Source organism: Pseudomonas sp. NPDC087614 (assembly GCF_044743485.1).
Classification (GTDB): Bacteria; Pseudomonadota; Gammaproteobacteria; order Pseudomonadales; family Pseudomonadaceae; genus Aquipseudomonas; species Aquipseudomonas baetica_A.
Genome location: NZ_JBIUWN010000053.1, coordinates 1 through 41,781, shown reverse-complemented (window position 1 = coordinate 41,781; position 41,781 = coordinate 1). Strand labels below are relative to the sequence as shown.

Below are 41,781 nucleotides of genomic sequence, written 5' to 3'. Positions count from 1 at the left end.
CGCGCCGGGAAACCTCGGCCATCGACAGGTTCAGCGGGGGAAGCAGCATCTTAAGTAATGCGGCTCTGCGTTCAGGTGAATAGTACGGCACGACCAGTCTCTTTCCGCCCCCGATATGCTTTTTTTGGAAAAACCGGAGAGGCGACAACTATCCTGACACCGGGGGATTCCCACCGCCAAAACAGAGAATGACGTTCGTCACTGTTACGGTAAAGCTTTTGGATTGCTGGGCAGTGTCTCTGGCCGTGATAGTCGCTGTGCCTCTCCCCCTGGCGGTGACAAAACCTCTGGAATCAACTGCTGCCACCGCTGAGTTGCTGGTGCTGTAAGTGATGGTTCCTGTTCCCCCGGTGGCTGATCGCAATATCGAGTTACCTGAATTCGGAGTGGGGAACAGGTTAGGGTAGCCCGCACAAATATAGGTCTTGCCACCCAATGTGACCGGATTTTCGTTGAAGCTCATTGGATGGATTCTGCGAAATGTTCGCGTTGTGGAGATCTGCTCGGTACTCAATGCTTTGGCGTACACCGAATGTTCACCAAGGGCGATTGCAAAGGGGGTCGTCCAGATTCCTTTGGCATCGGCGGACACGATGATATGTGTGGCTGCACCCAAATCATAAATCTGCACTTGATACAAAGGCGTGACCCCGCCCGTCAAAACAACCGACGTATCGACAGTAGGTCCCCCATTACTCAACTCGCCTCCCGAGTGCCTTACCGATGTCAGCGTCACGGCCTTGTGGGGGGTGACCGTAAAGTTGTGGGCGGGGGATTCCAGTTGTTCACCATAAAGGGCTCGTACCTTGATGGCGTAGGATTTCAGGGCCAGCGTCGATAGTTTTGTCGAGCCGTTGCCCTCACCATCCAGAGTGACAGGGTCGCCGATGGGAGCGTTTTTGTCATAAAGCTGCACACGCTGGTCGGGATCTGCCATTACGGCAACGGTGATTTCTCTGTCGTAAGTTATGCCGTTGTGCGTGACCGATCCTTTGGAGTCATTGACTGCCGTGATACTGGGTTTGGTGGCAATGCCGATGGTAAATGTGCGTGGATTGCCGTCCGGTACATCGGCGTCGTACAAGGCTTTCACGGTAATGGTTTGCAGGCCTTCGACGAGGCCGTCTGCAGGAGATTCCCACTCCCACAGATCCGTGGCTTGCGGTGTGCCTTTGGGAACACCATTGACCCTGATCTCGACCTTTTCACCGCGCGTCGCCGTGCCATGGATCGTCACGCGCTTGTCGTAGGTCAATCCGGCTTCGGGAATTTCCTGGCCTTGCGGATTGAGGATTCTGGTGATGGCCGGGGTCACGTAGTCGTAACGTGTGCGGATAGTCAGCGGCAGGGCAGGGAACTCGATTGCAGCGGTCTCTTCCGTGCTGTTGTCGAAAATCACTTTGCATTTCACCACGGCGGGAGAACTGTGCCGCAATTTCAGGATTTCACTTCTGAGCAAGGGTTCGTCGAGGCCTCCAGCCACTTGCTGGTCACTGATTTGATGATCTCTCAGTACATCGATCCGGTAGCTGCCGGTGCTGGTTTCGCCCTCGACATAGAGCCACGTGCGCTGGCCCTTGGCAATAAATGGCCATACGTTCACCAGCACCCTCGCATCGCCGACAAACTCCATCAAGTCCAGAACCGCCTTGTCTGCCTGAGGTACATGCGGAGTGGGCAGATCGTTTTCCGGATCCTGGAAGTCGAGGATGTCCAGCGGCAGCGCTTCGGAGGGCGTCCACAAGCCATAGCGCTGTACGTCATAGTTGACGTCAACCGAGCGCCGAATGTTGGCACCCACAAACGAGGAGGGCAGGTGAAAGGTGACGATGCCGGAAGGTTCAGCGGGTTGTTCCAGGTCCTCCGAAGTGCCGGCCCCGGGCGTCCCCCGCCATTTCAGAGCGAGGGTGTCGAGTGCTTCGTCCATGCTGAGATAACTGCACTCGATATCGACACCGTTGAGCGCATCCATCGGGTTCAGCGAACCGTTGGGTGCTTGTAAAACGGTAGGCGCAGGCAAAAGCCCCACGGGGATGCCAACCATCACCTCGAAGGGCGCCGAATAGCTGTACTTTCCCGTCGCGGCATGCAGCAGGGTGTAACGGACAGTGACCGTATAGCCGATATTGGCCGAGACGTATTTGACATCCACCCGAAAGCGCGCGGTCTTGTCGATCGACAACTCAGTGATGGGTCTGCTGCCTTTGGTTGAGCTGAAGGCGGAGAGTCCGATCCAGTGATACGTCAGCGTGTCGCCCTTCATCCAATTGACCGGTTTGACCAGCACATGAGCCTGGGTATAAACCAGCGTCGGGTCGATCACGCCATCTTTTGCTTCTTCTACATCGGGGGCCGGCAGAGTGGCGGGAACTGCGCGCACCTCGACCCGCAGAAAGTCAGACTCACTGAGTCCATAGTCGGCAGGATCATCGTTGTACACCCGGTAATAGAGTTTGAGGCTGCCGTTGTTCAACGGGAGAATGTGCTCGTTCATCACATAGATGTACGTAAAGCCTGCCTGCTCATCATTATTGCTGACGTCATACGCTTCCTCATACTCATAGGCGCTGCCATCTGGTTTCTTGCCTTCCCAGATCACGTTGATCGAGTCGCCGACTTTAAGGCTCGGATAAGCAAGTCTGACGGTCGCTGTTTTGCTGTCGGCGGGCAAAATGGCACCGATAACCTCTTCAATGATCGGCGCCGGCAACAGCGCCGGGTTGCCGATCACTTTGACGAAGGTGCGTTTGGAGTAGAGCTTCGAGCCATCGCTTTTTTTGTGCAGTACATAGGAGCCATCAAGCGTCCCGGTGGCGAAGAGACTGACAAATGCGAAAGGGATCGGGAACTCGAGAATGTAGGGCAGCTTGCCGACGGTGACTTCTTCGGTCAGCGTGCGAGGCGCTGTTCCGGTGCCCCCGACACCGGCGACATTGATTATTATCGTGTCGCCCGTGGTGAATTCTTTATTGATTTCGAGGCGGATCAGCAGATTGGTCGCCTGATGGTCCAGTTGGTCGAGATGGAGCTCGCGATCATCGGCATCTTCGAAAATGGCCGGATCCAGGCGAGCGGCACCGGCATCCACCTGAACCGTAGTCTCCTTCGACCATTTCTCGCACCAGTTCCAGACCTCATCATGGATTTCGTACCTGATCGGCAACGAATTGCCATCGCCGGCGGTCAGGATGTCACCGGGCGACGCGGTGATGACAATTTCTTGCGTGCCGTCGGCCTCGGCTTCTGTTACTACGTGCGGGGTCAGAAGAACACTGCCCCAGCGCACCCAGATGACATCGCGCACCGTCATCTCTCGATAGCGCTTGATGGTCATGGGCACGCCCTTGCTCGACCATTCTTTGCTGACACCATTGTCGATGACATCCTGCGGCAACCCGACAATGTCGAGGTGTGAGTGCCAGGGAAGATGCTGCTCCTCATCCTTGCCGGCGGGCAAATTCAATTTGACCAACAGCGTCAATACGGGGGAGGGATTATCCGGCAGCGGTTCGCCTGAACGGGTCACCTGGCAATAACACTCGGAGTAACCGGGGGCGATTTCAGTGGTCGGGAGAAAGAAGAACAATCTTTTACCGACATCTTCGGGCTTTATTTTCAGTTCGAAGATGATGTTGTCGTTCCAGAAAACCTCGATTTCATCGCCAGCCCCCATCCCGGGGTAAGGGTCGATAATACTGAATATGCCGGCCTCGGAATTTTCGAACGTTGCCAGGTTGATACCGCCGTCGCCATTCGCAACCGGCTGAGTCATGTCAGCGATGTACACCGGATAGATTTGCAACGGTGTGACGGATAAATCTCTTCGCGGGGGAAGCCGAAATAATCTGAAAGAAGTCATGAGCAACGCCGCCTGAAAGGGAAAAACGGGTGATTCCCTTTTAGTCCCATTGATTGTTCATTGACTACTGTCAGATCTGACAGGGGTAAGCGGCTTTCAGACGGACGGTCTGGTGCGGGATGAGTCTGTTTATTGGGCGCCCGTCTGAGTACTGTTCGCATCTGAGCGCAATCTGGCAGGGTCAGAAGGCGTACGGAATACTCACCTTCGCCCACAACATTTCCCCCTCCGGCCGGTTCTCCACGTCAAATTCCTTGGCCCAGCGAATCTCCGCACTGGCGTACTTGAGAAAGGTGAAGTGCAGTGCCGGGCCGATTGCGAACACCTTGCCGCGCACGCCGTCATCCACATCCTGCCCGGCGAACTGCACGGTGCGGCCGAACTGTTTGTCGTCTGTGGTCTGCTTGAGGTAGTAGCCGTTGATGCCGAGCATCATGTCGTCGGTAATCTTGTAGCTGGCCGAATAATCGAAGTGAAAGATCTGCCCGGATTTGTAGTCGGTGTCCTTGTTCTTCTCGTTGAAACTGTAGCTGGTCTTCATCGAGACTTCGGTGTTGTCGGTCGGCAGCCAGGTGAAGGAGAACATGGGTTTGTAGGTGTAGAAATTGTTGCTGGTGTTGGCCAGCCGGTCGACGCTGTATTCACCGGTGGGCACAGTGATTTCCAGGGCGGCGCCGAGGGTCAGATGCTTGCCCATGTCCCACAGAATGATCGGTGCGATGGTGGTATCGCCCATGCCTTCACGGGTGTCGCTCAAGCCGAACACCGAGACTTCCTGCTTCAACCACGGCTGGGCGATGTAACCGGCCAGGCGCCCGCCGAACACCCGTACCGGGCTTAAATAATCGAGACGCGGAATCACCGCGGTGGATTCGATTTCGACATTCTGCACTTTGCCGCCCAGTGAACTGATGTTGAGTCGGGTCGACTTGTAATGGTTGTAGTAGAGGTTGAACGCGACCATGTTCTGCGCAAGGCTGTCGACCTCCAGCGGCAGCATGAAGAAGCCATCGGTGCCCGGGCCGATGTTGTCGACGCCGGCTTCGGTGGCGAGCGCCGGCAGGGTCGCGGTGCAGCCCAGCAATGTCAGGGCCAGGCGCAAGGGGGATGTCGCGCGGTTCGGGTACATATCCGTCCTCATTATTATTGTGTTTGGGCGAAACGCCGGCACGCAGGACGCCCGGCACTCTAGAAATAAGCGCTTGGAGCCTGACGGGGCAGGGTATTGGCGGACACGTAGGGGGGCTTCTGCGGACAGTCGATAAACCCTGTGCTAACTTTCTTCGACATAACCGGTAACAAAAATAACAATCAAGCGTAATCCGGAATGTCAGCCGCTCATGAACGTAAAAGTCCAAGACCCGACCTTCGAACTGGCGCTGGTGTCGCCGTTCCTCCTGCAAACCCTGGCTGAAGTCGCGCAAATCAACGGCGTCGAGCCCGAGAGCCTGTGCCGTGGTCTGGGTTTTACTCTCGAAGACCTGCAGGATCCGGCGCAACGGATTTCCTATCGCCAGGCTGTGGCAATGATTCAGCGTGCGCTCAAAGTGCTGCCCAATCAGGGGCTCGGCCTGTGGGTCGGGGCGCAGAACGTGCTTGGCACGCTTGGTTTGCTCGGACATGTGCTATCGCTGTGCAGAACCTTGCGTGATGCGTTTTCCGTAGGGATTCGCCATCAGCACACCTCCGGCGCGATTGTGGTGTCCAGCGTCGATGTGGTGGGTGACCGAGTGCATCTCGATGCCGAATGTCGCTTGCCGTTCGCCGATGTGCAGGTGTTTGCGGTCGAGGAGTTTTTCGCCAGCCTCCTGGTGTACGGTCGGGCGTTGGCCGGGGCGGATTTCAAGCCGATCGCCGTGCAATTTGTCCATGCCGCGCCAGGCTACCTGAGCGAGTACCACCGCCTGCTTGGGCCGGACGTGCGCTTTGGTTGCCTGCACAACCGTATGCTGATCGATGTGCAATGGCTGGACGTCAAGCTGCCCAATCATCATGCGCTGGCGTTGCGTCAGGCGGTGGCCTTGCTGGAGCTTGAAGCCGCGCAGGTGCATCAGAAGCTCGATCTGATCCAGGCCGTGGAGCGGGCGATAGCCCGGGATCTTGCTTGTGGCACTCATATCGAGAAGATTGCCCGCGACCTGAACATGAGCAGCCGCACCTTGCGCCGGCGTTTGACCGAGCATTCGCTGACGTTTGAAGCTTTACAGGAGCAAGTGCGGCAGGCGCGCACCCTGAGTCTGCTGGCCAATCCGGATATGTCTATCGAGCGCATCACCGAAGAGGCCGGTTATAGCGATGTGCGCAGCTTTCGCCGGGCGTTCAAACGCTGGACAGGGATGAGCCCGAGTGCGTGGCGTATTGAGAACGGCCCTTCGTCTCTGAGACAAGACTAGGGTGAGGGTTTTGCGGCATCTGAACCCACACAAATCCTCTGGCCAGGGGTAAACTCCCGCGCACTTTCCCAAGGAGTTCACATGAGTTACTACCAGCCGGGCATTCTCGCCACCCCTGTTCCTGCGCAAGCACGTCATCTGTTCTTCGCCCTTGAGTCGGTTGCAGCACTGCCGCAGGCGATCGACAACCTGATGAATCTGGTGGATGGCAAGTCGGTGGTGGTCGGTTTCGGTGAATCCCTGACCAGGGCCCTCAACGTAGAAATCGACGGCCTGCGCAGTTTCCCGGCCATGACCGGCGTCGGCGTGGAAAACCCGTCGACCCAGCACGCGCTGTGGGTCTGGCTGCACGGTGTCGACCGTGGTGAACTGCTCAATCGTTGCAATGCTTTTGAAGCCGCTCTGGCGCCGGCCTTGTGTCTGGTAGAGGCCCAGGAAGCCTTCCGCCACAAGGAAGGTCATGACCTGACGGGCTACGAAGACGGTACTGAAAACCCGCACGATGAAGCGGCTATTGCCGCTGCGTTGCTAGCAGAGGGCGCTGAAGGCCTGGTTGGTGGCAGCTTCGCGGCGATCCAGCAGTGGCAGCATGACCTCAAGGGTTTTCACACATTGTCCGCCGAAGACAAGGACAACATCATGGGCCGTCGCTTGAGCGACAACGAAGAAATCGACGACGCACCCATTTCCGCCCACGTCAAACGCACGGCGCAGGAAAGCTTCGCCCCTGAGGCGTTTGTCGTGCGTCGCTCGATGCCGTGGATCGAGGGGCATCGCGCCGGTTTGATGTTCCTCGCGTTCGGTTTTTCGCTGGATGCCTTCGAAGCGCAACTGCGCCGCATGAGCGGTCTGGAAGATGGCATCACCGATGGTCTGTATCGCATCAGCCGGCCGATCACCGGCGGCTACTACTGGTGCCCACCGCTCAAGGACGGGCGCCTCGATCTGCGTGCCTTGCGTATCGGCTGATCGTCAAGACACAGGGAGGCAACAATGGACGTGGTGCGTTGGGGCATGATCGGTTGTGGCAGCGTCGCCGAGCGCAAGAGCGGGCCGGCCTTTTACAAGGCGCCCGGTTCGGCGCTGGTGGCGGTGATGGGACGACGTCTTGAGGCGGTGAGCGATTACGCCGCGCGCCACAGCATCGAACGGGTCTACACCGATGTCGATGCGCTGATCAACGATTCCGAGGTGGACGCGGTGTACATCGCCACGCCTCCCGACAGTCACCACGCCTACAGCCTGAAAGTCGCTGCCGCCGGTAAACATGGCTGCGTGGAAAAACCCATGTCGCTCAATGCCGGGCAAAGCCGTGAGATGCAGCAGGCGTTTGCCGACGCCGGGTTGCACCTGTTCGTTTCCTACTATCGGCGTTCGTTGCCGCGCTTTGCGCAAGTGCGGCAATGGCTGGAGCAGGAGCGTATCGGCGCGGTGCGGCACCTGAGCTGGACACTGACCAAAGCGCCGTCCTCCGTAGACCTGGATGGGCGTCACAACTGGCGTACGGATCCGGCGGTCGCCGGTGGCGGTTACTTCGCCGATCTGGCCAGCCATGGCATTGACCTGTTCCAGTATTTGCTCGGCGACATCATTGATGTCGCTGGTTTCACCGCGCATCAGGCCGGGTTGTACGCGGCGGAAGATGCGGTCAGCGCCAGTTGGCGCTTCGCCAGCGGAGCGTTGGGCATGGGGTGCTGGAGCTTTGTTGCCGATCGGCGCGAGGATCGGGTCGAGATCATCGGCAGCCAGGGGCGAATCAGCTTTTCGGTGTTTGATGAACATCCCGTTCAATTGCATACCGATCAAACCGTCAGCCTGGACATCCCCCATCACGAACACATCCAATGGCACCACGTCTTGGGCATGAACGCCCACATTCGCGGTGATTCGCAACACCCGGCGATGGCCGAACAGGCCCTGAAAACCGACTGGGTCATGGACCAGATCCTCAAGCGTCAATGACCTCTCAAGCGACACACCATCCCCTGTAGGAGCAAGCTCGCTCCCACAAGGGGGGTGTGGGGGCGGGTTATTGTGCGGCGGTCATGGACGGGCGGCAGCCGTGGAAAATATCCAGCCCCGGCTGATACAGCGAGGTCTTCACCCCGAACAACCCCAGCACCGAATGAAACAGGTTGTCATGGCTCAGATCCGCCTGGCCGGTCTTGCCTTGCAGGCAGCCCCGGTCGATGCCTTCGCTGGCCAAGGTGTTGTTGCCAAACCACATCACCATCGGCACATGGGTCTGTGCCTCGGGTGCCAGTGCATAAGGCGCTGCATGCAGATACAACCCGTTTTCCCCCAACGATTCCCCGTGATCAGAGACGTAAACCATCGATGTATCCAGTGCATCCTGATTGCGCTTGAGCAACTCGATCACCTTGGCCAGGAAATGGTCGGTGTAGAGGATGGTGTTGTCGTAGACGTTCACCAGCTCATCACGGCTGCAACTGCCCAATTGGTTGGTGTGGCAGATTGGTTTGAAACGCTCCATGTCCTTCGGATAGCGCTCGTAGTATTCCGGGCCATGGCTGCCATCGGCATGCAGAACAATGATCGCGTGGCCCTTGAGGCTGTCGATGTAGCTTTGCAGATCGGCCAGCAAGGCTTCGTCGAGGCAGTTGTTGCCGTCACAGAACGGTCCCGGCTGGTTCTTCGAAATATCGCGATGCGGTACGCGCAGGCAGGTGCCTTTGCAGTCGCTGTTGTTGTCCAGCCACAGCACTTGCACGCCGGCGCGCTGGAGGATGTCCAGCAGGCCTTCGTAGGTTTTGCCTTTCTTGTCGCTGTAATCCTCGCGGGGGAACATCGAGAACATGCACGGCACCGACACCGCTGTCGACGTGCCGCAGGAATGCACCTGGGTGAAGTTGAGGATGTCCAGTTTGCTCAGCTCTGGATTGGTCTCACGCTCATAACCGTTCAACGAAAAGTGATCGGCGCGGGCGGTTTCACCGACCACGAACACCATCAGCGATTTCTTCTCGCGGCTGGCAGCCTTGGCGCTCATCACTGCGTCTTCGCCGACAGCCTGCACCACGAAGTGCTTTTTGATGCCCAGGCGTTGCTTGGTGTATTTGCTGATCGCGTAGATGTAGTTGGTCGGGTTGATGAAGTGGGTGAGTTTGTCTTCTTCGCGAAAGATCGGCGCGTAGGTCGAATAGAACGTGCCCACCGAGGCTGCGATCACCAGCACGCAGGCGATGATCACCAGAATCTTGTTCAGCAGGCCGCGAAAGAACGGTCGATAGCTCACCGGCCAACGCCAGATCAGCGCCGCCGGCAGTACGCCGAGCACTAGCACATAGGCCATCAGCTTGCCGCTCAACAGCGCGGTGGCTTCACCGGGGTTGGTTTCGAACACGTTCTGGATCATCACCGTGTCGATGGTGATCCCGTATTCGTTCATGAAATACGCGGCGCAAGCCGAGAGCAGGGCGACCACGGTCAGCACCGGTTTCAGCGTCCAGCGGAACGACACCAGGGTCAGCAGCAGAGTGATTGCGGCCCATAAAAACAGCCCGAAAGAGGCGAAAAATGCCAGTTTGTACGCGCCTTGCAGGGTGATCAGTGTGCCCAGCGCCTTCCAGGTCGCCAGGTTGTACAACGCCACCAGCGCCAGGGAAAACAGCAACACCAGTCGCGTAGAAGTGATGGACGGTGAACGCAGTCCGTTGCCCAAAGCCATGTCAAACCTTCCTCTACATGAATAGAAAACACACGCAGTAACGTGTGTAACTGTAGAAGAACATTAGTAAAAAAATCGTAAACATCCTGTCACATGTTTCACATTTTTCTGTCGCGACACCCACCTGACTGATGGTGCTTGTCAGGAAAATCCTACAGGAGTACAAATGTACTCCATGACCAATCTGACTCCCCGCCGCACCGCCATCCTGACCTTTATCCGCGAACGCATCGCCGAACACGGTCAGCCCCCAAGCCTCGCTGAAATCAGCGAGGCTTTTGGTTTTGCCTCCCGTAGCGTGGCGCGCAAGCATGTGCTGGCGCTCACCGAAGCCGGGTTTATCGAGGTCAACCCGCATCAGGCCCGGGGCATTCGCTTGCTCGGGCAACCGGCGCGCCCGGAGTGGCTCGATATCCCGGTGCTTGGTCGTGTGGCCGCCGGTGCGCCGATTGGCGCCGATGCCGAGATTCATAGCCGCTTGATGCTCGACCCGGCGCTGTTCTCTCGCACACCGGATTACATGCTGCGGGTGCAGGGCGACTCAATGATCGAAGACGGCATTCTCGATGGTGATCTGGTCGGCGTGCGACGCCATCCCGAGGCGCTGAATGGCCAGATCGTCGTGGCGCGCCTCGACGGTGAAGTCACCATCAAACGCTTCGAACGTGTCGGCGATGGGGTGCGGTTGTTGCCGCGCAACCCGGCGTACCGGCCGATTGTCGTGGGCGATGATCAGGATCTGGCCATCGAAGGGGTGTTCTGCGGTCTGGTGAGGCAAGGCTGATGGGCGCCGTCATTGCGCTGGATACGCTGTTCAATGGCGGCCAGGTCTGGAAGGGCCGGCCTGCGCCACCGGCCGCCAGTCCGCAACCCACCGGGCATGCGGCACTGGATGCGGCGCTGCCCAGCGGTGGCTGGCCGGAAGCCGCGTTGAGCGAAATCCTGTTGGCCGGCCCCGGTGTCGGCGAACTGCAACTGGTCTGGCCGACATTGGCGCGGTTATCGGCGGCAGGTGAACGCATCGTGCTGGTTGCACCGCCCTTCGTGCCGTACCCCCAGGCGTGGGAAAACGCCGGGGTCGATCTTCGCCAGTTGTCGGTCATTCAGGCCAGTGAGCGCGATGCCTTGTGGGCGGCGGAGCAATGCCTGCGTTCAGGCAGTTGTGGTGCGGTGCTGTGCTGGCCGCACAAGGCGGATGACCGCGCGTTGCGGCGTTTGCAGGTAGCGGCGGAAACGGGCCAGACCCTGGCATTTGCGTGGCGGCCGTTGAGCGAAGCGATCAACCCTTCGCCCGCTGCCTTACGGATTGCCATCGACGCCAAACCCGCGCAATTACGTATCCTCAAGTGCCGTGGCGGACTGGCGCGCCCGGCACCGATTGCTTTTGCCGTGGGGCACTGAGGTCGTCATGCGCTGGGTGTGTATTGTGTTTGCGCAATTGGCGTTGGACGCGGTGCTGCGTCAGCGTCCCGATCCCGATGAGCCATTGGTGCTGCTCAGCGGTCCGGCCCAGCGCCGGGTGCTGCAAGCGGTCAACCCGGCGGCGCGCCAACTCGGGCTGCGGCCCGGTCAGTCAATGACCGCCGCGCAAGCCTTGAGCAAGGGCTTTGCCACGGCGGATTATGATGTTGCCGACGTCGAGCACTGGCAGCAGTTTCTGGCCGCATGGGCCTACCGTTTCAGTGCGCAAGTCAGCGTGCATTACCCGCGTACTGTGGTGTTCGAGATCGAGTCGAGCCTGGGCCTGTTCGGGTCCTGGGCGCAGTTCGAGGCGCGGTTGCGCAAGGAACTGACGGACCTGGGTTTTCGTCACCGTATCGTCGCCGCGCCAAACCCGGTGGCGGCGCGGGTGTTGGCCAATGCTTATGACGGCCTGGTGGTACCGGACGACGAAGCCTTGCAGCATCACCTTGGGCAATTGCCCGTCGATCGCATTGGCTTGGAGCCGGCTGTAGCCACGGCGTTGTCGCGTATGGGCCTGCGCAACCTCAGTCAGGTGCAAAGCTTGCCGCGTCAGGCGCTGGCCCGGCGTTTCGAGGCACAAATGCTCAAGCACCTCGACACCTTGTCCGGCGCACGTCCACTCGCGCTGGCGTTCTACCTGCCACCGGACCGTTTCGATGTACGTATTGAACTCAATTTCGACGTGCAATCCCATCAGGCGCTGCTGTTCCCGTTACGACGTCTGACCGCTGACCTGTCGGCATTCCTTTGTGGACGCGACAGCGGCGTGCAACGGTTCGATTTGCATCTTGAACACGCCGGGTTGCCGGACACAGTGATCAAAGTCGGCTTGCTCAGCGCCGAGCGCGATCCGGCGATGCTCTTCGAACTGGCCCGTGGGCGACTGGAACAAGTGCAGGTCGAAGCGCCGGTACGCGGTTTCCGTTTGCGCGCCGAAGATCTGCCGAGTTTTGTGCCGCAATGTCAGGAACTGTTCGACGACCGCCCACAGCAGACCTTGCCCTGGGAGCAATTGCGCGAACGTCTGCGCGCACGACTGGGCGATGATGCGGTGCAAGGGCTGCGCTTTCAGGCCGATCACCGGCCCGAATGTGCCTGGCAGAACGGCGTCGACAAACAACGCTGTGCAGGTTTGCCCAGTGTCTATCGTCCGGGCTGGTTGCTGGGCGAACCGCAGAGCGTGCCGCAAGGTTCGGCGCGGATTCTCATGGGCCCGGAGCGTATCGAGTCAGGCTGGTGGGACGGTGACGATGTGCGCCGCGACTATTACCTGATCCAGAACCGCGCCGGTCAGCAAGGCTGGGCTTATCGAACCGTGGGCGAGGGTGGGCCGTTGTGGCTGCAAGGCTGGTTTGCATGAGCGATGGTTATGCCGAATTGCACTGCCTGTCGAACTTCAGTTTCCAGCGTGGTGCGTCCAGTGCGCTGGAACTGTTCCAGCGGGCGAAACAACACGGCTATCAGGCACTGGCGATCACCGACGAATGCACGCTGGCCGCAATAGTGCGTGCCTGGCAAGCGGCGAAATCCGTTGAACTGCCGCTGATCATCGGCAGTGAAGTGCGCATCGACAACGGCCCGAAACTGGTCCTGCTGGTGGAGAACCTCGAGGGTTATCAGGCGTTGTGCGGTTTGATCACCCGTGCCCGGCGGCGCACGCAGAAAGGCCAGTACCAGGTGCTGCGCGAGGATTTCAGCCAAGCGCTGCCCGGGTTGCTGGTGTTGTGGGTGCCGGACTCGGTGGATGACAGGGAAGAGGGTCGCTGGTTGAAGCAAACCTTCGGCGAGCGGCTGTGGCTGGCGGTGCAGTTGCACCGCGGGCAGGACGATCAGCGGCGGCTGGCGGCGTTGTCGAGTCTGGCCGCTGAGCTGGGAATCATGCCGGTGGCCAGCGGCGATGTACACATGCACGCCCGTGGCCGGCGCGCCTTGCAGGACACCATGACCGCGATCCGTCATCACGTTCCGGTGGCTGAGGCCGGTTTACGCCTGCACCCCAATGGCGAGCGGCATTTGCGCAGCGTCGAGGTGCTGCGCGAGGTCTACCCGCCGGCCTTGCTGCAGGCCTCGGTGAGCCTGGCCCGACGCTGCACTTTCGACCTGGGCCAGTTGCGTTATCAATACCCCAAGGAACTGGTGCCTGAGGGGTATAGCGCCAGTACCTGGTTGCGTCACCTGACCGAAGAGGGCATCGCCTGGCGCTGGCCGAAAGGGCCACAGCCCAAAGTGCTCAAGCAGATCGACGATGAGCTGGAACTGATCGCCGAACTCGGCTACGAAAGCTACTTCCTCACTGTGCACGACGTGGTGCGCTTCGCCCGCGAGCAAAAGATTCTTTGTCAGGGCCGTGGTTCGGCGGCCAATTCGGCGGTGTGCTTTGCCCTGGGCATTACGGAAATCGACCCGGATCGCACCACGCTGCTGTTCGAACGCTTCATGTCCAGGGAGCGCAACGAGCCGCCGGACATCGACGTCGACTTCGAGCACGAACGCCGTGAAGAAGTCCTGCAATACGTGTTCCGCCGCTACGGCCGACATCGTGCGGCACTGACGGCGGTGGTCAGCACCTATCACGCCGCCGGCGCGGTGCGCGATGTGGCCAAGGCCTTGGGCCTGCCGCCGGATCAGATAAACGCACTGGCCGATTGCTGCGGCCACTGGAGCGATGAAACGCCGCCGCTGGCGCGTTTGCTCGAAGGCGGGTTCGACCCTGACAGCCCGGTGTTGCGCCGGGTGCTGAGCCTGACCGGGCAACTGATCGGTTTCCCCCGGCATCTGTCGCAGCACCCCGGCGGTTTCGTGATTTCCGAACAGCCCCTGGACAGTCTGGTGCCGGTGGAGAACGCGGCGATGGCCGACCGTACGATCATTCAGTGGGACAAGGACGATCTCGACGCGGTCGGGCTGCTCAAGGTCGATATCCTCGCCCTCGGTATGCTCAGTGCGATCCGCCGCTGTTTCGATTTGCTGCGCCGACATCGCCATCTGGATCTGAGCCTGGCGACGATTCCGCCCGAGGACAAACCCACCTACGACATGATCAGCCGCGCCGACACCATCGGCGTGTTCCAGATCGAGTCCCGGGCGCAGATGTCGATGCTGCCACGCCTGAAACCGGCGAAGTTCTACGATCTGGTGATTGAAGTGGCTATCGTCCGGCCGGGGCCGATTCAGGGTGGAATGGTGCATCCGTACCTGCGCCGCCGAAACAAGGAAGAGGAGGAGACCTACCCGTCGCCGGAACTGGAAGTGGTGCTCAAACGCACCCTTGGCGTACCGCTGTTTCAGGAGCAGGTGATGCAGATCGCCATTGTCGCCGCCGATTACAGCCCCGGTGAAGCCGATCAGTTGCGCCGCTCCATGGCCGCGTGGAAGCGTCATGGTGGGCTGGAGCCACACAAGGAAAGACTTGCCGCCGGCATGAAGAAAAACGGTTACACGCCGGAATTCGCCGCGCAGATTTTCGAGCAGATCAAAGGTTTCGGCAGTTACGGCTTTCCTGAGTCCCACGCTGCCAGTTTCGCCTTGTTGACGTATGCCAGTTGCTGGCTCAAGTGCCACGAACCGGCGGCGTTCGCTTGTGCGCTGATCAACAGTTGGCCGATGGGCTTCTACAGCCCGGACCAGATTCTCCAGGACGCCCGTCGGCATCAGTTGCAGATCCGTGCGGTGGATGTGCGTGCCAGTGACTGGGATTGCAGCCTGGAACCCATCACTGGCGCACAACCGGCGATTCGCATGGGCCTGCGCATGATCAAGGGGTTTCGCGAGGACGATGCCCGGCGCATCGAAGCCGCAAGAGTGCGTGGGGCGTTCGCCGATGTTGCCGATCTGGGGGAACGGGCCGGGCTCGACAGTCGAGCGCAAGCCTTGCTGGCCGATTCCGGAGCGTTGCGCGGCTTGGCCGGTCATCGGCATCGGGCGCGCTGGGAAGTGGCCGGGATGCAGAAGCAACTCGGGCTGTTCGCCGGGCTACCGAGTCAGGAAGAGCCCGACGTGGTGCTGCCAAAACCCAGCGTCGGCGAGGATCTGCACGCCGATTACACGACCGTTGGCACCACATTGGGGCCGCATCCGCTGGCGTTGTTACGAGGCGAGCTGAAGGCGCGGCGTTGCCGCAGTTCGCAGGAGTTGCTCGACGTCGAACACGGTCGGCCGGTCAGCGTTGCCGGGCTGGTGACCGGGCGCCAACGGCCAGGCACCGCCAGCGGCGTGACGTTTGTGACCCTGGAAGACGAGTTCGGCAACGTCAACGTGGTGGTTTGGCGCGATCTGGCCGAGCGTCAACGCCAGGTACTGGTCGGCTCGCAATTGCTCAAGGTTGATGGCCGCTGGGAGCGCGAGGGCGAAGTGCGCCACCTGATCGCCGGCCGCCTGAGCGACCTGAGCCCGTTGCTCAACGGCATCCGCGTGCAGAGCCGCGACTTTCATTGATCAACTTTATCCCTGCCGGAACACCAAACCCTGTACAAGCAGCCGCAGGCTGCGATCTTTTGATCTAAAAAACGATCAAAAGATCTCAGCCTTCGGCAGCTCCACACAAAGCGGCAACCCTTTTTTAGAGCGTGAAGTTATCCCGACCCTGGATCGAGAAACTGCCCGATTTGATGATTGCGCTGGCAGACCCCGGCCCTTTGGACTCAAAGGTAAAACTGCCTTCGTAGAGTTCCTGATCGTGATCAAAAGACAGAGCGACTGATCCGTCGTCCGCGTTATACGTATGGAACAAGGTGTCGTCTCCTTCGGCCCTCATTGTCCACCACGTTGCAGAAAAGTTACCGTCCTTGATGGCGTGGGTCCCACTGACGATGTCGGAATTGAAGACCATTTCTATGCCTCTGATAACCCTGTTTCCCTGATCATCCTCGATCGTCTGAACGGCGCTGAGTGTCAGGCGCAGTTTTTTATCCGTGGTGTAGTAGTCGTAGGCGAAATTGAAGCCATCGGCATTGAACGTCGGCTCACCCTGAACATCGGCAGATACGGTGCCGGAGGAAGGATTGGTTTTTGTTTGGGGCAGAAGGTGTTCCGTCAACATGTGAAGCTCCTGGGCAGCGAGTGCCATCAATATGAAGAGTGTTCAACGACAACCTCAACCTATGCCTGTAATAGCCCCTCGTAAACTGTCATTCCTGACAGTTGACAACCCCCTAAGACTCTGAGGGAGTTGAAATCGGAAAGCCAATTCATTGGCGTCAAAAAAATCTGTCATCAATGATGGCACTTTGTCATAATGCGGCCCCTTTTCCGCGCCCCATCACGTTACCGTGCCGGGACACACCGTTTTTCAAGAAGGAATATTCAGTGAGAATGATCTCCCGGATGCTGGTCTCAGGCGTTGCAATCGCCGTGCTTGGCACCATCGCCGGCACGCTGGCCGGTTGCGCCACCGAAAGCTCCCGCGCGCTGCCGGTGGCCAAGGTAGAAAGCGCCACTCAAGTCTGGACTGGCGTTCGCGTGCCGATGGCGGTGGGCAAGTTTGATAATCGCTCCAGCTACATGCGCGGGATCTTCTCCGACGGTGTCGACCGTCTCGGCGGTCAGGCCAAGACCATCCTGATCACGCATTTGCAGCAGACCAACCGTTTCTCCGTGCTCGATCGCGACAACATGGGCGAAATCCAGCAGGAAGCCGCGATCAAGGGCCAGGCTCAGCGTCTCAAAGGCGCCGATTATGTGGTCACCGGTGACGTCACCGAATTCGGTCGCAAAGAGATTGGCGACCACCAGTTGTTCGGCATTCTTGGTCGTGGCAAGACCCAGATCGCTTACGCCAAGGTCAACCTCAATATCGTCAACATCAGCACCTCCGAAGTGGTCTATTCGACCCAGGGCGCCGGCGAGTACGCCTTGTCCAACCGCGAAATCATCGGTTTCGGCGGCACCGCTGCTTATGACTCCACCCTCAACGGCAAAGTCCTGGATCTGGCCATGCGCGAGGCGATCAATCGTCTGGTTGATGGCATGAACGCCGGTGCCTGGAAACCGGGCAACTGATTGACGCCCACTGCAAGGAGCAACATCCAATGAATTTGACTTTGTCGCGGTCGCTGATGGCCCTGACGCTGGCCGCCAGCGCTCTGCTGGCCGGTTGCAGCAGCCCGCAAACCCTGTACCAGTGGGAAGGCTACGAACCCCAGGTCTACGAGTACTTCAAGAGCGAAACACCGAAAGAAGCCCAGGCAGAAGCACTGGAAGCCGATTTGCAGAAGATCCGTTCCACGGGTAAGGCCGTGCCACCGGGATACCACGCGCACCTCGGTCTGCTGTACCTGAGCATGGGCAAAGACGATCAGATGGTGCAGCAGTTCCGTACCGAAAAGACCCTGTTCCCAGAGTCCGGCACGTACATGGATTTCCTGCTTAAAAACGCCAAGACCGGAGATGCGAAATGATCCCGCGTGCGGTGAAGCTGCTGGTGGGCGTGCTGGCGCTGAGCATGCTTGGTGGCTGTGTAAAACCCAAGACCGTGGATTATTCGGCGTACAAACAAGCGCGCCCGAAGAGCATTCTGGTGCTGCCGCCGCTGAACACCTCGCCGGACGTCAAGGCGTCGTACAGCCTGTTGTCGCAAGTGACGTTCCCGCTGGCGGAAGCCGGTTACTACGTACTGCCGATCGCGCTGGTTGATGAGACGTTCCGTCAGAACGGCCTGACCACGCCAGACGATATCCATCAGGCACCGCCCAACAAGCTCAAGGAAATCTTTGGTGCGGATGCGGCGCTGTACATCACCGTGACCGAGTACGGTACGCGTTACATGGTGATCAGCAGCGAAACCGCAGTCACTGCGACGGCGAAACTGGTCGACTTGAAATCCGGCATCACACTGTGGACCGGCTCCGCTCGGGCGTCGAGCGAAGAGGGCAACAATAACGGCGGCGGTGGCCTGATCGGCATGCTGATCACGGCGGCAGTGAAGCAGATCATCAACAGCTCGACCGATGCCGGTTACCCGATTGCCGGTGTGGCGAGCAATCGTCTGTTGTCAGCCGGGCACCCGGCAGGCCTGCTGTACGGCCCACGTTCGCCGAAATACGGCACGGATTAACCGCGAACGTCAAAAGATCGCAGCTTGCGGCAACGCCTTGGGATGACTTTTCCAAGCCACTGCCGCAGGCTGCGATTTTTTTTGCCCGGACATTTCTCGAGCCACCCCGGTCACGACTTGCCATCAAGAGCCTGCATCTTGGGGCCGAAGGCGATATTCTGCGCCACGGTTCATGCGCCACGGCAGCGTTGCCAGCAATGAAGGAGCTTTGGAGTGACCGAAAAGAAACTGGAAACCACGGTCGACCGCGTCTACCAAGGGGTTTACGAGGCGATCTGCAAGCGCTCACTGCGTCCGGGAATGAAACTGGGCGAGGCCTCGCTCGCGCAATTATTTAATGTCAGCCGCACCTCAGTGCGGGCCGCGCTCAAGCAATTGGAAGCCGAGGGCCTGGTGACCACCGAACCCAACAAAGGGGCATCGGTGTCGTTGCCCAGCAATGAAGAAATTCGCTCGCTGTTCGAAACCCGCCGTCTGATCGAGATCGGTATTGTCACCGAGCTGTGTCGACGCAAGGACGCTGCGGCGATGCAGGTGCTGCGCGATCACCTGTTGCTGGAAGATCAAGCCCATGAAGCCGGCGACCACGAGCGGTTGATTCATCTGCTTGGTGAGTTCCACCTCAAGCTTGCACGCAGCCTGAATAACCCGGTACTGCTCGACTGGTTTCAGAAGCTGATTTCCCGTGCCTCCCTGTACATCGCCGCATTGGACGACGACAGCCACGAAGCCTGCCGCGACAACGAACACCTGCGCCTGATCGAGTACATCGAGGCCGGCGATCAGAGCGCCGCGATCGAGTTGACGTGCGTGCACCTGAACGGTATCGAGAAAGCGATTCTCGACGTTGCCGCCAAGATGAAAACGGGCTATCACCCGCTGAAACATCTGATCGGGGTTTGAACCTGAGCAGGCTATGAAACCGGCTATACCTCTTATGAAACCAATACGACCTGCGATGCTCGAAACACAAGGACGCCGCGTCGTTTGGGCGTAGTGATTGATCGGGCAACCACCACAGGACACCGAGTCAGGCGATGCAGTTTTTATCCGATAGCCACGGTTGTGAAGGTTGGAAAGGCGAAATGGCCGGACGCATTTGCGCGTTCGACTGGCGTCAAACCGAACTGGGGCCGCTGGAGACATGGCCCGCCAGCCTGTGCAGCACCGTGCAAATGATGCTGGCGTCGCCGTTGCCGTTGGTCATGCTCTGGGGCCGTGCTGGCTACATGATCTACAACGACGCCTATTCGAAGTTTGCCGGTGGCCGCCATCCATTTTTGTTGGGCTCACCGGTGGAGCTGGGCTGGCCGGAAGTCGCCGAGTTCAACCGCCATGTCGTCGATACCTGTCTGGCCGGTGGCACCTTGTCGTTTCGCAATAAGGACATGGTGCTGCTGCGTGATGGCATTCCCGAAGAAGTCTGCCTGGATTTGTATTACAGCCCTGTCGCCAACGATGAAGGGGTGCCGTCCGGGGTCATGGCGATAGTGGTTGATACCACGGAGTTCATGCGTTCCGAGCGTTTGCGCCAGGCCGCTGAATACGCTTACCGCGCTGATAATGAGCGCGTGCGTCTGGCGCTCAATGCCGGTGCCTTGCTCGGCTCGTTTGTCTGGGATGTGCGCAATGATGTGTTATCGGCGGATGAGCGTTTCGCTCGGACGTTCTCGTACCCGGCGGATCAGGATCTGACCGATGTGCCTCAGGCGCTCACCAATGCCAGGATTCACCCTGATGACCTGGCCTGGGTGCAGGAGCGGGTCAATCAGGTATTGCAGACCGGTGAGCCGTACAACGCCGAATACCGGGTTTTGCGTCCGGACGGCAGTTATATGTGGGTACTGGCCAGTGGAGCCTGCGAATTCAACGAGCAGGGTGAGCCGTTTCGCTTCCCTGGCGTGTTGATCGATATTCATGAACGCAAGATTGCCGAGGAATCCCTGCTCAAATTCACCCGCAACCTCGAGCAGCGTGTCGCCGATGAAGTCGGTGCGCGACTGGCCGCCGAGGAGCAGTTGCGCCAGTCACAGAAACTGGAATCCATCGGCGGGCTGACCGGCGGCGTCGCTCACGACTTCAATAACCTGTTGCAGGTGATCGCCGGCAATCTGCATTTGCTGGCTCGCCATGAGCCCAATAACGCCAACGTGCAGCGTCGGGTCAGCGCTTCGTTGGCGGCGGTCGAGCGCGGGGCCAAATTGTCTTCGCAATTGCTCGCGTTTGCCCGGCGTCAGCCGTTGTCACCGGCGGTGTGCAACCTGCAGCAGATTTTCGAAGGTGTCGGTGAATTACTCCAGCGGGCGCTGGGCGAAACCATTCAGATTGATGTGCAACTGCCGCAAGCACCGTGGCACATCAATGTCGACCGCAATCAATTGGAAAACGCCATTCTCAATCTGGCCATCAACGCACGGGATGCGATGAAGGGTGAGGGCACCATTGTGCTCAGTGCGTCCAACGTTGCTCTCGATGGCGAGTTCTGTGTCGGTAAGGGCATCACCCCCGGTGACTTTGTCCGGGTCGCGGTCAGCGACACGGGGCCCGGCATCCCGCCACAGATGCTGGAGCAAGTGTTCGAGCCGTTTTTTACCACCAAGGCTGACGGTCAGGGCACGGGGCTGGGCCTGAGCATGGTTTTCGGTTTCGTCAAACAGAGTGGCGGGCATGTCGAGATCGACAGTACGCCAGGTGAGGGGACATGCGTGCAGTTGTACTTTGCGCGCAGCCTGCGACCGATCCGCGAAGAAGCGCCGAACATCGAAAGTCAGCTGAGGGGTGGTCACGAGACGATTCTGGTGGTCGAGGATAACGAGGCTGTGCGCGCTTCGGCGGTCGAGTTGCTGCGCGAGGAAGGTTATCGCGTGCTGACCGCCGGCAATGGCGACGTGGCGATGCAGATGTTGCTCGAAGGCTGCGACGTGGACTTGATTTTCACCGACGTGGTCATGCCGGGGCTGATCAAAAGCTCCGATCTGTTTGCCTGGTCCAAGGTGCAGACGCCACCGGTCGCGGTGTTGTTCGCCTCGGGGCATACCCGCGACATCATTTCGCGCAATCACCAATTGAGCCCCGACACGCATTTGCTCAGCAAGCCTTACAGCCCGGACGCATTGTTGCAGATGATTCGTGACGTGCTCAGTGGCTGAGCTTGAACATTCCATTACCAAGGCAGGCTGATGACTTCCAAGCGTACCTCCAAGGCAACGACTGGCATGGTTCGGGTGCGCGGTGCCCGTGAACACAATCTGAAGAACGTTGACGTCGACATTCCCCGCGATGCCTTGGTGGTGTTCACCGGAGTATCGGGGTCGGGCAAGTCATCGCTGGCGTTCTCGACGTTGTATGCCGAAGCCCAGCGGCGTTATTTCGAATCAGTGGCGCCGTATGCGCGGCGCCTGATCGATCAGGTCGGCGTGCCGGATGTCGACTCCATCGAAGGCCTGCCACCTGCCGTGGCGCTGCAACAACAACGCGGTACACCGAGCACGCGTTCATCGGTGGGCAGCGTCACCACGTTGTCGAGCCTGATCCGTATGCTGTATTCGCGTGCCGGCAGTTATCCGCCGGGGCAGGCGATGTTGTATGCCGAGGATTTTTCGCCCAATACGCCACAGGGCGCGTGCCCCGAGTGCCATGGGCTCGGCCGGGTGTATGAAGTCACCGAAGCCTTGATGGTGCCTGATCCTGGCCTGACCATTCGCCAGCGCGCGGTGGCTTCCTGGCCCTTGGCGTGGCAAGGCCAGAACCTGCGCGACATTCTCGTGACCCTGGGCATCGACGTCGATATCCCGTGGCGCAAACTGCCGAAAAAGCAGCGCGACTGGATTCTGTTTACCGAACAGACCCCAACCGTTCCGGTGTACGCCGGGCTGACCCCGGAAGAAACCCGCGTCGCCCTCAAGCACAAGAAAGAGCCGAGTTACCAAGGCACGTTCACCGGCGCCCGGCGCTACATTCTGCACACCTTTACCCACTCGCAAAGTGCGCTGATGAAGAAGCGTGTTTCGCAGTTCATGCTCGGCAGTCCTTGCTCTCTGTGTGAGGGCAAACGCCTCAAGCGCGAGGCGTTGTCGGTGACGTTCGCCGGGTATGACATCGGCGAGTTGTCGCAGATGCCGTTGTTGAAGGTGGCCGAGGTGCTGAAACCGGTGGCGGCAGCCAGCTATCTGGATCGCGCTGAAGAGCGCGGCGAAACCCTGAGCCATGCGCAGACTCGCGAGGCCCGTCAGCAGCGTGTAGCCCACGGCGCCAGCGGACACACTGGCGCGCCGGATGTGCGGCACACCCCGAACCTGTCCCTGGAAAAACGCCTGGCAGCGCAGCGTATTGCCGAGGACTTGCTCGAGCGGGTCAGTACCCTGACCGATTTGGGCCTCGGTTATCTGGCGCTGGAGCGCAGCACGCCGACCTTGTCGTCCGGGGAGTTGCAGCGCCTGAGACTGGCCACGCAACTGGGCTCGCAATTGTTCGGCGTGATTTACGTGCTCGACGAACCGTCCGCCGGTTTGCACCCGGCGGACGGCGAGGCCTTGTTCGAAGCCTTGCAGCGCTTGAAAGCCGAGGGCAACACGCTGTTTGTGGTCGAGCATGATCTGGAAACCATGCGCCGAGCCGACTGGTTGATTGACGTCGGGCCGGCGGCGGGAGAGCAGGGTGGTCAAGTGTTGTACAGCGGCCCGCCGGCGGGGTTGGCCGCCATTGAGCATTCGCAGACGCGCGCCTATCTGTTTGCCCAAGCGCAAGGGCAGACGCGGACGGCGCGCAAGCCGACAGCGTGGCTGAAACTCGACGGTATCACCCGCAACAACCTGACCAATCTCAGCGCCGAATTTCCCTTGGGTTGCTTCACTTCGGTGACGGGCGTGTCCGGTTCCGGAAAATCGAGTCTGGTCAGTCAGGCGTTGCTGGAACTGGTCGGCGCGCAACTGGGGCGGCCGACGGTTGATCACGAGTCGGAAGCACTCACCCTCGAAGACGACGCACCGCAGGTCAGCGGCGGACACGTCAGCGCCGGACTGGATTCGATCAAGCGACTGGTGCAAGTCGATCAGAAACCCATCGGTCGCACGCCACGCTCCAATCTGGCGACCTACACCGGGTTATTCGACAACGTGCGCAAGCTGTTCGCCGCGACACCCCAGGCGCGGGCGGCGGGTTATGACGCCGGGCAGTTTTCCTTCAACGTCGCCAAGGGTCGTTGCGCGACGTGCGAGGGGGAAGGCTTTGTCAGTGTCGAATTGCTGTTCATGCCCAGCGTGTATGCACCGTGCCCGACCTGTCATGGCGCACGGTACAACCCGCAGACGCTGGCGATAATGTGGCAAGGCTTGAGCATCGCTCAGGTGTTGCAACTGACTGTCGACGAGGCGGTGAGCGTGTTTATCGAGCAACCGGGCATTCGGCGTTCACTGGAGGTGCTGCGCGACATCGGCCTGGGTTATTTGCGCCTGGGGCAGCCAGCCACGGAACTGTCCGGCGGTGAGGCGCAGCGGATCAAACTGGCCACCGAGTTGCAGCGTAACCAGCGTGGCGCCACCTTGTATGTGCTGGATGAACCGACCACCGGATTGCACCCGCGCGATGTCGATCGGTTGCTGGAGCAGTTGGATGCGCTGGTGACGGCGGGGCACACGGTGATCGTGGTCGAACATGAAATGCGCGTGGTCGCGCAGAGCGACTGGGTGATCGACATCGGCCCGGGGGCGGGGGATCTGGGCGGCAAGATTGTTGCGGCGGGTACGCCGCAAAAAGTCGCGGCGAGCAAGAAGAGCCGGACTGCACCATTCCTTGCCCGCGCCATGAGTCGTTAAATGTGTCGTCTCCAATGGCCTCATCGCTTCAGGCCACCGGCCACAGTTTTTTGAGCGACAGGCGATTGAGGGCGCGCAACGAGCAAAGGCTTTATCGCAATAGCGACAGGGCGACGAACGGGCGCCGCTGGTCTGACAGGTGGTCGACAGAAGCGTTCAACCAAGGCCATTCTGATAACGGGTCAGCGCAATCGGTCGCGCTGGCCTCCCGATCAACTGATGGAGGTGTTCCATGCCGGTTCCCCATGACCTGTTTCAGGACTTGAGTTGCACGAAGGAAGAGATCCAGCAAAAACGCACCCAGGATCCACGACTGGATTCACTGATCAACAAGTATTCCCAGGCTGATGCCGATGTGGTCAAGGCCGAAACGGCCACCTCGGATGCCCCCAGCGACGATGAACTGAAAAAACTCAAAGAGAAGCGCCTGAAGGTCAAGGACGAGATCGTCAGCCATTTGCAGCCCCCGTCCTGATCCGCCGACCTACGGTTGTAGATTGACTGGAACGACAACCACGCCCGGCACCTCGAATGTTCAGAGTCCGAATTCATCGACTCCTTGCGAGGTGCCCCATGACCGATCCCACAGGTTTATGGTTATCGAATGATTTTCGATGTTTCACAAACCGCGTGGGAGCAGGCTTGCCAGCGATAGCGTCAGTCAGTCCAGTGCCTTTAATGCGGGCTCATTTGAGCGCATCTGCCAAGGGCAAACGCGCCATATGCGAAGCCTTCAACGACCCGAAATACAACCACTGCCCATACTCGCGCGCCGTCGTTATCGGTGAGTAATTACCGCTGCTGGCATCCTGCAGATTGGCAATCACCTTGCCGTCCAGATCCAGCCCCAGCACAAACCCGCGCTTTTCCACCGGTTTGGGCAACACGGTCAGCGCTCGCACGATCATCTTGCGTACGAGCGGATACCCGGCAGTGCCATCGAGCAAGGGATTGCGCGGTGCGTACAGCGCCACCCAAAACCGGTCGCTGCCGTTGAAGGCGAGGTTGTCCGGCAGCCCCGGCAAATTGTCGATGAACAGGTCATGGGTGCCGGCCTTGGGCCCGGTCAGCCAGTAGCGGCTGATGCGGTAAGCGCCGGTTTCGTTGACCAATACATAGGCGTCATCCGGGCCGAGGGTCACGCCGTTGGCGAACTCCAGTTTGTCCAGCAGTACGCTGGTTTTGCCGGTCTGAAAGTCATAGCGCAACAGACGTCCGTCACCGCCATGCTCGATAATCGCCTCGCCGTCATGGCCATAACCCCAACGGCTGGAGGCATCACTGAAGTAGGCGTAATGCCCGGATTGGTCGATGGCCACATCGTCGGTGAAACCGAACGCCAGGCCATTGGCGGCTGTCGCCAGGGCAATCAAGCGCCCTTGTGCATCGAGCGAGAGCAAACCTTTGACGCCGTCGGCAATCACCAGCAAACCGTTGGGATGTCGGGCCAGACCCAAGGGACGTCCGCCGGTATCTGCGAGCACTTGGCGTTCCTGACCGTCGAGACTGCTGCGGATCAGCCGACCGTCATGCAATCCAGTGATCAAAAAGTCACCTTCCAGCAGCAGCGCCTCTGGCCCTTCGATGTCACTCGGGCCAACCTGTGCAACGCCTTTGAGTTTTTGGTTTTCGGCGTAGATTCCGTTGGTCAGCGATGGCGCGGCCTGTGGTTTCCAGGCAACCGGCTCAACCCGGGTGGGCATCAGCAACAAAAACGCGAAAACGAGAATGATCAGCAGCATCAACCCATGTCCCAACTTCATGCGCTTGCCCTCGCCGATGCAATGTATTGCGTGGCCATGTCGCGTAACGCGAGCATCGACGCAGCCGACTCGCGACCAATACGGCGTTTGAGCAGCAACTGATTGGCGATGCGCATGCCCAGCCCCTCGAAGCGATACTCCAGGGTGCGCACAAACTGTGTGCCGCTGCCTTCGGTCGAGCATTCGTAAGTGAGCAACAATGACAACCCGTGATCACCGTGCGCCTGCGCACACCAGCGCCGACCGGGCAGATACTCCGTGACTTCCCAGCTCAAGTGACCTGGCCGCCCACCCGCATGAATATCCTCCTCGAAGTGCGAACCCGCATGCAGGGGGCCCTGTGGGCCGTTGATTTTCAGCGAAGACGGGTGCCACTCTGGCCAGCGGCTGACGCTGGCAGCGTAGGCGAGCACGGCAATCGGTTCACCGGCGATATCGATCGGGTGTTGCAGGCGCGTCATGGGCATTCTCGAATGGCTCATAGGGGCGGTTTCCGGCTCCCAGTAAAGGGTGCCGAACAAGTAGTCCATCAAGGGCAAGACAATGTTGAAGTTGCATTCCTGCATGCGCTCGCGGCGGTGATGCAATTCGTGCAGGCGACGCATCTGGCGGATCCACGGCAGCCGGGTCAACGGATTGTCCGGCGGCAGATGCTCGCAGGCGTGAAACACCTCGTAGGCAAGATAACCGAACACCATGCAGCCGCCGAACAGCCCGGCAACGTTGACATTGGCCTGCACGAGCAGCCACCACCCCGGCAGGGTGATGAACAGCGTGTGAATGACGATCAGCCAGGCCGGGAACAGAATCACCCGCCAGTCGCGGGCACTGTCGTAGGTCATGTGGCCGGGGGTGAAGAAACTGTGATGATCGCCCGCATGTCGGGCGTAGAACATTTTCGCGAAGGCTTTTTTATGGTGGCCGAGATGGCGATGCACGCTGTACACGCCGAAATTGAAGAACAGCAGGGTCAGCGGCACGGTCAGCCATTGCAGCGGTTGCACCTGCTGCACATTGCTCCAGAACATGCCGATGGCCAGTACGCCGAACAGCAGCACGAAGGCGCCATGCAACCACGGGTTGTAAAGCGGATGGATCGCCGCACGGTAGCGACTGCGAAATGCCTCGGTGGTCTGCCTCACTGCGTCACCTGCGGGGATCGTTGTCATACCCGGCAGATTAGCCGATCCGCTCGTTTATGCAGGCCAGACCTTGGGGCACATGCGCCATGATCGGCTGTAAAGCGGCCGCCTCAGCTCAGTGGGTTCCAGCGTTGCGACCAGTCGTCATCGTTGCGAATCACTTCGCGCAGCAGATTGAAGGCTTGTTGCAGCGTCGTCGAGTCGCGATCGCGCGAGTACACCAGATAGGTCGGGTAACCGAATTCAGGGGCTTTGGTCACCGGCTCCAGGGCGCCGCTCTCCAGGTAGGTGCGCACGACGCGAGTGCGGAAGTAGCCGCTGCCACCGTGTTCGAGGATGTATTGCAGGGCCAGAGGGCCGAGGTTGAAACTCAGCGCGGCTTTGGCTTTTTCCGGCAGAGCGGCATCGTGCTGGCGGCGAAAATCCGGGCCCCAGTCGATGTAGACGTAGGGATCCGGGCGATCAGGCGCGCGCACCAGGATCAGCTTTTCTTCCAGCACCTGCTCGACCTGCAACCCCGGCCAGTATTCGGGCTGATAGACCAGCGCCGCGTCGAGCACACCGAGTTCAAGTTGGCGCAGCAGGTTTTCGCCGTCGCGGATTTCCATGCGCAACGCATGCCCGGGAATTTTCTCGCGCAGTTCGGCAGCCCAACTGAGCATCAACGGATTGCACAGGCTGACTTCTCCGCCGATGTGCAGCACGTTGTGATAACCCTCGGGCAGCGGCAAGTCGCGGCGCGCGGCCTCCCAGGTCTGCACCAGTTGATTGGCGTAGACCACAAAGGCCTCGCCGTTGGGCGTCAGTTTCGCCCCGGCCCGATTACGCACGAACAGGGTGCTGCCCAACTGGCTTTCGAGTTTCTGCACCCTGGCGGTGATTGCCGTTTGTGTGACGAACAGCTTCTGCGCCGCCGCGGCGAGGCTGCCGTGGCGGACGATTTCCAGAAAGGTGCGGGCGAGGTCGATGTCCATGGGCGGGCCAGTTTTTGAGGTGGGCGCATTGTATGTGCAGCCTCTACACTGCGTCATCGTTCAATCGCCATTAGGGTCGCGGCCACGGTTTGATATCTGTGAGCGCTCGCTTGCCGGCGATGAGGCCGTGGCGGGCGGTGACGATCAGTCCGTCAGCTCAACTTCACGCCCCCGTGCCCAATCCGCGATCAGCCGCGCCGGCGTGCCACACGCCTTGCGCTTGTAAACAAAATGGGCGCATTTCTCGGCGAAACCACTGCGGTTGTAGAGCATGTCTTCCTGCATCTCCTGCAGCTCGCTTTTACGGCATTGCTGGATCAGCACCTGATCAACCCGGGCCTTGCGTTCACGCACAGCGGCATAGGTCGGGTCGCTCAAAACGCTGTTGGCCCGTTGCAGCAGCCACAGCGAAAACTCATCCGGGCAACGCGGGCCGATCTCCTGAACCATACCCAGTTGCAGGGCCTGGTGGGCACTGACCGGCAGGCAGGCTTGAGTCAGTTGCTCGGCCATCGCCGGGCCAACGGCGCGGGGCAGGCTGTAAGTCCAGTATTCGGAGCCGTACAACCCCATGCTTTTGTAATGCGGATTGAGCACGATATCGGCCCGGGCAAAGACGATATCGGCCGTCAACGCGAGCATCACGCCACCGGCGCCAGCACTGCCCGTTACGCCGCTGACCACCAGTTGCCGCGCCGTCAGTAATTGCTCACAGACATCATCGATTGCCTGAATATTCGCCCAGGCTTCAGCCCCCGGATCCTGCGCGGCCTGAATCACGTTCAAATGCACACCGTTGGAAAAACTCCCGCGTCCGCCCTTGATCAATAACACCTGAGTGTCGCGGGACTTGGCCCAGCGCAGCGCTTGGACCAAGCGTTGGCATTGCTCGGTGCTCATGGCACCGTTGTAGAACTCGAAGGTCAGTTCGCCGACATGCCCGGATTCGCGGTACCGAATCGGTTGATAGGCCGCGTCGCTGAACGGCTGGGTGGCAATCGAGCTGTCGAGCGTCGGCACATCGGCCAATTGCCCGGCCAGCACATGCCGCGCCGGTTGCTTGAAGGTTTCTTCGCCAGGCTGCGGTTTGCGCCGCAGCGAGCCGATCCACAGGCTCTGATCGCCGGTCGCGACCAGCACGGCATCGTCCTGCACGGCGAGGATTTCGCCGGGCAGGCCCGTGCGCGAATCCAGGTGCGCGTCGTACACGTAATACTGACCTCCCGCCAGGCTTGCCAGTACGCCGGGCTGGCCGTCCGCCGCGTCGATGCAGCGCTTGATGAAGCGCGCGCAGTCGTGCCAGTTGAAGCTTCGGTCGATCTGTTTCATGTTCGGCTGCAAACGCCCACGCACTTTGGGGTCGGTGTAATCCAGCGGCACTGGCGCATAACCTTCGACGAATTTTTCGATTACCTCGCGAATGCAACGAATCGCCGCATCGCTGACCCGACCGTTGTACAGCTCGGACTTGCGCAAGCCCGACGGCAGATTGAATTCGCAGGTCGCCCAGACCGGGCCGGCGTCCATCTCTTCAACCGCTTGCAACGCGGTCACGCCCCAGCTCGACAGCTCATGGGTGATCGCCCAGTCCAGCGCACTGGCGCCACGATCGCCGACGATGCCCGGATGAATGATCACCACCGGACGTTCGGTGTTACGCCAAAGCGCTGGCGGCACGCGGTCCTTGAGGAACGGACAGATCACCAGATCGGCGCCGCTGCGTTCGATCTGTTCACACACCGAAGCGTCCTCGGTAAACACCACGACGCTGGGCGAATGTCCGGCCTGACGCAGTTCCAGCCAGGCGCGTTGAGTCAAACCGTTGAATGCCGACGACAGCAGAATGATGTTGAGTGGTCGCATGAGAGTTCTTCCTTGAATGGGATCAGCCGCAGGCTCCCGGTGAGCCTTCCCTGGCCTTCGATGGAGCCGGAAGATTAATCAGTCTCGCCCGTGCGCCAGTGATCGAGGTCAACGTTCTGTCAGCCAATCTTTTGCGAGGCGACGAAGCGTCTTCTTTTTACGGGGCCTGGCACTACCGGCCTCCCATTCGTGAGCCTGGCGCGCTGCATTCGATGTCTTGCGTACCGCCGATCCTTAGCATCCGCATGTCATCGAACAAATGGGCGCAAGTCTGGTCCTGCTGTGCGATCCGACTTTGCGTTGGTTGCCGTGCAACCGTCTGCTGCAGAGCCTCAATGCGGCGTCGAGCAGTCGTGGATTTATCAGCGGCAGTTTGAGTGTGCTCGGTATTGTGCTGCTGGCCGGGTTGCTCGGGCCGCGTTACGGCGGGTTGCCGGATGCAGGGGAGTTGGCGACCGATACTGCTGAACGACGTGATTTCACTTTGGACGATGGCAGTGCGTTGACCGGGGCGGTGATTGAGCGTAACGAAATCCTCAGCAGCGGCGGCTCGAGGATCTAAGGTTCGGACGCGATTGCCGGGCCCATCCCTATACCCGTGAGTTGCTGGCGGCATCCTTCGCTACGCCAGATTCGGCCTTTATACGCGGCGACAGACTTTTATCCCTGGTATAGATCCGGTACATTCCGCGCCCTAGCCAATACAAGGAAGTAGACGATGGCAAAACCAGCCGCTCGACTCAGCGATCTCAATGCCTGTCCGGTGACCGGTCACGGTACCAACCCAAGCACCAGCGGTTCGCCCAACGTGAATATCAACGGCATGCCGGTGCTGCGTGTCGGAGACACAACGGCGTGCGGTGATTCGGTCACCGAAGGAATCGGCAACATCCTGATCAATGGCCAACCCATTGCGTTTCTCGGCAGTGGCACCGCCCATGGCGGTATGATCATCACCGGCTCTGGCGACGTGTTCGTGGGCACTCAAGTCGGCGCCGCACCCTTCACTCCTATCGTGACTGTGCCCAAACACAGCGAACGCTTCCAACTGGTTGATGAAACCACCGGCGAGGCGATTCCCGATATGCTCTATTGCATCGAAACCGGAGACGGCCAACGCCTTGTCGGCCACACTGACAACCACGGCAACGCCGTACGCGTGTTCACTGCCGATCCGACCTCCATTGTCGTGCAATGGGGTAAGGAAGCCGCCGCCCACCTGGTTGCTCTGGGTATCGCTTACTAAGGAAGGTTTTACGTGGCAACTCCAAAAAAAAATCAGGGCCAGACGAACGATCAGCACGCGACGACGCAAGTGAAGGGGACTCTGGCGCAGGACTATGTGACGGTAGTGGGAGCGTCCTACCTGGGTTTTATCGCGAATATTCGTGGCCAGCGGGGCAACATGATGAACTTCATCAACCAGGGCATACGTCAGCTCAAAAGCTATCCACCGTCTACGCCGAGTTACTCTATTCAACGGGCATTTCTGATCTTCAAGGATGAGTACGACCCAAATCTGTTGGCTGAAGTCAAAAAGATCGTGACCGAGGGTTATGGTGCCGAGTATCGCGAGTACGATTCAATTTCGCAGTTGGTTGATTTTGTCGCGAGTCGAAAACGCAGAAGTCGGGAAATCAAGCAAATGGATTTCTTTTCCCACGGCGTTGTAGGCAGCATAGAACTGGGGTACGAGCTGGACAAACGTGACAGCTACCGATTACGTGATGCCCAGGCTCGCATGTTTACGCCTGACGCGTTCGCCTATGGCGCGAAGATCTATTCCTACGCATGCCGAACCGGATTAGGGATCAACGCGAGCGTGAAAGTAGCGGAAAATGAAGACCCGCACTTTGAACTCAGTCTGGCGCAAATAATGGCTGATGCCACCGGAACAACCGTGTGGGCATTTCCTCGGCGCAGTCTGTATGACCAGACCTATGGAACCAACGAAGATCGTGCCGCGGTGGAGCAGGCACCGACCAAGCAGGAAGCGGACAAGGCCGCCAGCCGTGCCTACCGCAAGAATCTCAGTGATTACCAGCGTCGGTTGACAGCCCACCGCACCACCAGCAAAGATCCCGCCGCTCAGTTGCCGAATGAGCGGGCGCCTGTGCCGCCTGTCAAAACATTGAGCGAGAAAGATGCCGCGCTGTTGAAACAAGCTCAAGGACGGGAACATTACAACGACACACTCGGATATCCCCTAGACGCTGAAGGGGCTGTCCATGGCGTACGATCTGGCAATACACCGGATGGCGTTCCCAAAAAGCTGTGCGAATACAAACCAGCCAAATGACCTCAACTATAAAAAAAACAACGGTTTTTCGTGCGATCGGGCTATTGGCCGTCGCGGTTTTGATGGGTCTATATCTCGTTGGCAAGGAAGACGAAATGTCCTCGAAAGTAATGATGTATTACGGCATCTGGAGTCCAGACGATAATCGTTTCGACGCCACTCGCTGGTTTACAAGCGGAATGTACAGCCGCCGTCTCATGGGAACCCCGGCCCAAGCAAGCGCCGAAAGCATGCTGCGCAATAAACCTCTGCCGGTTACGGCGAACATGAACGATGACCTCGTCGCCATCGCAGGGGTGGCGCTTGAGTATGACTTTCCCCAGGTCAATACCGACTCGCTTATCAACGACCCACCGGATCTGACTGGGCGTGTCAGGTACTGGATCAGCAAGTTCGACAAGCCGGACAAGCCAGTCGATCTCTATAACCTGTTCCTGAATCTGGGAAATCAACGGTTTGTCATCACCTTCAGCCGAGATGCGCAAACGGGAGAGCTGATCGATAAAAACAGTGCAAAACTGATTTATCCGAACCAAGAATCCGATGCGCATTACGTGCGGATATTCAAGGAACTGGACGAGACTCAGAGCCTGCGCCGTTAAGGGCTGGTAGTTGAATGTGAACACTGCGTTCATTCGTTACAGTGCTTTCGCAGCACCGGATCAGCCGCAGGATTATTACAATATCTACTTGAAGTATCAGGGGGAGCGGTATGTCATCACCTTCGCGCGTGATGCGCAAACCGGTGAAATCCTCCCCGGAGGCGGCGTCCAGTTGATGTACCCCGACAGTGGGCCCCAGGTCGCTGATCGGCAGGTCTTCAAGGCACTGGACGCCGCCGGCATCCATTGACCCTGAAACGACAAATCCCGCCACCAAGGCGGGATTTGTTTTTTCCGAATCGTAGTCTTACGACGGGAACAGTTCGGACAGTTTCATCGCCAGCATCATGTCGCCTTCAGCGCGCAGTTTGCCGCCCATGAATGCTTGCATGCCGTCGGTCGAACCGTCGACGATGCCTTCCAGGGTTTCGCCGTCCATCACCAGAGTGACCTGGGCGTCCGGGTTTTCGCCTTCTTGCAGCTCGCAGGTGCTGTCCTTGACGATCAGCGAGAAGTTCTTGGTCTCGTCGATGCGGAAACCGAAGACCAGGTCCAGACCGGCAGCAGCGGCTGGGTTGAACTTGGCTTTCATTGCTTGTACGGCATCAGCTACGGAGGTCATGGTTCGATCCTTTCTTGGGTAATAAGAGCAGGTTGATTACAGCAAGGTTCACAGTAATCCGGACTCAGCGGAAGGTGATGAGTTCCGGGGCCTTCAACAGTTGCAGGTGTGCATGACTGTTGAAGGAAGCCAAAGCCACCTCGCGACCGCGGAATTTCAGCAGGTTGAGCGAGGTGTTGACGATTTGCCAGTTCAATTCAAAGGCCTGTTTCGCAGGCATTTGCGTAATGAGGTGGAGCAGTGCGGTGATGGTGCCGCCGGAGGTGAACACGGCGATTTTCTGATTTTTTTCAGCTTGTTCGAGGATTCGGTGCAATCCGGCCTGAACCCGTTCGACAAAGCCCAGCCAGCTCTCCAGCCCCGGCGGGTCGTAAGTGCCGGCCAGCCACCGCTCAATGATCAAGGCGAAAATGCGCTGGAACTCGCCGCGGTTTTGCGCGGCATTGCGCAGGATGTCGAGCGCTTCCGGTTCGTCCGGCAACATGGCCGGGAGCAGGGCGCGGATCACGGCGTCGGCGTCGAATTCGTTGAAGGCGCAATCGGTTTCCAGCATCGGTACCGACAGGCCTTGCGCGGTGAATTGTTCCAGCGCGCTGGTGGCCGTGTGCTGTTGGCGACGCAGGTCACCCGCGAGGCAGCGGTCAAAGCGGATACCCAGTTCAGCGAGGTGCTGGCCGAGGACTTCTGCCTGGCGCACGCCGGTCGGTGACAGGACGTCATAGTCGTCTGCACCAAAGGAGGCCTGGCCATGTCGAATCAAATAGATACTGCCCACGTCCGCGTCTTCCCGGTACGTTGAAGGTTTGGCGAGGTTATGAGGATGATGGGGTGCTGTCAATGAAAAAACATACGCTTGTTTGAAATGCCCGTTACAGGCGTGTTGCCAGAGGTTTCACGGCTGGTCGAGGAGCCGGCGCATGGGTATGCTGGCGCCATCCCGCGTGTGTTTCACGTCCGCGCATTGTTTTAAGGAGTCTCTGTGGAGTTTTTCACCGAATACGCCAGTTTCCTGGCCAAGACCGTCACGCTGGTGATCGCCATTCTGGTAGTGCTCGCCAGTTTTGCCGCGTTGCGCAGCAAGGGGCGGCGCAAGTCGGCAGGTCAGTTGCAGGTCAGCAAGCTCAATGATTTCTATAAAGGCCTGCGTGAGCGCCTTGAGCAAACGCTGCTCGACAAGGATCAACTCAAGGCCTTGCGCAAGGGCGAGGCCAAGTCCGAGAAAAGCGAGAAGAAGCAGAAGAAAAAGCCCGAAGCCAAACCACGGGTGTTCGTGCTGGATTTCGACGGCGATATCAAGGCTTCGGCCACCGAAAGCCTGCGTCATGAAATCACCGCGCTGCTGACACTCGCCACACCCAAGGACGAAGTCGTCCTGCGTTTGGAAAGCGGTGGCGGCATGGTCCACAGCTACGGTCTGGCCTCCTCGCAACTGGCCCGTATTCGTGAAGCCGGCGTGCCGTTGACCGTGTGTATCGACAAGGTCGCGGCCAGCGGCGGCTACATGATGGCGTGCATCGGCGACAAGATCATCAGTGCGCCGTTCGCCATCCTTGGCTCCATTGGCGTGGTCGCGCAGTTGCCCAACGTCAACCGCTTGCTGAAAAAGCACGATATCGACTTTGAAGTGCTGACCGCCGGTGAGTACAAACGCACCCTGACCGTGTTCGGCGAAAACACCGAGAAGGGCCGCGAGAAGTTTCAGGAAGACCTGGACATCACCCATCAGTTGTTCAAGAACTTTGTCGCTCGCTATCGCCCGCAACTGGCGATCGATGAAGTGGCCACAGGTGAAGTCTGGCTTGGTGTTGCAGCGCTGGACAAGCAACTGGTTGATGAACTCAAGACCAGCGACGAATACCTCGCGCAGAAGGCCAGACAGGCCGAGGTCTACCACCTGCACTACGCCGAGCGTAAAAGCCTGCAAGAGCGCATCGGCATGGCGGCCAGCGGTTCGGTGGATCGCGTGCTGTTGAGCTGGTGGAGTCGTCTGACCCAGCAACGTTTCTGGTAAAACAGTCGCGCATAAAAAACGCCGGTCATTGACCGGCGTTTTTGTGTCTGCGGCAAACCCGCAGGTTTAGCGGCGACGGAATAGCGGCAGGGGTTCGTCAGTGGCCGCCTGATAGGTCACCGAAAAATCCTTGAGGCCTTCAAGCGCTTCGTACGGGTCTTTGTCCGGGCGTATGGCAAAGGCGTCGAAACCGCAGCGGTGCATGTAGAACAACTGGTCACGCAACACATCGCCAATTGCCCGCAGTTCGCCTTTGAAACCGTAACGGTCACGCAGCAGGCGTGCGTTGGAGTAGTTGCGCCCGTCGGTGAACGCCGGGAAGTTAAGCGCGATCACCTGGAACTCGGCCACGTCAGGACCTATTTCCTCGGCCTCTTCGTCGGCATCAAGCCATACACCCAGGCCGCCGTCGCGGGCCTTGAGCATGCGGCTGTGTTCGCGCCACAGTTGCAGTGGAACGATCAGATCGTCGCAGTTGCTGATCTCGTCGATGTTGAAATCCTTCGGCAGCAGGTGCCAGGTTTCGTCGACGACTTCGTTGTTCTTAATGATTCGCTGCATAGACGCGTTCCTTGAAGAGGTCGATGCCAATACGCTGATAGGTGTCGATGAAGCGCTCGTCTTCGGTACGTTGTTCAACGTAAACGTCGATCAGCTTCGAGATGACGTCAGGCATGGCTTCCTGAGCGAAGGACGGGCCGAGGATCTTGCCCAGGCTCGCATCCCGGCTTGCGCTGCCGCCGAGGGAAACCTGATAGAACTCCTCACCTTTCTTGTCCACCCCAAGGATGCCGATGTGGCCGACGTGGTGGTGACCGCAGGCGTTCATGCAGCCGGAGATGTTCAGGTCCAGTTCACCGATGTCGAACAGGTAATCGAGGTCGTCGAAGCGGCGCTGGATCGATTCGGCAATCGGGATCGACTTGGCGTTGGCCAGCGAGCAGAAATCACCGCCAGGGCAGCAAATGATGTCGGTCAGCAGGCCGATGTTCGGCGTGGCGAAACCACCTTCACGCAGCTCGCCCCACAGGGTGAACAACTGGCTCTGCTCGACGTCGGCCAGAATGATGTTCTGCTCGTGGGAGGTGCGCAGTTGACCGAAGCTGTAGCGCTCGGCCAGATCGGCGACGGCATCGAGTTGCTTGTCGGTGATATCGCCCGGGGCAACGCCGGTCGGTTTCAGCGACAGGGTCACGGCCACATAACCCGGCTTTTTGTGCGCGAGGGTGTTGCGGGTGCGCCAGCGAGCGAACCCGGGGTGTTCTTTGTCCAGCGCGGCCAGTTCGGCAGACTGGTTGTCCAGCGCCTTGTAGTCCGGGTCAACGAAGTGCTTGGCGACGCGATGCAGTTCGGCTTCGGTCAGCGTAGTCTGGCCACCGCGCAGGTGTTCCATTTCGGCATCGACTTTCTGCGCAAATACTTCAGGGGTCAGCGCTTTGACGAGGATCTTGATCCGCGCCTTGTATTTGTTGTCGCGACGGCCGTAACGGTTGTAGACCCGCAGGATGGCGTCGAGGTAGCTCAACAGGTCCTGCCAGGGCAGAAACTCATTGATGAACGCGCCGACGACCGGCGTACGACCGAGGCCGCCACCGACCAGCACGCGAAAGCCCAGTTCGCCAGCTTCGTTGTGCACTGGCTCCAGGCCAATGTCATGCACTTCAATGGCTGCGCGGTCAGCGGTCGAACCGTTGACGGCGATCTTGAATTTGCGTGGCAGGTAAGCGAATTCAGGGTGGAACGTGGTCCACTGACGCACGATCTCGCACCACGGGCGCGGGTCGATCACTTCGTCGGCAGCGACGCCGGCAAACTGGTCGGTGGTGACGTTGCGCAGGCAGTTGCCGCTGGTCTGGATCGCGTGCATCTGCACCGTGGCCAGTTCCGCCAGGATGTCCGGGATATCTTCAACCGCCGGCCAGTTGAACTGCACGTTCTGTCGTGTGCTGATGTGGGCGTAGCCCTTGTCGTAGTCGCGGGCAATCCTGGCCATCATGCGGGTCTGACGCGAAGTCAGTTGGCCGTAAGGCACTGCCACTCGCAACATCGGCGCGAAACGCTGGATGTAGAGGCCATTTTGCAGGCGCAGGGGACGGAATTCTTCCTCGCTCAGCTCACCTGCCAGATAGCGTCGGGTCTGATCACGGAACTGCTTGACGCGGTCCTCGATGATCCGCTGATCGTACTCGTCGTATACGTACATATAAGTCCTGTTCTCAGGCTTGGGCTACTCGGAAAACGCTGGGTTTTCGCTTGCTGGAGTCCGAGGTTGCCTCTGCAATTCTGCGCGCACGGCCGCGCACTCTCTAACGGAGCCGGGGCAATATACCCGTTTGCAGTTATGCGCAAAAGTGATGTTTGAGTATATGTAAAGAACCAAATCGCCTAACGAGAATGGCTGTCAACTAACCCACATTTGTCGTGCGGACAATCATCGTCTTAACTGTGGTCGAGTCTTTCTGCAATCACCGATAAAACCGACAAGAGGCGATGCAATGAGCAACCCAACCAAAGCAAGGAAAAGCGATAGCAGTGTCGATGCCTGGGCGATTGTGTTCCTGATCATTCTGGTCGTAGGAACGGCGGTATTCTGGGTCAGTCATCAGTAAGCGACCCCTCCGGGCCCGTGTCCGACGATTGTCGGACAAAAAACGGAATCAGGCGCCAGCAGCCGGTTTTCGAAGGCTATAATCGCGGCTGTTTTTCCTTGGGCCCGGCTGTTTCATGTTCAGGTTTTTTCACATCAGCTTTCTATTGTTTGGCGCGGTTTTCGCGTCCAGCGCGCGGGCGGAGTCCGTGCTGTTTCTCAATCCCGGCTCGACCGAGGAAACGTTCTGGGTCAGTTATTCGCAATTCATGCAGGCAGCCGCCCGGGATCTTGGCATTGATCTGCGCATTCTCTATTCCCTGCGTCGACCCGAACTGACACTCGCTCAGGCGCGTCTTGCGTTGCAGGGGCCGAATCGTCCCGATTACCTGATGTTCGTCAACGAGCAATACGTGGCGCCACAGATCCTGCGTCTGGCTCAAGACAGTGGCGTGAAGTTGTTCATCGTTAACGCTGCACTGACCCCCGACCAGCAAGCTCTGGTCGGCGAGCGCACGGATCGGGTCGGCAACCTGGTGCCGAACGATGAGGAGGGCGGCTACCTGATGATGAAGGCGTTGATTCGAATGCATCGGCCCGTGAGCGGGGGTGAGGAGATCGAATTGCTGGCGTTCTCCGGTTTGAAAATCACGCCGTCGGCGCAGTTGCGTGAGCACGGCATGCAGCGCGCACTGGCCGAACATCCGCAAGTACGTTTGCGCCAACGTGTCTACAGCGGCTGGACGCAGCAGCGCGCCTATGAACAGGCCAAACAGTTGTTCGCGCGCTATCCGAAGGTGTCACTGGTGTGGTCGGCCAACGATGAAATGGCCTTTGGTGCGATGCGCGCGTTTTCCGAGACCGGCAAAATCCCGGGGCAAGACGCCTTGTTCAGTGCGGTCAATACGTCACCGGCGGCGCTGCAGGCTCTGGTCGATGGGCGCTTGAGCGTGCTGTTGGGCGGACACTTCACTTTGGGCGGCTGGGCGCTGGTGGAACTGCATGACCACGAGCAGGGCGTGGATCTGGATCAGCATGGCGGCCGCGATCGTCAGGTGCCTTTGCTGCAACTGATCGATAAGGCTCATGCCCGGCGAATGCTGGCCATGGGAAGTTCGCCTGACTACGGCGTGAGATTTCGCAAACTCTCGGCCAAAGGGCGGCCAGCCTCGTACCGCTACCCGTTCACTTTCCAGGCCTTGATGCACTGAAACACGTCAGACGCCGGCGAAATGCACGACCAGTTTGACGATGGCAAACAGCGTCAGCGCAAACACTGCGGTGAACACAATCCCCAATATCACGAAATGACTGGGTTTGCCGTGGGTGAAGTCCCGTGCCCGGTTCTTGCCGCTCTGCACGCCGAACGCCGCTGCCATCACGCTGTGCAGCATCTGCCAGAAACTCGGCGGTTTGTTGTCGACTGGATCGTCCATAAATCCCTCGTCTGCCATGTGTGTCAGACAAGCATAGCCAACCGTTTCAAGGGCACCGCAAAAACCACTGTGGGAGCCCGCTCGCTCCCACAGAGTATTGCGTTGAAGCTGGATTAGTTGTCGTAGCCCAGATTCGGCGCCAGCCAGCGCTCCGTCACGCTCAGTTCCTGACCTTTGCGCGAGGTGTAGCTCTGCACCTGATCCTTGTCGACCTTGCCCACGGCGAAGTACTGCGCCTGCGGGTGGGCGAAATACCAGCCGCTGACCGCTGCCGCCGGGAACATCGCGTAGTGCTCGGTGAGGAATACACCGCTGCGCCCGGCGCGCATTTCGGCGGCTTCTGGGTCGAGCAGGGCGAACAATGCAGCTTTCTCGGTGTGATCCGGGCACGCCGGATAACCCGGCGCAGGACGAATGCCGGAGTATTGCTCTTTGATCAGCGCTTCGTTGTCGAGCACTTCATCCCGGGCATAGCCCCAGTGTTCTTTACGTACCTGCTGGTGCAGCCATTCAGCGCACGCCTCGGCCAAACGGTCGGCGAGTGCCTTGACCATGATCGAGTTGTAGTCGTCGCCGGCATCCTGATAAGCCTTGGCCACTTCTTCGGCGCCGATACCGGCGGTGGTGATGAAGCCACCGACATAGTCGATCACTTCGCTGTCCTTGGGCGCCACGAAGTCGGCCAGCGAGAAGTTCGGTTTGCCGTCGGTCTTGATGATCTGCTGACGCAGATGATGCAGCTTGGCCAATGGCTTGCCGTCATCGCCGTACAACTCGATGTCGTCGTCATGCACCTGATTGGCTGGCCAGAAGCCGAACACCGCACGGGCACTGATCAGTTTCTCGTCGATCAGTTTGGCGAGCATTTCCTGAGCGTCTTTGTACAACGCTGTGGCGGCTTCACCGACCACTTCGTCTTCGAGGATGCGCGGGAACTTGCCGGCCAGATCCCAGGAGATGAAGAACGGCGTCCAGTCGATGTACTCGGCCAGTACCTTGAGGTCGATGTTTTCCAGCACTTTGCTGCCGGTGAAGGTCGGTTTGACCGGCTGGTAATTGGCCCAGTCGAACTGCGGTTTCTTCGCGATGGCGGCGGCGTAGCTCAGACGTTCGGTGCGGGCACTGCGGTTGGCGGTACGTTCGCGCACTTCGACGTATTCGGCTCGGGTTTTTTCAACGAAACCGGCCTTCAATTCCTTGGACAGCAACTGCGTTGCCACGCCGACCGCGCGGGAGGCGTCGGTCACGTAAACCACGGCGTCGTTGCTGTACTTGGGCTCGATCTTGACGGCAGTGTGCGCTTTGGATGTGGTCGCGCCACCGATCATCAACGGCAAGTGGAAGTCCTGACGCTGCATTTCACGGGCAACGTGAACCATCTCATCCAGCGACGGGGTGATCAGGCCAGACAGCCCGATGATGTCGCACTTCTGCTCCTTGGCCACTTGCAGGATCTTTTCCGCCGGGACCATGACGCCGAGGTCGACGATGTCGTAGCCGTTGCAGCCAAGCACCACGCCAACGATGTTCTTGCCGATGTCGTGGACGTCGCCTTTCACCGTGGCCATGAGGATCTTGCCCTTGGCCTCAGGTTTGTCACCTTTTTCCAGTTCGATGAACGGGATCAGGTGCGCTACGGCCTGCTTCATTACACGGGCGGATTTGACCACCTGCGGCAGGAACATTTTGCCGGCACCGAACAGGTCGCCGACGATATTCATGCCCGACATCAGCGGGCCTTCGATCACTTCGATCGGGCGGGCGAATGACTGGCGCGATTGTTCGGTGTCTTCAACGATGTGTGTGGTGATGCCCTTGACGAGTGCGTGTTCCAGGCGCTTGTTGACGTCCCAGTTGCGCCACTCTTCGGTCTCGGCTTCCTTGACGCTGCCGTCGCCCTTGTATTTGTCAGCGATGGCGAGGAGGGCGTCGGTGCCTTCCGGTGTGCGGTTGAGCACCACGTCTTCGACCGCGTCGCGCAGTTCCTGCGGGATCTGGTCGTAGATTTCCAGCTGACCGGCGTTGACGATGCCCATGGTCAGGCCGGCGCGGATCGCGTACAGCAGGAACACCGAGTGAATCGCCTCACGCACCGGGTTGTTGCCACGGAACGAGAACGACACGTTGGACACGCCGCCGGAGCTCAGGGCATACGGCAGTTCGTCGCGGATGTAGGCACAGGCATTGATGAAGACCACAGCGTAGTTGTTGTGT

35 protein-coding genes are annotated in these 41,781 nt (G+C 59.3%); 21 read left to right on the top strand and 14 right to left on the bottom strand.

Translation table 11 applies throughout. The features are described 5' to 3' along the window. Positions 1-148: 148 nt before the first annotated feature. Entirely contained in the window at positions 149-3,859 is a 3,711-nt protein-coding gene (locus ACIOWA_RS19145; protein ID WP_401161366.1) for an Ig-like domain repeat protein, read from the bottom strand. A 181-nt stretch (positions 3,860-4,040) separates the two neighbouring features. Beyond that, a complete protein-coding gene (locus ACIOWA_RS19140; RefSeq protein WP_401161364.1) occupies positions 4,041-4,988 on the bottom strand; it encodes a transporter in 948 nt (315 codons plus the stop codon). A 211-nt stretch (positions 4,989-5,199) separates the two neighbouring features. On the opposite strand from ACIOWA_RS19140, the gene ACIOWA_RS19135 reads away from it, so the two are divergent. The 3 genes from ACIOWA_RS19135 to ACIOWA_RS19125 all read left to right on the top strand — a co-directional run bounded on the left by ACIOWA_RS19135 (position 5,200) and on the right by ACIOWA_RS19125 (position 8,214). Beyond that, complete coding sequence (locus tag ACIOWA_RS19135) at positions 5,200-6,252, top strand: AraC family transcriptional regulator (RefSeq protein WP_339464527.1); 1,053 nt, start codon at positions 5,200-5,202, stop codon at positions 6,250-6,252. An 81-nt stretch (positions 6,253-6,333) separates the two neighbouring features. Beyond that, entirely contained in the window at positions 6,334-7,221 is an 888-nt protein-coding gene (locus tag ACIOWA_RS19130; protein ID WP_339432902.1) for a Dyp-type peroxidase, read from the top strand. A 24-nt stretch (positions 7,222-7,245) separates the two neighbouring features. Continuing rightward, positions 7,246-8,214: a Gfo/Idh/MocA family protein gene (locus ACIOWA_RS19125; protein WP_401161361.1), complete on the top strand. Its 969-nt coding sequence runs from the start codon at positions 7,246-7,248 to the stop codon at positions 8,212-8,214. A 67-nt stretch (positions 8,215-8,281) separates the two neighbouring features. On the opposite strand, the gene ACIOWA_RS19120 is transcribed toward ACIOWA_RS19125, so the two are convergent. Continuing rightward, a complete protein-coding gene (locus ACIOWA_RS19120; RefSeq protein ID WP_401161359.1) occupies positions 8,282-9,940 on the bottom strand; it encodes a phosphoethanolamine transferase in 1,659 nt (552 codons plus the stop codon). A 166-nt stretch (positions 9,941-10,106) separates the two neighbouring features. Here ACIOWA_RS19120 and lexA point away from each other — a divergent pair, with 166 nt between their 5' ends. From lexA to ACIOWA_RS19100, 4 genes are read left to right on the top strand one after another with little or no spacing between them, the layout of a single operon-like run. Beyond that, entirely contained in the window at positions 10,107-10,724 is a 618-nt protein-coding gene (gene lexA / locus ACIOWA_RS19115; RefSeq protein WP_339432904.1) for a transcriptional repressor LexA, read from the top strand. Continuing rightward, positions 10,724-11,341, top strand: coding sequence for a translesion DNA synthesis-associated protein ImuA (gene imuA / locus ACIOWA_RS19110; protein WP_221732761.1), 618 nt, complete (start codon positions 10,724-10,726; stop codon positions 11,339-11,341). Before lexA ends, imuA begins: the two co-directional genes overlap by 1 nt. A 7-nt stretch (positions 11,342-11,348) precedes the next feature. Beyond that, positions 11,349-12,764 carry a Y-family DNA polymerase gene (locus ACIOWA_RS19105; RefSeq protein ID WP_401161357.1) on the top strand — a complete coding sequence of 472 codons (1,416 nt, stop codon included), beginning with the start codon at positions 11,349-11,351 and terminating at the stop codon, positions 12,762-12,764. Further along, complete coding sequence (locus ACIOWA_RS19100; RefSeq protein ID WP_401161355.1) at positions 12,740-15,838, top strand: error-prone DNA polymerase; 3,099 nt, start codon at positions 12,740-12,742, stop codon at positions 15,836-15,838. The genes ACIOWA_RS19105 and ACIOWA_RS19100 overlap by 25 nt, the downstream gene beginning before the upstream one ends. 124 nt (positions 15,839-15,962) lie before the next feature. On the opposite strand, the gene ACIOWA_RS19095 is transcribed toward ACIOWA_RS19100, so the two are convergent. Next, a complete protein-coding gene (locus ACIOWA_RS19095) occupies positions 15,963-16,442 on the bottom strand; it encodes a hypothetical protein (RefSeq protein ID WP_401161353.1) in 480 nt (159 codons plus the stop codon). 272 nt (positions 16,443-16,714) lie between these two features. Between ACIOWA_RS19095 and ACIOWA_RS19090 the strand changes: the two genes are divergently transcribed. The 7 genes from ACIOWA_RS19090 (at position 16,715) to ACIOWA_RS19060 (ending at position 24,743) form a co-directional block, all read left to right on the top strand. Further along, complete coding sequence (locus ACIOWA_RS19090) at positions 16,715-17,401, top strand: CsgG/HfaB family protein (protein WP_221732772.1); 687 nt, start codon at positions 16,715-16,717, stop codon at positions 17,399-17,401. A 29-nt stretch (positions 17,402-17,430) separates the two neighbouring features. Next, entirely contained in the window at positions 17,431-17,799 is a 369-nt protein-coding gene (locus ACIOWA_RS19085; RefSeq protein WP_339432907.1) for a DUF4810 domain-containing protein, read from the top strand. Further along, the gene (locus tag ACIOWA_RS19080) at positions 17,796-18,455 is read left to right on the top strand and encodes a DUF799 domain-containing protein (RefSeq protein WP_339432908.1); all 660 of its coding nucleotides are present in this window, start codon (positions 17,796-17,798) and stop codon (positions 18,453-18,455) included. Before ACIOWA_RS19085 ends, ACIOWA_RS19080 begins: the two co-directional genes overlap by 4 nt. 213 nt (positions 18,456-18,668) lie before the next feature. Continuing rightward, the gene (locus ACIOWA_RS19075) at positions 18,669-19,358 is read left to right on the top strand and encodes a GntR family transcriptional regulator (RefSeq protein WP_221732756.1); all 690 of its coding nucleotides are present in this window, start codon (positions 18,669-18,671) and stop codon (positions 19,356-19,358) included. A gap of 134 nt (positions 19,359-19,492) precedes the next feature. Then, on the top strand, positions 19,493-21,604 hold the full coding sequence (locus ACIOWA_RS19070) for an ATP-binding protein (RefSeq protein WP_401161350.1): 2,112 nt from the start codon (positions 19,493-19,495) through the stop codon (positions 21,602-21,604). A 30-nt stretch (positions 21,605-21,634) separates the two neighbouring features. After that, the gene (locus tag ACIOWA_RS19065; protein ID WP_401161348.1) at positions 21,635-24,268 is read left to right on the top strand and encodes an excinuclease ABC subunit A; all 2,634 of its coding nucleotides are present in this window, start codon (positions 21,635-21,637) and stop codon (positions 24,266-24,268) included. A 232-nt stretch (positions 24,269-24,500) separates the two neighbouring features. After that, entirely contained in the window at positions 24,501-24,743 is a 243-nt protein-coding gene (locus tag ACIOWA_RS19060) for a DUF465 domain-containing protein (protein WP_221732752.1), read from the top strand. A 211-nt stretch (positions 24,744-24,954) separates the two neighbouring features. Here ACIOWA_RS19060 and ACIOWA_RS19055 read toward each other — a convergent pair whose 3' ends face one another. From ACIOWA_RS19055 to ACIOWA_RS19040, 4 genes are all read right to left on the bottom strand, one after another. After that, complete coding sequence (locus ACIOWA_RS19055) at positions 24,955-26,031, bottom strand: SMP-30/gluconolactonase/LRE family protein (RefSeq protein WP_401161346.1); 1,077 nt, start codon at positions 26,029-26,031, stop codon at positions 24,955-24,957. After that, positions 26,028-27,173 (bottom strand): sterol desaturase family protein, encoded by a 1,146-nt coding sequence (locus ACIOWA_RS19050; protein WP_401161344.1) that lies wholly within the window; start codon positions 27,171-27,173, stop codon positions 26,028-26,030. Before ACIOWA_RS19050 ends, ACIOWA_RS19055 begins: the two co-directional genes overlap by 4 nt. Before the next feature lie 110 nt (positions 27,174-27,283). Beyond that, positions 27,284-28,147: a LysR family transcriptional regulator gene (locus ACIOWA_RS19045; RefSeq protein ID WP_401161342.1), complete on the bottom strand. Its 864-nt coding sequence runs from the start codon at positions 28,145-28,147 to the stop codon at positions 27,284-27,286. A gap of 144 nt (positions 28,148-28,291) precedes the next feature. Continuing rightward, a complete protein-coding gene (locus tag ACIOWA_RS19040) occupies positions 28,292-30,010 on the bottom strand; it encodes a hydrogenase maturation protein (RefSeq protein ID WP_401161340.1) in 1,719 nt (572 codons plus the stop codon). Positions 30,011-30,269: 259 nt separating this feature from the next. Here ACIOWA_RS19040 and ACIOWA_RS19035 point away from each other — a divergent pair, with 259 nt between their 5' ends. The 5 genes from ACIOWA_RS19035 to ACIOWA_RS19015 all read left to right on the top strand — a co-directional run bounded on the left by ACIOWA_RS19035 (position 30,270) and on the right by ACIOWA_RS19015 (position 33,161). After that, positions 30,270-30,572, top strand: a complete 303-nt coding sequence (locus tag ACIOWA_RS19035; protein ID WP_401161338.1) for a hypothetical protein — start codon at positions 30,270-30,272, stop codon at positions 30,570-30,572. 156 nt (positions 30,573-30,728) lie between these two features. Then, on the top strand, positions 30,729-31,256 hold the full coding sequence (locus ACIOWA_RS19030; protein ID WP_401161336.1) for a PAAR domain-containing protein: 528 nt from the start codon (positions 30,729-30,731) through the stop codon (positions 31,254-31,256). A gap of 12 nt (positions 31,257-31,268) precedes the next feature. Further along, positions 31,269-32,309, top strand: a complete 1,041-nt coding sequence (locus ACIOWA_RS19025) for a hypothetical protein (RefSeq protein ID WP_339432917.1) — start codon at positions 31,269-31,271, stop codon at positions 32,307-32,309. Positions 32,310-32,404: 95 nt separating this feature from the next. Continuing rightward, entirely contained in the window at positions 32,405-32,911 is a 507-nt protein-coding gene (locus ACIOWA_RS19020; RefSeq protein ID WP_339432918.1) for a hypothetical protein, read from the top strand. 16 nt (positions 32,912-32,927) lie between these two features. Beyond that, on the top strand, positions 32,928-33,161 hold the full coding sequence (locus ACIOWA_RS19015) for a hypothetical protein (protein ID WP_339464514.1): 234 nt from the start codon (positions 32,928-32,930) through the stop codon (positions 33,159-33,161). 57 nt (positions 33,162-33,218) lie between these two features. Here the strand turns inward: ACIOWA_RS19015 and ACIOWA_RS19010 are convergent, their stop codons facing one another. Further along, positions 33,219-33,533: an SCP2 sterol-binding domain-containing protein gene (locus ACIOWA_RS19010; RefSeq protein ID WP_103302367.1), complete on the bottom strand. Its 315-nt coding sequence runs from the start codon at positions 33,531-33,533 to the stop codon at positions 33,219-33,221. Positions 33,534-33,597: 64 nt separating this feature from the next. Then, entirely contained in the window at positions 33,598-34,308 is a 711-nt protein-coding gene (locus ACIOWA_RS19005; protein WP_339432919.1) for a histidine phosphatase family protein, read from the bottom strand. 204 nt (positions 34,309-34,512) lie between these two features. Here ACIOWA_RS19005 and sohB point away from each other — a divergent pair, with 204 nt between their 5' ends. Continuing rightward, positions 34,513-35,544, top strand: a complete 1,032-nt coding sequence (gene sohB, locus ACIOWA_RS19000; protein ID WP_339432920.1) for a protease SohB — start codon at positions 34,513-34,515, stop codon at positions 35,542-35,544. A 66-nt stretch (positions 35,545-35,610) separates the two neighbouring features. Here the strand turns inward: sohB and ACIOWA_RS18995 are convergent, their stop codons facing one another. Together ACIOWA_RS18995 and ACIOWA_RS18990 are read right to left on the bottom strand one after the other, a co-directional pair. Beyond that, positions 35,611-36,105 (bottom strand): DUF934 domain-containing protein, encoded by a 495-nt coding sequence (locus tag ACIOWA_RS18995; RefSeq protein WP_339432921.1) that lies wholly within the window; start codon positions 36,103-36,105, stop codon positions 35,611-35,613. After that, the gene (locus ACIOWA_RS18990) at positions 36,089-37,747 is read right to left on the bottom strand and encodes a nitrite/sulfite reductase (RefSeq protein WP_339432922.1); all 1,659 of its coding nucleotides are present in this window, start codon (positions 37,745-37,747) and stop codon (positions 36,089-36,091) included. Before ACIOWA_RS18990 ends, ACIOWA_RS18995 begins: the two co-directional genes overlap by 17 nt. Before the next feature lie 521 nt (positions 37,748-38,268). Here ACIOWA_RS18990 and ACIOWA_RS18985 point away from each other — a divergent pair. Continuing rightward, the gene (locus ACIOWA_RS18985) at positions 38,269-39,342 is read left to right on the top strand and encodes an ABC transporter substrate-binding protein (protein WP_339432923.1); all 1,074 of its coding nucleotides are present in this window, start codon (positions 38,269-38,271) and stop codon (positions 39,340-39,342) included. Positions 39,343-39,348: 6 nt separating this feature from the next. Here the strand turns inward: ACIOWA_RS18985 and ACIOWA_RS18980 are convergent, their stop codons facing one another. Both ACIOWA_RS18980 and ACIOWA_RS18975 read right to left on the bottom strand, forming a co-directional pair. Continuing rightward, a complete protein-coding gene (locus ACIOWA_RS18980; protein ID WP_221732738.1) occupies positions 39,349-39,567 on the bottom strand; it encodes a DUF2970 domain-containing protein in 219 nt (72 codons plus the stop codon). Between the two features lie 113 nt (positions 39,568-39,680). Then, positions 39,681-41,781: vitamin B12 dependent-methionine synthase activation domain-containing protein (locus ACIOWA_RS18975; protein ID WP_401161332.1), on the bottom strand; the 2,101-nt coding region annotated here is incomplete at its 5' end.

Coding starts and splice junctions, on each gene's coding strand:
- ACIOWA_RS19145 (WP_401161366.1), bottom strand. CDS start 3,859: ATGACTTCTTTCAGATTATTTCGGCTTCCCCCGCGAAGAGATTTATCC.
- ACIOWA_RS19140 (WP_401161364.1), bottom strand. CDS start 4,988: ATGTACCCGAACCGCGCGACATCCCCCTTGCGCCTGGCCCTGACATTG.
- ACIOWA_RS19135 (WP_339464527.1), top strand. CDS start 5,200: ATGAACGTAAAAGTCCAAGACCCGACCTTCGAACTGGCGCTGGTGTCG.
- ACIOWA_RS19130 (WP_339432902.1), top strand. CDS start 6,334: ATGAGTTACTACCAGCCGGGCATTCTCGCCACCCCTGTTCCTGCGCAA.
- ACIOWA_RS19125 (WP_401161361.1), top strand. CDS start 7,246: ATGGACGTGGTGCGTTGGGGCATGATCGGTTGTGGCAGCGTCGCCGAG.
- ACIOWA_RS19120 (WP_401161359.1), bottom strand. CDS start 9,940: ATGGCTTTGGGCAACGGACTGCGTTCACCGTCCATCACTTCTACGCGA.
- lexA (WP_339432904.1), top strand. CDS start 10,107: ATGTACTCCATGACCAATCTGACTCCCCGCCGCACCGCCATCCTGACC.
- imuA (WP_221732761.1), top strand. CDS start 10,724: ATGGGCGCCGTCATTGCGCTGGATACGCTGTTCAATGGCGGCCAGGTC.
- ACIOWA_RS19105 (WP_401161357.1), top strand. CDS start 11,349: ATGCGCTGGGTGTGTATTGTGTTTGCGCAATTGGCGTTGGACGCGGTG.
- ACIOWA_RS19095 (WP_401161353.1), bottom strand. CDS start 16,442: ATGTTGACGGAACACCTTCTGCCCCAAACAAAAACCAATCCTTCCTCC.
- ACIOWA_RS19090 (WP_221732772.1), top strand. CDS start 16,715: ATGATCTCCCGGATGCTGGTCTCAGGCGTTGCAATCGCCGTGCTTGGC.
- ACIOWA_RS19085 (WP_339432907.1), top strand. CDS start 17,431: ATGAATTTGACTTTGTCGCGGTCGCTGATGGCCCTGACGCTGGCCGCC.
- ACIOWA_RS19080 (WP_339432908.1), top strand. CDS start 17,796: ATGATCCCGCGTGCGGTGAAGCTGCTGGTGGGCGTGCTGGCGCTGAGC.
- ACIOWA_RS19070 (WP_401161350.1), top strand. CDS start 19,493: ATGCAGTTTTTATCCGATAGCCACGGTTGTGAAGGTTGGAAAGGCGAA.
- ACIOWA_RS19065 (WP_401161348.1), top strand. CDS start 21,635: ATGACTTCCAAGCGTACCTCCAAGGCAACGACTGGCATGGTTCGGGTG.
- ACIOWA_RS19060 (WP_221732752.1), top strand. CDS start 24,501: ATGCCGGTTCCCCATGACCTGTTTCAGGACTTGAGTTGCACGAAGGAA.
- ACIOWA_RS19055 (WP_401161346.1), bottom strand. CDS start 26,031: ATGAAGTTGGGACATGGGTTGATGCTGCTGATCATTCTCGTTTTCGCG.
- ACIOWA_RS19045 (WP_401161342.1), bottom strand. CDS start 28,147: ATGGACATCGACCTCGCCCGCACCTTTCTGGAAATCGTCCGCCACGGC.
- ACIOWA_RS19040 (WP_401161340.1), bottom strand. CDS start 30,010: ATGCGACCACTCAACATCATTCTGCTGTCGTCGGCATTCAACGGTTTG.
- ACIOWA_RS19035 (WP_401161338.1), top strand. CDS start 30,270: ATGGGCGCAAGTCTGGTCCTGCTGTGCGATCCGACTTTGCGTTGGTTG.
- ACIOWA_RS19030 (WP_401161336.1), top strand. CDS start 30,729: ATGGCAAAACCAGCCGCTCGACTCAGCGATCTCAATGCCTGTCCGGTG.
- ACIOWA_RS19020 (WP_339432918.1), top strand. CDS start 32,405: ATGTCCTCGAAAGTAATGATGTATTACGGCATCTGGAGTCCAGACGAT.
- ACIOWA_RS19010 (WP_103302367.1), bottom strand. CDS start 33,533: ATGACCTCCGTAGCTGATGCCGTACAAGCAATGAAAGCCAAGTTCAAC.
- ACIOWA_RS18995 (WP_339432921.1), bottom strand. CDS start 36,105: ATGCAGCGAATCATTAAGAACAACGAAGTCGTCGACGAAACCTGGCAC.
- ACIOWA_RS18990 (WP_339432922.1), bottom strand. CDS start 37,747: ATGTACGTATACGACGAGTACGATCAGCGGATCATCGAGGACCGCGTC.
- ACIOWA_RS18985 (WP_339432923.1), top strand. CDS start 38,269: ATGTTCAGGTTTTTTCACATCAGCTTTCTATTGTTTGGCGCGGTTTTC.
- ACIOWA_RS18980 (WP_221732738.1), bottom strand. CDS start 39,567: ATGGACGATCCAGTCGACAACAAACCGCCGAGTTTCTGGCAGATGCTG.